A 48,844-nucleotide genomic window follows, 5' to 3' on the forward strand; every position below is an offset into this window, starting at 1 on the left:
GGTGTGGCTTGTTTTGTTTGGCGACTAATCAGATCGCACAAACTGGACTGAGTTCCCTTCCTCCAGTGATCTACTATTCGGAACAGTTATTTAGTTGAGCCTCTATAGAATCTGTACCACCAGCTCTAGCTATGCGACAAGAAGAAACCTGTAGATAAAGATCATAATCACGCTCATACAATGCAAAAAGATAGACTAAAAACACTAAATTTATACTTCCTATATTTACATTTTCTTTTAATAAACCTTTGATAACGGCAATAACTCTATCTACAAGCTGCTCAGTCTGCCTCAGGTTTAACGACAAGTAGTCACTTACCGATGATATTATATTTATTAATATATGTGACTTTGTAAGGATAGGCCATATGCTAGTAGACAATGATAACGATTCATCCCAAGTTAGCAAGCATGTAATGAATTCATGGCGAGATATGTTTTTTAGCGTAAAGCGGCGTATAAAGAATCGACCTAAATAATTTTGCGCATCAAACCCTTCCCCATAAACTACCTTTATAGCATGCTGCAACTGCTCGGTATCTGTTGCCAGCACAAATACCACCCTAGGAATATCAAAGATATGCTTGATAGTCTCCAGCATTTCCACAGCATAGGAAGGACGACAACGATCCAGCTCATCAATCAAAATAAATGCGGGATAATCAAGCTCTCCATTACCTAATCCAACAGCCCCTTCCACCCATTGCCGTATCTCTTGTTTAAGATACTGGATAGATTCATAACGCTCTTTCTGATTACTGCATAAGGCATCTACCAGCTGATTGGCATCATCCCCTTCCAGAGAAAAATCATCTTCTTCCAATCCAGCCTTCTTGATTGCCGCTTTCAATGCCAGTTTGCCGCCCACTTTAAATAATCCCAGCAGCCGCTGACGCATTCCTTCTGGAATCGGGTTTGCTTTTCCCGCAATCATTTTTAACTGGTCGATAATCGACGAAATAACCGTCAATAAAGGATCGTCGGAAAAGTCCTGCTGCCAGGCATCGATATAGACGGTGGGATAGTGCGCTTTGAGCTCCATATACCAGCGTTTGATAAACCAGGTTTTACCCGCCCCCCATTCGGCATTGAGGTTAAGCACATAGTTGCGTTGCTTGCCTTCGGCGGCGAGGTAGTTGGTCAGAAACTCGGCATAGCGAGCGCGTTCCAGCCGATCGGCACTCAAGATCTCTTCGCTACCCGCAATGGCCCCCGGCCCGTCCCACTGAACTGCGTCATCCCAATTAAACGGTGCCACTGCCATCTCGTATCTCTCCATATTGCGTTGCTGAGGATGATATCAGGGGCACAGTGAAAATAGTTTGATTAAAGACCTGTTTGTTGCCCTTTCTGCCGCTCGGAGTGGCGTATTTGATTGCTGATTAATTTCTCTGCTGCTAACCAATAATGCCGGGCCGATAAAGGGGGGAACAGGGTGATCTGCACAACCACAGACTCGGTTGATTGCCTTTGAGCTCGACAACGATGACAACCGTGTGACATGGCGCAGAACTTGCGGAAATAAACGCGAAACCTGACCTGTTCGGTGCTTTATTTAAAGCTGTTGATCTCTGTTGCGCGTCTTGTTCAACCGACCCATCGTAGCGACCCAAGGATGGCTAGCCCCATGAAGGATGAACCCTTCTCTATCCAGTTACAGCATGAGCTGGATCACCTCAAAGCCATCTTCAACGAGACGGACGCCTACATGTTTACCAAGGATCTGGCGGGCCGTTACACCTATGCCAATCAGGCGGTGCTGGATCTCTTTGGTTGCACCCTCGCCGAGTTGCAGGGGCAGGATGATCGGGCCTTTTTTGATCTCGAATTCTCCGACACCATTCAACGCAACGACCGGTTGGTAATGGAGCAACAACTCGCCATCGCCCAGGAGGAGATCAACTACCTCAAATCCACCGGGGAAAAGCGCTGCTACTGGACCGTTAAAAAGCCCATCCATGACAAGGATGGCAACCTGATCGGCCTGTGCGGCATCTCCACCGATATCACCGAACACAAGCTGATTGAGGCCCGCATGGCGGAGCAGCATCAACTGCTGGAAATCATCCTCGCCAATGTGGATGCCCATATCTATATGAAGGACAGCCTGCACCGCTTTCTCTACGTCAATCAAAAGGTCGCCGATCTGCTGGGCCTTCCTGCCGAGCAGATCATCAACCGGCGCGATGACGAGGTGATCCCGGCTGCCAGCGCCTGCCAGCTGTGGCGGCTGGACAACCGGGTATTCGAAACCGGCGAGCTGCAAGCCGGGGAAGAGATGCTGACCGATCCCGAGGGAAATCAGCACTACTATTGGTCGGTCAAGGTGCCCTTTCTGCTGGGGGATGGCACCCCCACCCTGATCGGTATCTCCTCCGACATTACCGAACTGCACCAGCTCAAGGAGCAGCTGCACCAACAGTCGGTGCGCGATGGCCTCACCGGTCTCTACAACCGCCGTTTCTTTTTCGAGATGTGCGAGAAGAACCTCAGTCTTGATATGCGCCACCACCTTACCTCGGTGCTGATGGTGCTGGATGTGGATCAGTTCAAGTGCATCAACGATCGCTTCGGCCATCCCCTGGGGGATAGCGCGCTGGTGCATCTGGGCAGGGTGATGCAATCGGTGCTGCGCAGCGAAGATGTGCTGGCTCGCATCGGCGGTGACGAGTTTGCCATCTTGCTGCCCAACACCACCCTCTTGGCCGCCGCATCCCTGGCCGAGCGGCTGCGCCTGCAGGTGATGCAAAGCCCACTCCCCCTGCCCGATGGAGATAAGCTGGTCATCACCATCAGCGCCGGACTGGTGGAAAATGGCGAAGGGGAGCTGATGGAGAGCCTCTACGCCCGCGCCGATCAGATGCTCTATCAGGCTAAACAGAGCGGCCGCAACTGCGTCGCCTGCAAGGCACCCTAGCCATACAACGGGAGGGCCAGCAGCCCTCCAACTCCCTCGAATCTCCCTTCTATGAAAGTCTGTGCTGGCTCCTTATGAACAGACTGCTAACCCAGCTGTTTGCGCAGCACGAATTTTTGCACCTTGCCGGTCGAGGTTTTCGGCAGCGGGGTGAAGATGATGCGTTTGGGGGCCTTGAAGTGGGCCATCTGCTCCCGGCAAAAGGCGATCAACTCCGCCTGGGTGGTCTCTCGCCCCTCTTTTAATTTCACGAAGGCGCAGGGCACCTCCCCCCACTTCTCATCGGGCATGGCGATCACCGCCGCTTCGTCCACATCGGGATGGCGATAGAGCACATCTTCCACCTCCAAACTGGAGATATTCTCCCCGCCGGAGATGATGATGTCCTTGGATCTGTCCTTGATCTCCACATAACCGTCCGGGTGCCACACCGCCAGATCGCCACTGCGAAACCACCCCTCCGCCATCGCCTCGGCGCTGGCCGCCGGATTCTTCAGATAGCCCTTCATCACCACATTACCGCGCAGCACTATTTCTCCCATGGTTTTGCCATCTTTGGCCACCGGCTCGCCAGTGACCGGATTGATAACCCGCATCTCCCCCTGCAGAGGCGACGCAACCCCCTGCCGCGCCTTGAGGCGGGAGAGCGCAGTGGCATCCTGACCTTGCCAGCTTCTTTGCGGTTCGCACAACACGCAGGGGCCATAGGTTTCGGTCAGGCCATAGACGTGGGTCACGGCGATCCCCATCGCCTCCATGCCGGCGATCACGGTGGCGGGGGGCGCAGCGCCGGCGGTCATCACCTTGATGGGGTGATCCAGCCCCTGCTTGAGCGCCGGATCGGCATTGTTGAGCATATTGAGCACGATGGGCGCTGCGCAGAAGTGGCTCACCTTGTGCTCGTGCAGCGCCTCATAAATGGCGGCGGCCTGCACATGGCGCAGGCAGACGCTCACCCCGGCGGTGGCCGCCAGCGTCCAGGGGAAACACCAGCCGTTGCAGTGAAACATCGGCAATGTCCAGAGGTAGACGGGATGTTTGGGCAGCTCCCAGGAGAGTACGTTGTTGATGGCGTTGAGGTGGGCGCCGCGATGGTGATAGACCACACCCTTGGGGTTGCCGGTAGTGCCGGAGGTGTAGTTAAGGGAGATGGCCTGCCACTCATCCTCTGGCAACCAGCCGGGTTCATCGCCGTTACCAGTGGCAATAAAGGCCTCATAGGTCAGTTCACTGACAAGCGCCCCTTCCCGGTAAAGGGGATCGTCGATGGCGATAACCAGCGGTTGGCGCTCCAGCAGATCCAGTGCCTTGCGCACCACGGCGCCAAACTCCCTGTCCACCAGCACCACCTTGCTCTGGGCATGCTGGAAGATAAAGGCCATCGACTCGGCATCGAGCCGGGTATTAATGGTGTTGAGCACAGCGCCGCTCATGGGCACCCCGAAGTGTGCTTCAAACATCGCCGGGATATTGGGCGCGACGATGGAGACGGTATCCCCCTCCCCGATACCGCGCAGCCGCAGGGCCGAGGCCAGCTGGCGGCAACGGCGGGCGGTCTCGCCCCAGCTCTGGCGCAGCGGGCCGTGGATCAGCGCCGGATAGTCGGGATAGACCCGCTCCGCCCGCCCCAAAAAGCTGATGGGGGTCAGGGCCTCGAAATTGGCGGCGGTTTTGGCAAGGTTGCGCTCATAGATGTTCTGCACTGTCATCGGATTCCTTCCTCACAAGTGGCACAAAACGGGCAGTTTCGGGATGATTCAGAGAGCTGCAAGCGACATGGGCATCCTGCCCGTCACTGGTCTCTTATGGGGATGACAGCCTAACAGTGAGCCTGTGGCGGCAGGTATTAGCAAAACGTCTTAGACAGAGGCAGCCTGCTGCCAACAGGGGCCCCTGTTTTCGTTGCAAAAAAATATTTCATTACGGGAAAACGTGCCATTTTTTTCACAGGCTGTTTTTGGCGAATAACGAAAAATGACGATGGTGGAATATTATTCTACCAAAGCTGCTTTATATGTCATTCCATTCATCTCGGTACGCACTATTTTCATGACCTTTATTTAAGGCAAACAGCGTAAAACGAAAGCTGAAATAGTTATTGCATAATAACTTTTATTTAATATCAGCTGTTAAATCCATGGAAAATAAATTTTGTGAGCCATCCCATAAAGCGAGCATGGCACCATGTTCATTCAGCCACACACGGGTTACGGTTACAGCGTGAAACAATCTACCGGATGTTCAATATCAGGCCAGATTTCTCGCCAATCACTACGCAATCCACAGTGAGTTTGCGTACCTTGGATGTATGACGCAGAAACCCTATCGACCCGATATTCCGCCGAGCCCAAACCTGCTTTATCAAGGAGCATTTTATGTGTGCCGTGCCGAATACCACACCATGCAGACAATTCCCTACTGCATTTACCATTCTGTTTCTTATTATGTTGCTGGCCATAGCGCTGACCTGGATAATTCCGGCGGGTGCCTATGCCAAGCTCTCTTATAATCCGGCCAGTGAAAGCCTGATGGTCAATAGTCCACAGGGGGAAATAAGCAGACTTCCCGCAACCCAGGATGCCCTGGCAAAACTCAATATCAATATTGCGGTGGAGCAATTTACCAACGGCACCATCCGCAAGCCCATCGCCATTCCCGGCACCTATGCACGGCTGGAACAAGCGCCCAAGGGGTTCGGTGACGTGGCAGTCAGCATGGTCAAGGGCACCATAGAGGGGGCGGATATCATCGTCTTTATTCTGGTGCTCGGGGGGCTGATCGGCGTCATCAACAAGACAGGTGCCTTCATTGCGGGGCTTGTCGCCCTCTCACACAAGACCCGGGGCAACGAGTTCCTGTTTGTGGCGCTGGTCTGCTTCGTGATGGCGCTGGGAGGCACCACCTGCGGACTGGAGGAAGAGGCGGTCGCCTTCTACCCCATACTGGTGCCCATCTTTCTGGCGCTCGGCTATGACTCCATCGTCTGCGTTGGGGCCATCTTCCTCGCCGCCTCCATGGGAACCACCTTCTCCACCATCAATCCCTTCTCAGTGGTGATCGCCTCCAATGCCGCCGGCATTCCCTTTACCGAGGGGCTGATCTTTCGCGCCATTGGCTGTCTGGTGGGCACCCTGGTGGTGATCGGCTATCTCTACTGGTACTGCAAGAAGATCAAGGCCAATCCAGCCTTCTCCTACACCTATGAGGACAGAGAGAGTTTTCGCGCCCGTTTTCTCAAAGAGGGCTCTATGGACGAAGGGGTGCCCTTCACCCTGCGCCGCAAGATCATTCTGACCCTGTTTATCCTCGCCTTCCCGCTGATGGTGTGGGGCGTCTCCATGGCCGGTTGGTGGTTTCCGCAGATGGCAGCCTCCTTCCTGACCATCGCCATCATCATCATTTTTATCTCGGGTCTCAAAGAGAAAGAGGCGGTCGAGGCCTTCACTCAGGGGGCGTCGGAGCTGGTAGCCGTCTCGCTCATCATCGGGCTGGCACGGGGGGTCAATCTGGTGCTGGATCAGGGGATGATCTCGGACACCATTCTGGCCTACGCCTCCGATCTGGTCTCCGGCATGCACGGCGCCGTGTTCGCGGTGGCGCAGATGCTGGTGTTCACCCTGCTGGGGCTGGTGGTGCCCTCCTCCTCGGGGCTCGCGGTGCTCTCCATGCCCATCATGGCGCCGCTGGCGGATACTGTGATGATCCCCCGCTATATCGTGGTGTCGGCCTACAACTGGGGCCAATACGCCATGCTGTTCCTGGCCCCCACCGGACTGGTGCTGGTCACTCTGCAGATGCTCGGCATCCAGTTCAACAAGTGGGTCAAGTTCGTGCTGCCCATGGTGGGCTTTGTGCTGGGATTTGGCGCCCTGATGCTGGTGGCGCAAGTGATGTTGGCCTGATGGGCCTGTGATACATGAGTGACAACACCCCGTGCCTGGCGCGGGGTGTTCTTTTGTCAGCCTTAGTGGCGCACCCGCCCCTGCTGGCGGAAGCAGTAGAGTTTAAGGCTGATGTCGGCGATATCGGCGGGAAGCTCCTCTCCCTGCTCGGCCAGGGGTCGGTAGAGGGATGAGAGCAGGCGTTCGGCCTGCTGGACCGTGATGATGTTGGCCTGGATGGCCGGGGTGATCCAGCTGGGTAACATTGACATATCTCCCCCTCGTTGATCCGGTGATCTCGGGTGAACATCTTTATCTCGGTCTTACGCAGTTGTCTGCCGACCCGTTCACCCTCTGCTTCACCCAATCAAAGCAAAATGCTTGCCGTGATCTCTTATCGGCTAACATCCGATGGGGCTGGAGCCATTTATCAACCACTTGCGTGGCCATCTCAACGAACAGAGCCCTTGCTCAAGGCCTCCCTTGACCTGTCCCCGTCAGCACTTTGCCACTCTGGCATTCTGCTCACCGCCCGCCTTGCAAATTGCGACTCGAATTGCTCCTTATCACACAAGCAAAGCCCGCCATGCGCCGGAAACTGGTCACTTTTAGTTCGTTGTCGCCAAAGTCAGACACTTTTTTGTGGTGGCTATTTTTTGACCTTGCCAGCGCCTGTCGCAGGCCCATCCCCCTCGCCTTGTCCGGCCAACCGGTTATGACAAGATGGCGCCAGATTGGAACAGCCCGTATGGGTATGCAGGAGAACAACAAGATGAACAGATCCATGATGGCAGGTATCGGTATTGGCATCGCCTCGGCCCTGGCGCTCTCGGCGGCGGCCAGCGGCTCCCTCTTTACACCCCAGCCCACCTTTGCCGAGGTGATCGCCAGCAAGCCGATCACCGAGACCATCAAGACTCCCCGCCAGGAGTGTCGCAACGTCACCGTGACTCACCGCAAGCCGGTACAGGATGAGCACAAGATCCTCGGCACCGTGGTGGGCGCAGCGCTGGGTGGCGTGGTCGGCCACCAGTTTGGCGGCGGCAGCGGCAAGAAGGTGGCCACCGCAGCCGGGGCGGTCGCGGGGGGCTATGCCGGCAATCAGGTGCAGGGCAATATGCAGGCGGGCGATACCTACACCACCACCGAGCAGCGCTGCAAAACCGTGCAGGATACGAGCGTCAACACCATTGGTTATGACGTGACCTATCGCCTCGCCGGTCAGGAGGGGGTGATCCGCATGAAGCAAGCCCCCGGTGCAACCATTCCGGTCAAGGATGGCAAATTGGTGATCGACCAGCCAAAAGTGTGATGTCTCCTGGCCCCACTCAGCAGCAGGCCCGCCTCTCTCGAGGCGGGCCTGTGTTTTTGGGCGGCTTGTTTCCTTTTTCAAACAACAGCACGCACCACTCACGGCACCCGAACTATCACCCTTTGCAACACTTCTTCACCGCCCGTACCACGTTCTGATAACCGGTACAGCGGCAGAGGTTGCCCGACAGCCCGCGGCGGATCTCCGCATCGGTCAGCGGACGGCGCTCGGTCTTGTCGAGCAGGGCGGCGCTCGCCATCACAAGACCAGGCGTGCAAAAACCGCACTGCACCGCCCCCTCGTCGATAAAGGCCTGCTGCACGTCGGAAAGCGCATTGCCTTTGCGCTCCCCCTCCACGGTGCGAATGGATTTGCCATCGGCCCAGACCGCCAGATAGAGGCAGCTGTCGATGGCAGTGCCATTCACCCGCACGGTACAGGCGCCGCACTCACCCACACTGCACCCCTCTTTCACACTGATCAGCCCCTGCCCGCGCAGGAAGTGGAGCAGCGACATGGTGGGCGGCACTGCATAGGAGTAAGGCTTGCCGTTGATCTCGCACTGGATCTCCACGGCGGGACAGCTTTGCGGTTGCATCATAGGATCTTCCCTCCGGCACGTTCGACTGCGCAGGCGACCACCCGCTGCGCCAGGGTTTTGATAAGGTGCAGGCGAAACTCCTTCTCCGCCCGCCAGGAGGAGCGCGGCGCCACATCGGCCACCACCGCCTCGGCAATGGCGGCCAGTGTGGCGCGATTCAGGGGTTGCCCTTCGGCCGCAGCTTCCGCGTGCGGCGTTCGGATCGGGGTCGGGGCCGCCACCCCGTAGGCCAGCCGCAGCCCCTTGAAGTGGCCATTCTCAATCTGGCAGTAGGCGGCGCAGCCGATGGTGGCGATATCCATGGCATCGCGCATGGCGTATTTGAAGTAGTGGGAGCCCACATGGGGGTGAGAATCCGGCGCAAAGTGAAATGCTACCAGGATCTCCGCCGGTTGCAGCGCCACCTTGCCCGGGCCGGTGTGAAAGCCGGCGATGGGGATGCGGCGGGTACCATTGGGGCCGGCGATTTCCAGTTCGGCTTCCAGCGCGACGGTAGGCGCCGCCGAGTCGGCACTGGTGGCGCCGTTACAGATGTTGCCGCCATAGGTGGCGACGTTGCGGATCTGCGGGCCGGCGATGGTAGCGGCCGCCTCGGCCAGCATCGGCAGGCGGCGCTGCACCAGTTCGTTCTCGATGAGCTCGGTAAAAGTGGTGCCGGAGCCGATGCGGATAGAACCGTCAGCCAGCTCGCTCACCCCTTTGAGTTCGGGCAAGTCGTGAATATCGACGATATGGCGATAGGCGGCGTTGAGGTGATGCAGCTGGATCATCACATCGGTGCCACCGGCCAAGAGGCGCGCCTCGGGGTCGGCCTGACGCAGGGCGACCGCCTCAGCCACGTTGTGCGCCTTGTAGTAACGGGCAATATCAAACATGGTGTTGCTCCTCCCCTGATCCCTCGCCAATCAAACCCGCCGCGACAAACTCCCGGAACAGGGTTTTGGGGGTGATGGGCAGCTCGTTGATGGCCACTCCGGTCGCCATGCGAATGGCGTTACGGATAGCGGGGCCAGGCGAGATGATGGGCGGTTCCCCCAGTGATTTGTGGCCATAGACCGACTGGGGTTCATAGGTCTGTACGAAGTCGCATTCAAGCTCCGGCAAATCCAGCATGGTGGGGAACTTGTAGTCGAGCAGGTTGGGGTTGCGCACTACGCCAGTTTTGGCGTCGATGATCATCTCCTCGAACAGGGACCAGCCGATCCCCATCCCCATGCCGCCATGCACCTGCCCCTCTGCCAGCTGCGGGTTGAGGATCTTGCCCGCATCGTGCAGGTTGATGATGCGATTGATGGTTACCTTGCAGAGATCGATATCGACGCTGAGATCGACAAAGGTACAGCCGAAACTCGGCGGGTTGGTGGTGGTCTTGTGGGAGACCTCGGAGGTGATCTGGCCACCGATGGTGAGGTGGTAGTAGGCGTTGACCGACACCTCGGCCACGCTGATCAGCACCTTGTCCGGCGCACCGGCCAGCACGACGTAGCCGTCGATCAGGGTCAGCGACCCTACATCCTGATGGCAGAGCTGGGCCGCCAGCGACAAAATGCGGGCCCGCAGTTGCAGCGCCGCCTGATGGATGGCAGGCGCCGCCACATAACTCTGGCGCGAGGCGAACGAGCCCGGATCATAGGCGGTAATGTCGGTATCCTGGGTCGAAATGACCCGGATCTGCTCAAACGGAATGCCCAACGTCTGGGCTGCCATCTGGGCAAAGACGGTATCCGATCCCTGCCCTATCTCGGTGGCGCCGATCTGCAGATTGACGGTGCCATCCTGATTGAGCAGCATGCGGGCACCAGCAATTTCGACCCCCACCGGATAGGTGTTGGAGCCGTAACTGAAACAGGCCACCCCAATGCCGCGCCGCACCCGGCTTGCCGGATCCTGTGCCAAGCATTCGGCCTTGAGCCGATCCCACTCGAACATCTCGCGGCCACGCAGCAGGCAGTCTGGCAGCCCGGCGCTGTAGATGGTCTTCTGGTTGACCTGATTGACGTCCCCCTCGCGCGCCACGTTGGCGATCCGCACATCAAGCGGATCCAGCCCCAACTCGGCGCAGGCGTCATCCAGCATGCACTCGAGGGCAAAGATCACCTGCGGCGCGCCGTAACCGCGCATGGCACCGGCGGTGGGCAGGTTGCTGTAGAAGGTTTTGGCGTCATAGCCGAAGGCGCTGCGTGGATAGAGGTAGCTGATCTTGTTGCCACCGGCACTGGCGATGGAGTGGCCGTGAGAGGCATAGCCGCCGGTGTTGGAGAGTACGTCGAGCTGATAGCCCTTGAGGGTGCCGTCGCGGTTGAGGCCCATCTTGCCATCGATGGCAAAGCCGTGGCGGGTGCGGGAGGCAAAAAAGCACTCTTCCCGGCTCAAGGTCACCTTGACCGGCACGCCGCCGAGCTTGTAGCTCAGAAACGCCGCCATCGGCTCTTCCAGCACATCCTGCTTGTTGCCAAAGCCGCCGCCCATGTAGGGCTTGATCACCCGCACGCTCGACCAGGGCAGACCGAGGGATTTGGCTACCCGGCTACGCACAATCTGGGGGATCTGGGTGCTGCTGACGACGATGATGTGGTCCGGCTGATCCATGTAGGCGTAGCAGGTCACCGTTTCCAGATGGCAATGCTGTACCACCGGCGTCTGATAGTGCCCCTTGAACTGCAGATCCGCTGTTGCGATTGCCTGTTCCGGCTCACCCGCCCGGATCTGGCTTTGCCGCAGCAGGTTGCCATTCGGATGGATGGGATAAGCATCCTCGGCCAGCGCACTTTCGGCATCCGTCATCACCGGTAGCGGCTCGTAGGTCACCTTGACTAGCGCAGCCGCTTTTTCGGCCACCAGCGGATCGCGCGCCACGACTATGGCGACCCCATCGCCAAAGTGGCGTACATGGTCGGTGAGCAGACGCCGGTCTTTCACATCCCGTTTCGCCTCATCGAGAGACCAGGCGTGACCGGCGGTGCGAAAACAGGTGGTGGGCACATCTTCATGGGTAAACACGGCTTCGACCCCGTGCAGGGCCAGCGCCTCGGTCGCATCGATGGCAAGCACCTTGCCGTGGGCGATATTGCTGCGCACGTACTTGGCGTGGCGCATCCCGAGCATGATGTTGTCATCGGTATAGCGGGCGCTGCCGGTCACCTTGGCCTCGGCATCCACCCGCTTGAGCGGTAATCCTATGGACATATGCAAGTCCTTTTTCGAATGGAAAAATCTGGAACCGGCATAAAAAACAGCAAGATATGCGCCTGTTTCCCGCCATCGTCAGGAGAATGGGGAGAAGTGTGAAGGGGATCCCATCTAGCCCGCTTTTGTTGGCCCGCAGCGACAAGCCAAGGGCAGCCCCTGAGCAAACGGGGCACATCTGCGGTGAAAAAAGCGGCAGAGCGAGGAGAGCAAGGGTGGGAGCCTATCAATCTGGTAGGTGGATTTATCAAAATGGTATCGCGATGGCACCAGCGGCTAAGGCATGGTAACCAGCGTTGACGATCAGAGCCCCGCAGATATAAAAATGGGGCCGCCAGAGCGACCCCAAACGGGCGGGTTATCCCTAAATAGCCCACCCCCCAGCATAAAAGAGCACCAGCGCCAGGGCGATGACCACGGTGCCGACGTTGAGTTTGTGCCACTCCTTCGAGCAGATGCGGCCGATCACCAGCGAGCTGAAGCCGAGCATGATGCCAGTGACGATATTGCAGGTGAGCACGATAAAGACGGCGCACACCAGCCCGGACATGGCCCCGACAAAGTCATCGAAATCGAGCTTGGTGACGTTGCTCAGCATCAAGAGCCCCACATACATCAGGGCCGGTGCAGTGGCATAGGCGGGCACCAGATAGGAGAGCGGCGAGAGGAACAGCATCAGCAGGAACAGGCCGCCAACCACAGTCGCGGTGAGGCCGGTTTTGCCCCCCGCCGCCGTGCCCGCCGCCGATTCGATGTAGACGGCAGCCGGGGCCGCCCCCACCAGACTGGAGAAGATGCTGCTGACCGAGTCGGCACTGAGCGCCTTGCCGCTGTTGATGATGTGACCATCCTTATCGAGCAGGTTGGCCTGCCCCGCCACGGCGCGGATGGTGCCGGTGGCATCGAATACCGCCGTCATCACCAGCGCCAGCACGCTGGGCAGCACCAGCGGCGAGAGGGCCCCCATGATGTCCAGACTGAATATGAGGGACTTGCCCTGATCGTCCGAAAGGCTCGGCAGGGCGAACAATCCCTGATACTTCACCGCCGGATCGAAGATAAGGCCGAAGATGGAGATGGCGATGATCACCAGCAGGATCCCGCCCGGTACTCTCAGCTTCTCCAGCCCGAAGATCACCGCAAGGCCGATCAGGGACATAATGACCGGCATAGAAGTAAAGGCTCCCAGCGCCACCGGCAGCCCCTCCAGCGGGTTCTTGATCACCAGCCCCACCCCGTTGGCGGCGATAAGCAGCAAGAAGAGACCAATCCCGATGCCGGTGCCGTGGGCAATCCCCATCGGCAGGTTGTCGAGGATCCAGCTACGCACCCCGGTCACCGAGATGGCGGTAAACAGCACCCCCATCAGGAAGACGGCCCCCAACGCCACCGGAATGGGGATCTGCTGCCCCAGCACCAGACTGAAGGCAGTAAACGCCGTGAGGGAAATAGCGCAGCCGATGGCCATCGGCAGCTTGGCCCAGAGCCCCATCAAGAGCGAACCGAAACCCGCCACCAGACAGGTGGCGACAAACACGGCGCCGGGGGGAAAGCCCGCCTTGCCGAGCATGCTCGGCACCACGATCACCGAGTAGACCATGGCAAGGAAGGTGGTGAGGCCCGCCAGCACCTCCTGTCTGACATTGCTGCCCCGCTCGCTGATCATAAAGTAGCGATCAAGAGCCGTGAGCGGCTGTTGCTTTGCTGCGCTAGGGCTGGCGTCATCATTGGCCAGCTGTTCCACGCTGTTTGTCCTGCTGTTTGCTTGGGTCATACCCAACTCCTTCACACGCGCCTGAATGTTCCATGACGAAATGGCGACAGGATCTGCGGGTCTGCCTCGCGCCAGTCTGATGAGAAACAGGCGATGGAGGCAGAGGATGCTACAGACAGACCAGGGCAGGCAGCCTTGACTCAAACGTTTGCCTTGCTGGTCAAAAAAACCGGGCCATTTCACGTTCTATGCGGGGAGATCCCCTGTGGTGCGGCAAGACTGGCGCCCCTGTGGGGCACGCCAGCCACCGTATTCGTTGGGGCTGCGCCGCGGCAGCCCACTCCAGCCCCTACCCCCGTTCATGCACCAGTTGGCCATCCACATAGGTGCGGTAGATGGATCTGTCATCCCCCAGGGTCAACAGCACAAAGAGCTTGTCCCGCAGGGTGGTGGAGTTGTCATAACGCAGCTGCTGCAGCGGGGTGGCGACCGGGTCGAGCACCACAAAATCCGCCTCCTTGCCCACCGCAAAGCTGCCGATCTTCTCGTCCAGCCCCAGAGAATGGGCGCCGCCCAGGGTGGCCAGATAGAAAGCCTGATAGGCCGAGAGCCGTTCGCCCTGCAGTTGCATCACCTTGTAGGCCTCGTTGAGGGTCTGCAGCATATTGAAGGTGGTGCCCGCGCCGATGTCGGTGCCCATCCCCACCTTCACCTGCTTGCGCCACGCCTTGTGCAGCTTGAACAGGCCGCTGCCGAGATAAAGATTCGAGGTGGGGCAAAACGCGATGGTGGAGCCGGTCTCCTTCAGGCAATCCCACTCCTGCTCTTCCAGATGGACGCAGTGGGCAAAGACGCAGTTGTGGCCGGTGAGCCCATGCTGGTGATAGACATCGAGATAGCCCTTGTGCGCCGGGAAAAGAGATTTGACCCAGGCGATCTCATCCTTGTTCTCGCACAGATGGGTGTGCAGATAGGTGGTGGGAAACTCTTCGCGCAGTCGCCGCGCCATAGCCAGCTGCGCGGGTGTCGAGGTGGGTGCAAATCGTGGTGTGATGGCATAGAGCAGGCGACCATTGCCGTGCCAGCGTTCGATAAGCTGCTTGCTCTGCACATAGCTGCTCTCGGCGGTATCGAGCAGATAATCTGGCGCGTTGCGATCCATCATCACCTTGCCGGCGATCATCCGCATATTGATGCGACTGGCCGCCTCGAACAGGGCATCCACCGACTCGGGGTGAACGGTGCCGAACACCAGCGCCGTGGTGGTGCCGTTGCGCAGCAACTGCTTGATAAAGAAGGTGGACATCTCGCGGGCATACTCGAGATCGTTGTAGCGCCGCTCGGCCGGGAAGGTGTGGCGGTTGAGCCACTCCAGCAGTTGTTCGCCATAGGCCCCCACCATCTCGCTCTGGGGATAGTGAATGTGGGTGTCGACAAAGCCCGGCACTATCATCTTGCCGCGGTAATCCCGCACCCGCACCTCGGCAGGAATGCGATCCTTCCCCTCCTCCCACTCACCGAACCAGTCGATGCAGCCGTTGCGAATGATCAGCAGACCATCCTCAATAAGACGAGCGTTGGACTCAATCTCCTCGGGCTGATCCACCACCCGGGTGATATCGAAGAAGCTGCCGCGTACCGCTTTGACAGAGTTGTCGTTTTTCATAACCGTTTCCCTGTTTTTCTTGTTCTGTTGACGTTTTTTGCCGGTTTAACCGTCAGATCCGTTCCACTTGTGGCGCCACCGCCTGCCCGGGCACTGGCTCTGGTGACCCTTCACCCTTGCTGGCCGATGGCTGGCCCGCGCTGCGGGCGGTAAAGATCACATCCGGCTTGTCGCTCAGCTGGATCACCTCCACCGCCTCGGCATCCCTGACGGCCGCCTTGCGCTTGCGGCTTTGCGGCAACACCAGATTCATGATGATGGCGGTGATGCCGCCGGCGCAGATGGGGTTCTCCACCAGCATGTAGATACCCGCCGGCAGCACCTTGAAGACGTTCGGGTCATAGGAGACCCCGAGCCCAAGACCCAGCGAGGTGGCGACAATCAGGGTCTCCCGCCGATCGAAACCGTGGCTGATGATGATGCGACCACCGGCGATGGCAATCATGGAGAACATGATGACCATGGCGCCCCCCATCACAGGTGACGGTATGGTGGTAAAGAAGCGCCCTACTACGGGGAAGAGCCCCAGCAGCACCAGGATGACGGCAATAAACTTGCCCACGTGGCGTGACGCCACTCCGGTCATCTGAATGACGCCGTTGTTCTGGGCAAAGGTGGTGAGTGGCAAAGAGCCGAGGGCCGAGGCGATCACCGAGACCAACCCGTCCGCCAGCACACCGCCGGAGAGCCGTTTTTGAAACTCGGGGCCCTGAATATCCCGGTGGGAGACCATGGCGGTGGCGGTGATGTCCCCCACCGCCTCCAGCACGCTCAACAGATAGATGGTGCCCGCCAACATAAAGGCATGAAAGTCGAAGGAGAAGCCGTACTTGAACGGGATAGGCACCGTAATAAGCGGCAGGTTCTCAAGGGCGGAGAAATCCACCATACCGAGCATCAGGGCCACCGCATAGCCCACCATCAGGCCGATGGCGATGCCGCTCATCCGCAGCAGCGGGCTTCGGCTGCAGTTGAAGGCGACGATGACACAGAGCACCAAGAGCCCCAGCCCGATGTTCTCGTATTTGCCAAAGGTGCCGCTGCTCATGGCAGAGAAGCCGCCGCCAAAGTCGATGATCCCCACCTTGATAAGGCTCAGGCCAATCATCAGTACCACTACCCCGCTCACGGTCGGGGTGATCACCCGCTTGAGGTAGGGCAGCACAAAGGAGGAGCCCATCACCAGAAAGGCACCGACAAAGGAGACCCCGAGCAGGGTCGAGACGATCAGCTCCTCGTGGATGCCATCTTTTTTCATGGCGCCGCCGAGGGCGATCATCACGGTGACGAAGGAGAAGTTGACCGACTGGATGGAGAGCAGCCCCGAACCGATGGGGCCATAACGATTCACCTGCAGCCAGGTGCCGATACCGGAGGCGATCATCGCCATGGAGACCAGATAGGCGGTGATCTCGGTGGAGAGACCCAGGGCGCCGCCGACGATCAGCGCCGGGGTCACCATGGGAACAAAAATGGCCAGCAGATGGGTCACTGCGCCCATCAGGGTTTGATAAAACGGGGGGTTGTCTTCCAGCTCGTAAATGAGATCCGAGTGCTTGCGTGTTGTTTTAGACATCGTGTTTGTCCCATCACACAGAATGTAGGCGGAGTACTCATTCCGCCGTCAGGCGCTGGGGGCGAGCTTTCACCCGCCCCACACCTTTTCTTTTGTTATGCCGACATGTTTTGCTCCAGCTTGCCCAGCTCGCGCAGGATCTGCTCCGGCGTGAAGTGCCACTTGCGCAGCCAGACACCGCAGGCGTCGTGAATGGCGGTGGCGATGGCAGGCGCGGCGCCGTTGACCCCGATCTCCGAGATGGACTTGGCGCCGTAAGGGCCGACCTTGTCGTCACTCGGTACCAGGAAGGCCCGAAAATCGCGTGGAATATCGCCAATCTTGGGCGCGCCATAGCTCTTCAGATCCCGGGTGAGCGGGATGCCCTTGCTGTCGTAGCAGATCTCCTCGGTCATGGTGTGGCCGATGGCCCGCATGGTCGCCCCGTAGATCTGGCCGAGGGCCAGCTCCGGGTTGATGGGGGTGCCGCAGTCGAGCAGGGCGTAGAACTTGTCGAGACGGATCTCGCCGGTTCTGAGGTTGACCGCCACCTCGGCGAAGTTGGCCCCATACGGGAAGGCGAGTTCCGAGGTGATATAGCTGGCGGTGCCCACCAGAATGCCGAAGCCGGTACCTGTCTCGGCCTTGTGGGCCAGCTTGGCGAGGCTCACCTCCCCCTGCTTGCCGCGCACTATGCCCGGATGAACAAGCTCCACATCCTCCACCGGCTCGCCCAGCATGGCGGCGCCGTGGAACAGGATCTTCGCCTTGAGGTTCTCGGCCGCCATCTTGGCCGCATTGCCGGAGAAGCAGGTACCGGACGAGGCGTAGGCCCCCTTGTCGAACAGGGCGTGGTCGGTGTCGCCAGAGATCACATGCACATCGCTGAGCGGGCAACCGAGCACCTCGGCGGTCAGCTTGGCCACCACGGTATCGAGGCCGGTGCCGATATCGGCGCCACCGGAGTGGACGATAAAGGTGCCGTCAGATTCCAGCTTGACCATGCAGTTGGCCTGATCGATATCGGGGATCCCCGATTTTTGCATGATGATGGCGACGCCACGACCGATGCGCCAATCCCCGTCGGCGGGTTTGGGGCTATCCCAGGCAATCAGCTCGCGGCCCTGTTTGAGGATGGGCTCAAGGGCGCAGCTGGCCGCGTGGGGCACCGAGGTGGGCATCTTGCCCTCGCCGATGGCCCCCAGCACCTTGAGGATGTCCCCTTCGTGCACCCGGTTGTGCTCCACCATGTCGAGCTGATCGATGCCCAGTTTCTCGGCAAGTTCCGCAATGGCCATGGTCAGGGCGAAGTTGCCCTTGGGCGCGCCGTAGCCCTGATAGGCACCAGTCGGGCAGATGTTGCTGTAGTAGGTGTTGACGGTAAAGCGCACGTTGTCGCACGGATAGAGTGGCAGGGAGAGCGCCGGGCCGTTGCTCGGCACCGTCAATGAGTGGTTGCCGTAAGGGCCGGTGTTGGCGCGAAAATCCATGTCGATGGCGGTAATAGTGCCATCTTTTTTGGCCCCTATTTTGACCTTCACCTTGGCCACGTGGCGGGAGGTGTTGCTGATGAACTCCTCTTCACGGGTATAGCGGAAGGTGACCGGACGGCCGGTGACTTTCGTGGCCCAGGCGCATACCTCTTCCAGCAGGATATCCTGCTTGGAGCCAAAGCCGCCCCCTACCCGCTCCTTGATCACATGTACCTGGTGCTGCTTCATGCCGACGATGCGCGCCACCTGACGGCGCACGTGCCACGGCACTTGGGTAGAGGCGTGAATGACCAGACGCTCCCCATCCATGTAGGTGAAGCAGATGTGCGGCTCGGTCGGGCACTGCTGGGCCTGGGTCGATTCGTAGGTGCGCTCGACAATCTCGTCCGCCTCGGCAAAGCCTTTGGCCACATCGCCGATCTGGCCATGGACGCTGGCGGCCAGGTTCTCGTGCGGGCGGGAGCCGATGGGGAAGTTGATGATCATGTGCTCGTCACCGCGACGCACAGAGCAGGCGTTCTGCTGCTCGAGATCCGCCGGCGCACCGGCCATGTAGACAATGGGCTCGTCGTGCACCAGCGGTGCATTGGGGGCCATCGCCTCATCGATAGTCATGACCGCCGGCAGCACCTGATACTCGACCTCGATGAGTTTCAGCGCTGCCAGCGCGACTGCTTCACTCTCGGCCACCACGGCGGCGACCCTGTCACCTACGTGGCGCAGCTTGCGGCTGAACATACGGCGATCAAGCGGTGACGGCTCAGGGGCACTCTGGCCACCCGGGGTGTAAAACACATCCGGGCAGTTGAGGTGGGTAATGACATGCACCACCCCCGGCAGCGCCTCGGCGCGGCTCACGTCGAGTTTGGTGATCACCGCATGGGGATGGGGGCTGCGCAGCATCTTGATGATCAGCGCATCCTCGGTGACCCGATCCTCCACATAGCAGGGCTTGGCCTGCACCATCTTGGCGGCGTCCACTTTCGGACAGCTCTTGCCGATATGGCGCAGATCGTCGCGAAACTCCGGGGCGATCTGGCACAGGTAATCGGGATCCTTCATCCGTGAGCAGGCAAGCTCGATGGCCTGATAGAACTGCTGATAACCGCCATCGCGGTGAAACAGGCCCGAGAGGGCATCGTCGATTTGATCACGGGTGGGCTCGGGGTGGCGATCAAGCAGGTCGGTGACGATGAGCGCCGCAGCCGGATCGTTGTAGCCCGACTGCACCACGCCCACATCTACCATCGCCTGCTGCACCAGACTGAGCTGGTTCCAGCTGCCCAGCGACTCGGCGGTGCGCACGTCGGATCCATCCAGCTGAGCGGCGATCAGCAGGGAGGCGTTGATCACCTTGCCATTGAAGAGAATGGCGTCGGAGCCGGCAAAACCGAAGCCGTCGTCGCTGTTGCGCACCGAGTGCATCCGGCACTGGTTGAACAGCACCCGTTGGGCATTGTCACCGGCCTTGCAGATGACGGTGCGCAGGGCACCATTCAGGGTAAAGTTGAGTTCCATCATGCTTGCACCTCCTGCTGCTGGCAGTCCACCAGCAGATCCGCCACCACTACACCCGTGATATACCGCTTGTAACTCACGCTGCCCGCCAGATCCTCACGGGGCGCAATCAGCTCGCTCACGGCGGCTTCCAGCGCGGCATCGTGCAGTTCGCGGCGCTCCAGATCCCGCAGACGCATCGGCTGCGGGGTGACGCCAGCGACGGCCACCCGCATCTCGCCAATGCTGTCGAGGGCTACCGCGGCGGTCATCACCGCCAGGCCATCGGCATTGCGGCTGATGCGGCGAGTGGCGCAGCGCAGTTCGGGCTCCGGCAGCACAATCCCCAGCACCAGGGCATTGCGCTGGCCCGCCAGATAGGCGTCGATGGGTTGCAGCAGGTTGTTCTCCAGCACGACCACGGCTTCGAGTACCAGCAGTACCGGCAGCAGCGGGGAGTCCTGCTGCTGGCAGGCAATTTCGCCGCCAATGGTGGCCTGATTGCGCAGATGGCGGGAGTAGACAAACCCCAGCGCCTCGCACAGGGCGGCCGGGGTGCGGGGATCATCTTTCAGGGTCTGCAGGGTGACGGTGGCGCCGATATGGAGCTGGCCGTGCTGTTGCTCAATCTGGTTCAGTCCCAGCTTGTCCAGCGAGATAGCGACCTTCTTGTCGGTGCGGGTCGGGGCGGCGTTAAGCTTGCTGCCGCCCCCCATGTAGACGGCGTCGTTGCCGAAACTGGCCTTGAGTTCCAAAGCCTGACCCAGTTGCTCGGGTCGGAAGAATTGCTCAATCATGTGTCGTCCTTACTCTTGCTGCCCGCCGCCGGGAAAATCCACAGGGCGGGCAATCCGGTCCAAAACTGTGGAGGGTGGCCTTAGGCCAGCTGATCCATCCGTTGCCACAGGCGGCTAGCCACCTTGCAGGCCTGCTCATAAAGGGGCGAGACATCGAACGGGAACTCGCGATCCTGATAGACCATGCGCCCCTCCACCATCACGCTGTTGACGCTGGCAGAGCCCATGCCAAAGGCGAGATGGCCACCGAGGTTGCGTGGCGCCAGCGGGGTCGGCGCGTCGTAGTCGCAGATGGTGAGGTCGGCCTTGTAGCCGGGCTCCAGGCGGCCAAATTTGGCGCCAAAGTTGCGCTCCAGCAGGGTGTTGCCGTTCCACAGGAACCGCGCAAAGCTGTCGGGCCAGAGCGCGCCGCCGGCATCTTTGTGCTTGAAGTAGGCAAACTTGAGCTCTTCGAGCATGTCGGAGCCGATGCCATCGGTGCCGAGCGCCAGATTGCGATACTCCGGCAGGTGCATGTTGTAGCCCACGTGGTTGTTCATGTTGGAGCGGGCGTTGTGCACCAGAAAGGCATCGCGGCTGTTAAGCAGCTCGATGTCGGACGGGCTCAGGTAGATGCCGTGGGCCACCAAGGATTTGCTGTCGATAAGGCCAAACTCGTCCAGCCGGGCGATGGGCTCCTTGCCATAGTGGTGGTGGCCGTGGGCCATGTCGTAGCGATCTTCCGCCACATGGATATGCAGGCCGCGACCGGTGACCTGCACCGCTTCGCGCAGCATGGCCAGCCCCTCGTCGGGGACGGTGAAGGGGGCGTGGGCACCGATATGGGCCTCCACCAGATAGGGTTCATTCCCCTTGGCCTTGGCCGCATCGATCTGTTGGGCGAACAGGATGTTCTCCTCCACCCCGGCCTGCAGCTCGGCGAGGCCGCCGTTGCGATCCGTGGTTTCGAAGCAGGTCATGCCGCGTAGGCCCGCCTCCATAAACCCTTTGCGCAGCACATTCAGGGAGCCCTTGATGAAGTTGGGCGAGGCGTGGTGGTCGATCACCGCGCTGCAGCCGCTCTTGATCGCCTCCAGCGAGCAGATGAGGCCGCTGTAGTAGAGGGACTCCTCATCGAGGGCCCGATCGAGCCGCCACCAGAGGTTTTTCAGGGTGGAGATAAAATCCGGGCAGGGGGCGATATTGGCCATGATCCCCCGCGACAGGCCGGAGTAGAAGTGGTTGTGGGCACAGACGATGCCCGGCATCACCAGCTTGCCCCCCATCTCCCGATAGTTGGCCTCCGGGTAGAGGGCCCGCAAATTGGGCCCCACCGCTTTGATAAGCGCTCCTTCGATGGCGATATCCACCCCTTCCAGCACCCGGGTCGGCTCCAGCTGGACGGCGGTGACGTTCTTCAGAATAAACATGGTGTGCTCCTTCGCTTATTCGTGGTTCGCTCAGGCCTCGACGGCCCCCAGCAGGTAGTGGTGATGAGCGTGGACATGGCTGATGATGCGGCACATGTCGCCAAGGGCCGCTGGTGCATCCTTGATCCGGCTCTGGGCGTCTATGGTCAGGCGATAGGTCTCACCATCCTGACGCACCCGCAGTTCGCCACCGTCAGCCAGATAGAAACCGGGGTTGCGGCTGTTGTCGAAATCGTCGGGCAGGCTGAAGATGGTGACCTTGTCCTGATAGGGCTTGCCCTGCCACGGGCAGAACTGGGCGCAGTTGCCACATTCGTTGCAGTAGGCATCCAGGTGCAGGGTCTGGAACTGATCCTTGAAGCCCGGCACCGCGATGGCGACATTGGCCCGGTTGGGGCAGACATCCACGCACTTGCTGCAGAGGTAGTTGCACTCGAGGCAACGGTGCGCCTCTTGCGCCACGAAGGCCTCCCGCTCGCTCTTGTCGACCAGGGTGACGGCGATGCTCCCCTTGCGGCGGTAGATCTCATCCTTGCCCGACGGCTGGATGGTCACTTCACTCTGCTGGCTGGCGATATGCTCGCGAGAGAGCACCAGATCCGCGGCACGGCGGGCACCACCAATGGCACCGACGATGGAGGACGGGCCGCTCTGCACGTCACCGATGAGGAATACGTTGCGACGGCTGGTTTCGCCGGTCTGGCTGTCCACCTCGGGCCAGCCATCGCTGCCAAGGGGAATCCCCATGGCTTTGAGCACCTCGCAGTCAGGCTGCTCGCCGATGGCAGTGATCAGCGCATCCATCTGCATCACTTCAGTCTGCTCGGTGGGCACCGGACGGCGGCGGCCCTGCTCATCAGGATCCCCCAGCGCCATCATCCGCACGGTGAGCTTGCCATCTTTCTCAAAGCGCTCCGGATTGGTGAGGAAGCAAAAACGCACCCCATCCTCCACAGCTTCCAGAAACTCCTCACGATAGGCGGGCATCTCTTTTTCGCTGCGACGGTAGATCACGGTGACATCGCTGACACCCGGCACCTTGAGGGCGGCGCGGGCGCAGTCCATGGCGGTGTTACCGGCGCCGATCACCGCCACATGGCGGCCCAGCGGCAGCGGTTTGCCCTGATTAAAGCTGCGCAGGAAGTTGAAGGACTTGTAGACCCGATCATGCCCCCCTTCTAGACGCATGCCGCCATTCTTGTCGGCACCGATACCAACGAAGACATAGGTAAAGCCCAGGGCGTGCAGCTTGTCGACGGTGAGCGCCGGATCGCAACCAAACTCGAACTTGACCCCGTGGGCGGCGACAAAGTCGATATCGTGCTGGATAAGCTCAGCCGGGATGCGGAACTCGGGGATAATGTGTTTGACCACGCCACCGGCATCCGCTTCGCGCTCGAACACGGTGACCGGGTGGCCGGCGCGGGCCAGGAAGTAACCGGCGGAGAGACCGGCCGGGCCTGCACCAATCACCGCAACCGGGTGCTTGTCACCGCTGCCTGCCGGCTTGTGCCAGCGGGCCTTGTACCCTTCCCAGCCGCGCTCCAGCGCTACTTTTTTCAGCTCGCGGATATTGAGAGGGCTGTCGTAGTCGAGACGGGTGCAGTTGTACTGGCACTGGTGATCGCAGATGTGGCCGGTGATGGCAGGCAAGGCGTTGCGCTGATAAATCAGCTCAAGGGCCGCGACATACTCCCCCTCGCCCATCAGGCGAATGTACTCGGGGATATCCTGATGCACGGCGCAGGCGGTGACGCAGGGTGCCACATAGCAGTCGGTCAGCGGCAGACCGCCCCCCACTTCGATGCGATCGTCGGACTTCCACTCCTTCTGGGTGTAATCCATGGTGAGCGCCTTGGCGGCAAGCGCTTCCAGCTTCGCCACATCCACCTGACTCATGGCCCAGCTATCGGAGGCATCGATCTCTTTGAGGCACTCGATCTGGCGCAGGTATCCACCCGGTTTCAGCAGGTCGGTGGCCATGGTGATGGGACGAATACCGGTCTCGAAGATCGCGGCGATGTTGAACTTGCTGGCGCCACCCGAGTAGGAGATGGGCAGCTTGCCATCGAAGGCGCGAGACAGCACGGCCGCCACGTTGATGGAGAGCGGGAACAGCGCACGGCCGGACATATACATCTCATCCCCCGGCAGCGCCCCCTTGCGGTTGATGGTGCCAAGGGTATTGGTGAGCTTGACCCCGAAGGTGAGCCCCTTCTCGGCCCCCAGCGCCATCAAGCGAGTCAGCATGGCTTTGGCCTGATCCAGCTTGAGGTCGTGATCGAACGACTCTTCGCTCAGACCAATGTAATCAAAGCCGCAGGTATCGAGGATCTCGCGCACCCGCGGGTAGCCCAGCAGGGTCGGGTTCAGTTTGACGAAGGTGTTGAGTCCCTTCTCTTCCAGCATGTAGCGGCAGATGGCCTCAATTTCGTTCGGCGGGCAGCCGTGCATGGTGGAAAGGGTGACACCGTGCACCAGATTGGCCGGGATGCGATCCACCAGCTGTTGCAGACGATCGCGGCGCGCCCCCAGCCCCAGCTCGGCGATAAACTGCTCGTCGGCCACCAGCTCGCGCAGCACCTGCTGGTACTCGGCAAATTTCGGACTTTGGCTTGCATCCATCAGGCTGTGGATAAACTGCTGCATCGGTGGCTGTTTGATGCCATCGAGGTTGTAACCCACGCTCATGTTGAAGATAAAGGACTTGGCCTCTCCGTCGAGCCGCGGGTCGAACACCTCTTCTAACAGGTAGAGGGCAAACCAGGCTTTCAGATACTCGTCAAACGCCTTGGGCAGGGTGAACTCGGTAGACCACTCGGTGTTGAAGCACTCGTCTTCGGCATCGATGCAGGGCTTTTCCAGTTCGAGACGGTCCAGGATCTGCACCGTCTTGAGCTCGATAAAGCGCCCGCCGGTCAGCCAGGAGGTGACGATGTTCTGGGCCAACTGGGTATGGGGGCCGGCTGCCGGGCCAATGGGGGTCTCGCAGGTTTCACCGAACACCTTGATCTTGCGCTCGTCCTGCTTGCGATAAAATTGTGCGGCGGGAATACCGAAAATGCTCTGACTCTCTTTATATTCCGCAAAAATACGGGTCAGAAGGTTCTTGAAGGGAACGGGTCGCATAATATCGCCCATGGCTATCTCCTTGCAGCTGTTCTGCGCATTGGCAGCATGAATAAATGGGGTATCCCGCACGGGCATTACCCCTTGGCAAGGAGAGGAGCAACTATCAGGCCACTCCATCGGCAAAACTATTTTTTAGGGTAAAAGCGTGAGATGGCTCGAATTAATGAAGGCGGTTTGGCATGTCGCCATTATGATTAATGAGAGTGGTTATCACTCACTTGAAATTTTATTCAAGGCAGTACCAGAGAAAAATGAAAAGTATCAAATCGGCAGCGATAAATATCACTTTGATAGGGTAAAAATCATCCAGCATTATCGCAAGCAAACCCCGGCCAATATGGCCGGGGCTGGCTTAAAAGTCACTGCTATATAAAAGGCGGTCGTCGCTATTTCGGTTTATCCAAAGGCTGCGAGATGACTCGGCGTTACCGCCCCGCTGGCTGCCATTGCACGCAGAGGGAGGTGGGCCCCAACGATGCGACTCAGCCCTGCTCGGTCGTAAACTCGTCGGCAGAACGCAGCTCCAGTTCGCCACGGATCAGCGCCTGATAGCGCTCGGGGGTATCGATATCAAAGAGGATGGCAGGACTCTCGACCGGTATGGTGCGATGGGGACGTTGCAGCAACCAGCGGCGCACCGAACCCTGTGCCGGCGCGGCAGCCAGCTCCCTTGCGAGGGATTTTGGCAGCAAGACCGGATGACCCGCCTCCCCCTCAAAGCTCGGGAACAGGGCGAGCTCTCCGCGCGCCTGCCACAACTGCTGATAGACCTCGCACGGGATACAGGGCAGATCCCCGTGGCTGATAAAGAGGTAGTCAGCATTGCTGGCCGCCAGAGCGCAGCGGATGGAACTGCCCAGCCCCAACTCATAGTCAGGGTTATGGACGATGAGGATGTCGGGGCGATTCCCATAACAGGCAGCGAGTTCGGCCCCGCGATGACCCACGACCAAAATAATCCGGGAGCAGAAGGCCAGGGCATTTTTGAGACTTGCATCAAGAATTGTCCCCGAGCCATAAGGTAGCATCATTTTCCATGCCCCCATGCGGGATGACAAACCTGCTGCGGTAATTATACAGTCACACTGTTCACGCCCCCGAGCCTGCACCTTTTCATTCACCTCGCTATTTATTTTGGTCATTGCCATGTCCTTGCCACACTCTGTTATTCACGCGTTTCCGGATATTGGTTCGCTTTTAAACCCACTGCTTGAAAATAGTGACAACCATACCACGCTAATTAGCCTTTGTGGTGCCGGCGGAAAAACCAGCACCCTGTTCTGGCTGGCGGAATATTTTTATAAGCAGGGTAAAAGGGTGCTAATTACCACCACCACCCGGATGTTTCTGCCAGCCCCGTCACACTATCGGGAATTGATTATCGAGACGGATCCCGTTCGTCAACTTACCCGCTGTCAGGCGCTGCCGGATGGCCCGACCCTGGTCGCCCTGTTCAGCCATCTCGACGAGCGCACCGGCAAGGTTGCAGGGCCGGATCTGCGCCAAATCGACCTGCTCAAAGGACAGCAGCGCTTCGATCTGATCCTGGTCGAAGCGGATGGCGCCCATCACAAGTTATTGAAAGTGCCCGCTTTGCACGAACCTTGCATTCCTCAGCACAGTGATTGGGTGATCGCCCTGACGGGCGGCGCCATGGTGGGGGCCAAGGCCGACCCGCAGCAGATCCACCGCTGGGCAGAGCTTCAGGCCCTGTGCGGGATAGAGGCCGGTGACCCCCTCGACTGGGCGCTGTTTCACCAGCTGCTCTCCCACCCCGAGGGGCTGTTCAAAGGCACCCCGGCCAGGGCCCGCCGGATCTGGTTTATCAATGGGGATTATCAAAATGAGGCGTCGTGGCTCGATGAATTGATAAAGCTGCATAGCCGCCACCCCGAGATCCATGCCATCTGGCAGGGGGCGGTTCGCGAGCCACAGCCCATTCGCCACGCACTCGGTTACTTCGCTCAGGATGAGGCTCAGCCGCCTCGCCCATGATGGTTTAAGGATAAGAAGAGGTACCTTATGAATCTGTTTTCACACGCAGCCCGACTGGAACAGGAGAACACGCCGTTTGCCATGGCCCAGATCATCGAGAGCCGTGGCTCCACCCCCCGCCATCAGGCCCAGATGCTAGTGATGGCCGATGGCCAGATCCTCGGCACCATCGGCGGCGGCATGATCGAGCGGCTGGTGATCGAGGAAGCGATGGCCGCCATTGCCGAGCGCAAGCCGCGCATCTTCCACGGCCGGATGGCACGCAACGGTGAGCATGCGGTCGGATCGGATTGCGGTGGTGCCATGTCGGTCTATATCGATGTCTATGGTCTGCGACCACGGCTGGTGCTCATTGGTGCCGGCCACGTCAACCGGGCTGTGGCCCATGCTGCGGCGCCGCTCGGCTTTGATGTCCATGTAGGGGATTGCTTCGAGGGGAGCCTCAACCCTGACCTCTTCCCCGCCGGTACCCATCTGGTGCAGGCCGATACCATCAGCGCGGTGATCGATAAACTGGCCATCGAGCCCGCCAACTTCGTCATCATCGCCACCAACCATCAGGACAAGGAGGCGCTGGATCGCCTCATCAGCCGTCCCCTCGCCTATCTGGGGCTGCTCGCCAGCAAGCGCAAGGTACAGACCTTCACCCAGGCGCTGCGCCAGCAAGGGGTGAGCCAGACCCAACTGCAGCAGCTGCACGCCCCCATCGGTTACAACATAGGTGCCGAAACCCCCGAGGAGATCGCCATCAGCATCCTCGCCGAGCTGCTGCAGGTGAAAAATGGCAAAGCGGGTGGACTGATGCAGGATGATGTGCGCCTCAAGCGGGATCAGCTGGTGGTGATGCGCGGCTCCGGCGATATCGCTACCGGCGTCGCGTTGCGGCTGCACAATGCCGGTTTCAAGGTGGTGATGCTGGATCTCGACAAGCCCACGGTGATCCGCCGCACCGTCGCCTTCGCGCAAGGGATGTTTGACGGCGAAACCAGCGTCGAGGGTGTGAGCGCCAAGCGGGTTGAGAACGTCGAGCAGGCGTTTGAGCAGCTGGATCGGGGCGTCATTCCGCTACTGGTTGACCCCGACTGCGCCACCCTCGCCGAGCTCAAACCGCGCTATCTGGTGGATGCCATCCTCGCCAAGCAGAACCTCGGCACCCACAAGGAGATGGCCCACATTACGGTGGCCCTCGGCCCGGGCTTTGAGGCGGGGCGCGACTGCGATGCAGTGATCGAAACCAACCGTGGCCACCATCTGGGGCGAGTCATCTATCAGGGCCCCGCCCAGCCCAATACCGGCATTCCCGGTGTCATCGAGGGGCACTCCGCCCGCCGGGTGGTGCGCGCCCCCGTCGCCGGGGTGATGAAGAGCATTATCAAGCTCGGTGATCTGGTGCAGGAAGGGGATGTGATCGCCCATGTAGGGGATGCCCCCATTATCGCGCCGCTCTCTGGCATGGTGCGGGGGCTGCTCAGTGATGGCATCGAGGTGCCAGTCGGCTTCAAGATTGGCGATATCGACCCGCGTGGCGAGCGGGCCGATGCCACCACCGTCTCTGACAAGGCCCGCGCCATCGGCGGCGCCGTATTGGAAGCCATGATGCATCTGGCCCAGCGCCGATAACGGCTCTTCGCGTCCCCCTCACCAAGCAAAAGCCCCACCATGATGGTGGGGCTTTTTTCGGCCTGTCGGTTGATGCAGCTCCTTTACATCAGGAGAACCTGCATCAAGACCGGGTTCGTTGCAATCGCCAGGCTCGCACCGCCAGCACAACCAGAGTGATGGCGGTGAGCGGCAATACAAAACCGGTTAGCGCTGCACTGAACTGACCTTGCAGCGGACTGGATGTGGCGTGGAGGATCAGCCAGCAGGTGTAGCCGATGTAGTAGGCCAGAAACAGCGCCCCTTCCCAGCGGGCGATGGTGTAACCGGTAAAGAAGATGGGCAGGCAGGCAAGCGCCACCGCAATCATTACCGGAATATCGAACTGAAGGGCGGTGGCCGACACTTCAAGCCCTCCCGGCGTCACCATGGAGGTGAGTCCCAGCACGCAGAGGATATTGAAGATATTGCTGCCGACCACGTTGCCCACAGCGATATCCCGCTCCCCGCGCAGGGCTGCGACGATGGAGGTCACCACTTCGGGCAAGGAGGTACCGGCAGCCACTATGGTCAAGCCGATGATCAGATCGCTCACCCCGAAGTAGTGGGCAATCTCCACTGCACTGCCAACCAGCAGGCGGGAGCCGAGGATCAGCAGACCCAGACCTGCGGCAATAAAGAGCAGATTGCGCAACCAGTTGCCCGCCGTACTCGCTTCACGGATACCAAACTCCTGCTCGTACTCCGCCTGCACCGCTTTGTTTTCCCGTCGACTCTGGACAAAGAGAAACCCGGTGTAGGCGATGATGCCGGCAAACAGCAGCGCTCCTTCGAAGGCTGAAATACGGCCATCCCAGCCAAACAGCAGCACCAGCAGCGAGATGGCGATCATCAGGGGCACATCGAAGCGCACCAGTTGCTGGGAGACCACCAGCGGCACGATCAAGGCCGAGATACCGAGAATAAACAGCACGTTGAATATATTGCTGCCGACCACATTACCCACGGCGATCCCCGCCTGCCCCTCGAGTCCCGACTGTATGCTCACCGCCAGTTCAGGGGCACTGGTCCCAAAAGCCACTATGGTCAATCCCACCACCAGTGGCGATATCCCCATCATGGTGGCGAGGCGAGATGCGCCCCGCACAAGAGATTCGGCCCCCACCACCAGACACACCAGGCCTACAGCCAACCACACCAGCGTCATCATACGGTCTCATCCTTGCCGTTAGGTTTGTTGAAATAATCACAATAAATCAGATACCTGTGCTCCAAGCACAGTCAGACCACGCCATTGTAACTAGGGGCTGGTCCCCTGTCGCGGGCTCTTTTGAGTGCTGTTTATTGTGCCACTGGCAGCCCAGTCACCCCTCAACCGTGCTTGATACGGGTCTCCCCCGCCACCGATACCACAGAGCGCTTGCCCTTGCGGCTAATCACCAACAATGCCAGCACAATAAGGGCGATGCCGCTCCCCTCCACCGGCCCCGGATTTTCCCCAAGCAGCCACCAGGAGAGCAGCACGCCCGTTACCGGCACCGCCAGGGTGCTGAGGCTGGCAATCCCCGCAGGCAGCTTTTTCAGCACAAACAGCCAGAGACTCCAGGCGATGGCGGTGGCGAAGATGGCGCTATAGGCCAGCGCCCCCATCACGTAGGGCTGCCAGTCGATGGGGCGCTCCGGCACCAGCGCCGCCACCAGCGCCATCACTATGGTGGCGTAGATCATCTGCCAAGTGGTGAGGGACATCAGATCCACCCCGGGATGGCGGGCATACATCCGCTTGGCGATGATGGCGCTGATCCCCCAGCAGATGCCGGAGAGGATTGCCAAGAGGGCACTCTTGAGGGATTCAAGATGCAGCAACCAGGGCTGGATCACCAACAGCAGGCCGCAGGCCGCCACCCCGACAGCCAGATAGTGCAGCTTGCGCATCCGCTCGCCGAGAAAGAGCGCCGCGAAGATCACCACCCAAAACGGCATGGTGTAACTCAGAATGGCCACCTTGCCCGCCCCGCCGCTGATCAGCGCCCACTGGGCCAGCCCCACCATGCCACAAGTCTGGAACAGGGCGATGGCCAGGGTATAGCGAAACGGGGTGGGCTTGAGATAACGGCGCCCGCGCAGTGCCAGCACCAGCAACAACACCAGGGATCCGCACAGGCAGCGCAGGGCGGTGAACTCGAACGCCCCCACGTAGAGCATCACCTGTTTCATCACGATCCAGCTGTAACTCCAGATGGCGGTGAGCAGGACCAATCCCCCCAGCGCCGCCATATTGATCTTTCCACTCATCTCTCACCACGCATTGCTCTGCCTCTCGCCTCTTGTTCCGATGGACCAACCCCTTATCTGGGTGGCTATCTTACCCCTGTGCTGGTGGGCTGCCCACGATCTATGGGAAATCGACCTCAGCCACAGTAGCGCCCGAGCCAAAAACAGCAGGGGGCCAAGGCCCCCTGTCTATCACCCCGTCATCGCGTTGCACGCTACAGGCTGATCACGGTCCCGGTCTTGCCGGCAATCCCCTCGGCCGCCTTCTCCAGCAAGGTGATCAGGGATTTACGTCCCGGCATGGAGGTCGCGAACGAGAGCGCCGCCTCCACCTTGGGCAGCATGGAGCCCTTGGCAAACTGCCCCTGGGCGATAAAGCTGTTGGCATCTCCGACGCTCAGCTGATCGAGCCACTGCACATCGGGCTTGCCGAAGTTGATGGCAACCTTCTCCACCGCGGTGAAGATGATCAACATGTCGGCGTCGATGAGCTCCGCCAGCTTGGCACTGGCCCAATCCTTGTCGATCACCGCACTGGCACCGCGCAGGTGATTGCCCTCACGCAGCACCGGAATGCCACCGCCACCGACGGTGATCACCACCTGACCGGCGGCCAGCATGGCAGAGACGGTCTCTTTCTCGATGATATCGACGGGTTTGGGAGATGCGACCACCCGGCGATAGCCACGGCCGGCATCCTCTTTGAGCCGCTCGCCCTTGGCCATCAGCGCCTCGGCCTCCTCCTTGCTGAAGAAGCCGCCGATCGGCTTGCTCGGGTCAAAGAAGGCGGGATCGTTTTTATCCACCTCAACCTGGGTCACCAGAGTGGCGACCGGCTTGTGAATGCCGCGTTCCAGCAGGGCTTCGCGCAGGGCATTTTGCAGGTCATAACCGATATAACCCTGACTCAGGGCCACGCAGACCGACATCGGCAGATGGGGGGACTTGGGCTCGTGGCGTGCCGCCACTTCGAACGCCTGCTGGATCATTCCCACCTGCGGCCCGTTGCCGTGGGTGACCACCACCTCGTGCCCTTGGGCGATCAGGTCGGCGATAGTGTGCGCCGTGCTCTGCACCGCCTTCATCTGCTCGGGCAGGTTGTTGCCCAGAGCGTTGCCCCCCAGGGCCAGTACGATTCGCTGTTTCATCTTGTGCTCTCCGATGAGAAGGGTGGGCCGGTGTCATACCGGCTTGGTTGTTCGGTCTATCGCTGTGTTGATGGTTGTTCTCTGACCGCCGCGCCCAGCTGTGGATCAAAGGGTGCTCTGGCCAGAAAACGGCCATGACCACGCCGCCCGAGGAACTCGCCGTCGCGAGCGACTATCTCGCCGCGACTGAGGGTCATCCTGATCTGGCCGGGGCAGCGCATCCCCTCGTAGGGGCTGTAGTCACCGTTGTCATGCAGCGCGGCATGGCGGATCAGGGTCTCGCCACGGGGATCCATCAGCACCAGATCGGCGTCGGCCCCCGGTTGCAAGTTGCCCTTGCACGGCCAGAGACCGAACAACTTGGCCGAATTGGCGCTGGTGAGGGCCACGAAGCGCGATGGCGAGATGCGCCCGCCCAACACCCCGTGGGCAAACAGCAGCAGCATCCGGTTTTCGACCCCGGGCAAGCCGTTGGGACAGCGGCTGAAATCGCCGCCCGAGAGGGTCATGCGCTGGGCGTGGGAGAAGTTGCAGTGATCGGTCGCTACCGTATCGATGTCACCCGCAGCGATACCGACCCACAGCTTGTCCTGCTCGCGGCGCGAGCGCAGCGGCGGGCTGAGCAGATAGTCGACCCCGTTCTCCCGGTAGTAACAGGAATCATCCAAAAGCAGATATTGCGGGCAGGTCTCCACCCAGACCGGTTGGCCCTGACGGCGCGCCAGTTTCAGATACTCCAGCCCCAAGCCGTTGGATAGATGGACGATATAGAGTGGCGCATTGCCCGCGAGCCCCGCCAGATTGATCATCCGGGCGATGGCCTCCGCCTCGCACTCCAGTGGGCGGCTCTGCGGGTGATACCAGGGCTCATGGTGGCCAGCGGCGAGCAGTGCCGCACGGCGCGCCGCGATGGCGGCATCGTTCTCGGGATGGACGGTGGCAAGCGCCCCCACCTCCTTGAGGCGGGCCAGGGCGCGCAGCACGTCGTGATCTCCCAACTTGTACTGGTAGGTGAGATAGAGCTTGAAGCTGCTGATCCCCTCCTCCTGCACCATGGCGGCCATCTCGTGGAGGATGGCGTCATCCACATGCTGGATCACGCCATGAAAGCTGTAGTCGATCACCGCCTGATCGGCGGCATAGTCGTGATAACGGGCCAGCTGGTGATGCAGGTTGCACCCCGCCGGGCCAAATCCCATGTGATCGACGATGGTGGTGGTGCCACCACAGGCGGCGGCACGGGTACCGCTGAAAAAACCATCGCAACTGCGGGCGATGCCTACATTGATGTTGAAGTGGGTGTGGACGTCGATGCCACCCGGCATCACATAGCAGCCGCTGGCATCGATCAGCTCGGTTTCGCCATCGGGCTGGATATCGGCGGCACGGGCGCGGATCACCCCGTGCTCGATCAGCAGATCCTGACGATATTCACCCTGCGCATCGACCAGCACACCGTTTTTGATCAGCCGTTTCATCCCCACCACCTCGAACATCACTTCAAACAGCAAGGCCCCGCCTCAATGGAGACGGGGCACTTGCAACAGCCGGGCGGTGATGAGAGTCACCACCCGGCAGACCCCTTACTTGTCCAGCTCGGCCAGATAGAGCATGGGGATCACGGCGTACATGGCGGCGCACTTGACCAGATGCTCTTTCCAAGTCTTCTCGTTCGGGGCATGGGCCTCCGGCTCTTTACCCGGGCCAAAACCGATGACCGGAATACCGTGGCGGCCCATAATGGAGACCCCGTTGGTCGAGAAGGTCCACTTGTCCACCACCGGCTCCTTGTTGAACAGCTCGCGATAAGCCTTGGAGAGGGTTTTGACGGTGATGTGATCCTCTTCCACCTTCCAGGTCGGGAAGTAGCACTCGGTCGGATAGACCAGACCTGTGTAGGCCGGACGGTCGTACTGGTACATGGAGACCTCGGCACCGGCGGCTTGCACCGCAGGCAGAGCGCGGATCTCGTCGAGTGCCCCTTGCCAGGTCTCGCCCCAGGTGAGACGGCGGTCGATGGAGACGGCGCAGCTGTCCGCTACGGCGCAGCGGCTCGGCGAAGTGAAGAAGATCTCGGAGACGGTCAGGGTGCCCTTGCCGAGGAAGTCGTCATGACCGAGGTTGTGGCTGAGCTCCTGCAATTCGCCGAGGATCGGGCCCATCTTGAAGATGGCGTTGTCACCGCGCTCAGGCGCAGAGCCGTGGCAGCTCACCCCCTGCACTTCCACACGGATCTCCATGCGGCCGCGTTGGCCACGGTAGATCTGGCAGTCGGTCGGTTCGGTACTGACCACGAACTCGGGGCGGATCTTGCTCTGCTCGATGATGTACTGCCAGCAGAGACCGTCGCAATCCTCTTCCTGCACGGTACCGGTCACCAGCAGGGTGTACTGATCTTCCAACCCCAGATCCTTGATGATCTTGCCCGCATAGACCATGGAGGCCATGCCGCCTTCTTGGTCAGATGCGCCACGACCACCGATGATCTCGTGATCTTCCATCCCCTCATAGGGGTCGAACTTCCAGTTGGCCATGTTGCCGACGCCCACGGTATCGATGTGGGCATCCATGGCGATCAGGTGCGGGCCGTGGCCGATATAGCCCAGCACGTTGCCCATGGGATCGATCTCGACCTTGTCAAAACCAACCTTCTCCATCTCCTGTTTGATGCGCAGCACCACGCGCTCTTCATCGCAGCTCTCGCTCGGGATGGCGATCATGTCGCGCAGGAACTGACTCATTTCGGCCTTGTACTGGTAGGCCTTCTCCAACACCATTTCAAACGGAATTTGCTTGCTCATTGTGATTCTCCATAACAACTGAGAGTGCGCGGCCTGTTCATCGGTAGCGCCCTGTGCCCGTTACCGCGCCCCGTTGGCGAGGCGCGATCAGTTCTTCAATTCGAGTCTCTGCTCTCGCAGGGATTACTCACAGCCGGGGTTAATCGCAGACAGGATGTTTGCCTTCCCACACCACTTCCCGGTAGTGGGTCACATCGGTGTCCCCTTCGGTGTTGATGATCAGCACCACGGAGTCGCGACTTAGCCCGAGACGTTCCATCAGCGCCGCGCGATCCGGGTGGTGACGCACCGCCGCCAACACGCCGGTACCGACCGAGCCGGACTCACCGGAGATGATGCGCGGATCATTGCCAAGAGGGTTGCCCAGCACTCTCATCCCCAGCGCCGACACCTTGTCGTGGCAGGAGATAAACTGGGTAGTGCAGCTTCTGAGCAGTGGCCAACCGAGGGGGTTGGGTTCGCCACAGGCGAGACCGGCCATGATGGTGCGCATGTCGCCCCCCACGTTGACCATCTCCCCCGCCACGCCGGAGCGGTAGATGCAGTCGGCCTGATCCGGCTCGACTACGATACTGTGCAGGTTTTTCGCCCCGAAGCAGTCCACCAGATAACCGAGCACCCCGCCCGCCAGCGCCCCGACCCCGGCCTGCAACAGCACGTGGGTCGGCTGCTTGATGCCCATACCCTGCATCTGCTCGACCGCTTCATCGGCCAGGGTGGAGTAACCCTGCATGATCCAGGTCGGGATCTTGGTGTAACCCTCCCAGGCGGTGTCTTGCACTATGTGCCAACCGCGCTCTTCGGCCATCTTCATGGTCAGGCGCACGGTGTCGTCATAGTTCATGTCGGTGACGATGCACTCGGCACCGAGATTGAGGATGTGGTCAACCCGCTCCTGGGCTGAGCCCTTGGGCATGTAGACCACCGCATGCTGACCTACCTGCTTGGCGGCCCAGGCGACGCCGCGACCGTGGTTGCCATCCGTGGTGGTGGCGAAGGTCATCGGCTCCTTGATGGTGCGTTTGATGAGATCGAAAGAGAAGTCCTCGATGGCCACCCCGTACTTTTCACAGAGCAGGTTGGCGATGGCATAAACGCCACCCAGCATCTTGAAGGCGTTGAGGCCAAAGCGCTTTGACTCGTCCTTGACCAATATATTTTTCACCCCGATATAGGCGGCCAGATCTTTCAGGTCGCACAAAGGAGTCGGCTCATAACCGGCCAGTTTTTTATGAAAAGCGCGAGCCTTTTGTGCTTCGGCGCGAGAAAACAGCGGAGATGGCTCAGCGGTAAAAAAGCGGTTATCGGCAATATCCATCTTCAAAGAAAATTGGGACATGCTTACCTCACTAGGCGTTACCTGACAAAGAGCTGCCTCGCCGGGAGATCCGTTATTCAGATACCACGGGGAGAAAACTCGAAATAATGGGTTCGACAGCGTGGGCAGGATGAATATTCACCCTGCCCTGCCGTTATTTATTTCACCCGTTTTTGCGCCTCTTTAATCAGATTTTCCAGGGTTTCTGCCGGGGCAGAGAATTTACGGGCCATGATCATGGCGGCGATAATATAGGGCTTCCAGCTCGCCTCTTTGTAAGTGGCGATACGATATTTCTCGAATACCCCTTCGGTTACTTCGCCCTCTTTGCAGGAGACGCCGGAAATATCAGCCGGCAGGCAGTGCATATAGAGCGCCTCGCCCCCCTTGGTGAGCTTCATCATCTCCTCGGTGCAGTGCCAATCCTTGTGCTTGGCGTTCTGCTCAAGGCAATGTTTTTCCAGATCTTTCAGGCCAGCGTGGTCATTGGCACGCAGCAACTCGGTGCGCTGCTCCATCACCTTGTAGGGAGCCCAGGACTTGGGATAGACGATATCGGCATCCTTGAAGGCCTCTTCCATGGAGGTGACCTGGCGGAAGCTGCCACCGGATGCCTTGGCATTCTCCTTGGCCACTTCGATCACGTCCGGGATCAGGTCATACCCTTCCGGGTGGGCCAGGGTCACGTCCATCCCAAAACGGGTCATCAGGCCGATGATGCCCTGCGGCACGGAGAGCGGCTTGCCGTAGCTCGGGGAGTAAGCCCAGGTCATCGCAATCTTCTTGCCCTTGAGGTTTTCCAGGCTACCGAAGTGCTCCTGCAACCAGGCCAGATCAGCCATGGACTGGGTCGGGTGATCAATGTCGCATTGCAGGTTGACCAGCGCTGGACGCTGGGGCAGCACCCCCTTCTCGAACCCTTCATCCAGTGCGGCGCCCACTTCGCGCATATAGGCGTTACCGGCACCGAGGAACATGTCGTCACGGATCCCGATGGCATCGGCGCAAAACGAGATCATGTTGGCGGTTTCACGGACGGTCTCGCCGTGGGCGATCTGGGATTTGCCCTCGTCCAGATCCTGCTGGGCCAGACCGAGCAGGTTCAGGGCAGAGGCGTAAGAGAAGCGGGTTCGGGTGGAGTTATCGCGGAAAACCGAGATACCGAGCCCGCTGTTAAACAGTTTGGTGCAGATATTTTCGGCGCGCAGGGTCTTGAGGGATTCGGCCAGTTTCAATACCAGCTCCAGCTCCTGAGGAGTTTGCTCCCAGGTCAGCAGAAAATCTTTTTCATGCAGGTTGGATTTGAGTGCTCTGATCTCTTTGATTAATTCGTTAACTGCTTTCATCGTTCGCCCCAATCATTGGATGAGATATGGATAGCTCCCCTTTCACTCACGATGTCACCAGCATCCCGGTTGTGGGTGAGCGCGTCGGTTAGCGTCGATATGAGGCAATCAATAACCATGCCAAACCAATAAAATGCAGGCAGATATTAATAAATGGCGAAAGTGTGTGATGCCACCCACAAAATCAGCGGCTATTTCAGCCGTTTATTCAATAAAAAGGTGAGCGGACCAGCCAAGCCATAAAATAGCCGGGTGATAATAATCAGAGGCGATATCTCGGCATCGGTGAGAATTATCATCAAAGGTCAGTTTCAGGGGCTGAAATGATATCGGCGGGGCTGTCGTTATCATTATGATAATGCCGTGCAGTACCTTGCTCTTTTGTTACGACCTCTTCTGCAGAAATGTCACGGCCATTTAACCACCCTTGCACTCCCCGCCCGTATCGCCTCTCGCCTTATCTTCTGGCCACATCGCTGGGCGCGGTTAGCCCAAGGTGCTAACGTGAATACGCCAACTGCGCATCTGTCTCGGATGCTCAGGAGAGGCCGACCGTTCACTGCCGCAACTGCGCGGATGAACCTGCATGACTTACATCTTTGAGGGATTATCTATGTCCAGGAATGCTGCTCTGCTCATCACCCTGACCCTGCTCGGTATCGCTCCTGCCCACGCCATCAGCGCCAAATATGCCGAGCAACTGGAGCGATCCGGCTGCACCCAGGTCACCGAGGCGCAGGGCTGTGACATTCACAAAACCAAAGCGGAAAATGCCAAGGCGGGATTTGGCATGGCCGCCCCGGCCACGGAGGGCGGTCTGAATCTGAGCTATGAGCAGAAGCTGGAGCGCTCGGGTTGCACTCAGGTGAGCGAGCTTAATGGCTGCGATATCAACAAAACCAAGGCTGAGAACGCGGCTGCCGGTGTTGGCAATGCTCCGGCCGCGGCAACCAGCGGCAGCCCCTATACGGGCAACTGGATCGCCACCTTCCCCCAAACCGGCGCCACCGTGGCCAATATCCACATCGATGGCAAGGATCAGGTGTGGGTCAACGACAAGAAGGTCAATGCCAAGAAATCCGATGGCGCGCTGGTGTTCAAGGATGGCATGGTCATCTACACCATTCAGGGGGATCGCCGCATCAAGGGTGAAGATGGCTGGGTCGATAATGATGCTGGCACCAAGGGGCCCATCAACGCCAAGTAAGCAGCTGACCACGAAATGACGGGGAGCGCGGGCTCCCCGTTTCACACCTGATTGCCTATCTCTTCCAATGACCAGCTCCGCCAGTGAGGGGCCAGAATTAATACCTCCTGTTCCAGCCAAGTCCCGTCTGTGATCAGTCTATCGAGCCAGGGAATGCCTGCCGACGCGCCATGACCATCAACCTGATCAGCCTGCATCGTCACACGCCAGGGCACCTTGCCACTGTCCGTCGCAAAGGTGCGTACCGGACGGGCATAGTGATCCAGATAAGGTTGCAACTCACAGGGAAGCCAGAGCATGGCCGGTCGATTTAGCTCGCGCGCCAGCTTGATGGCAATATCGATACCCCGTTGATCGAGATCGCCAAAATGGGCCCACTGCACGCCCGCAGGCAGCAGCGGGATCAGCTGTTTGGCCAGGGTGGTATTGCGACCGGGGGCAAAAAGCAGCAGTTGCCCGGGTTGCAGCGGGTAGTCGACAAAGGCCCCCTTGTTCTCCAACGTAATGACCCGATCCCCTTGCCAGCCGATGGTAGCCAGCGTGCCCAGAGTCCGCTCCGGCAACGCCAACTCTCCCAACAACGCCATCATTACAGTCATATCGTGCTGCTGACCCTGCAGATCGACCAGTGAGAGCGGTTCGAGGGTACGGATGCGGATCACCTCATCCTGCGTGAGCGACAATTCCGCAAGCTGTGGCGCGGCAAGGGATGCTGACCGCGAATGCTTGCTGTCCCCATGCCAGAGGGCATAAAAGCAGGCCTGATTAAGCCGTGCAGGCAAACTCACTCCCATTCGTTGCAACTGCTTACGCTTGTCCAGTTCGGGGGGAACGACCTGCGCCAGCTGCCCGAGCAAATAAGTCCGTCCCGCCTCGGTCAACACATAAGGAGCACCACGGCCAACCGGCTTGATCCCGCCCACCGCCTGCAACAGATCCTTCAACTCCCTACCATGCCGGCTCTCAAGGGAGCAGCCCTTCTCGTTCTGGCTATCGAGCAACCGTGCACACAAATCCTGTACCCGCACCTCATTAAACAGCGACATCCTCACCTCTCCATGTGGCTTCATATGACGAAGTAGAGGTGATTTTCCCTGTCATTACCGTGACCGGCTTCGCGAGCGGTTCTTATCAACCCCGCCATGCATGGCCCGTTACTGGTAAACCCGCCACAAAGGGCGCAAGCTGGTTTGATATAGAGATACGCTGCACTCTTCGCGGCACGACAACGCGATACCCGCTTCCACAAGGGCTTGCCATGACCGACGCCACAGACCCCTCGCCATCCTCTTCCTGGCATCTTTCGGATATCCGCGAGCTGGCGCACCTGCTGACTCTGGCGCTGCCCGCCGCGGTAGAGATCACCGAAGCGGTACATCAGGCGGTACTGAGCGGTATGGGGCTCAAGGGAGGAGATGAGGGAAAAACAGCCGGGATCACCGGGCTGGTCTACAAGGGGGTACATGGCGCCGCCAACACCCTGGGCAGCGGCATCAACCAACTGCTCAGCCGGCTGCCAGCCACACCGCCGCCCCACCAGATTCCCGAGACGCCCAAACGTGCGGCCCTGATCGCCACGCTCAACGGCGTGTTGGGGGACAAGCTGGTCGAGTACCACAATGCCCTCGCCACCCCCATGATCCTGCGCTATCAGGGCAAGCCCCTCGATTGGCAGGCGATACCGGAGGATCTACTCCGCGAGGGACGGGTGCTGCTGATGATCCATGGCCTCTGCATGAACGATCTGCAGTGGCAGACCGAGCATCAAGGCAAGCCGGTCAATCACGGAGAGCAACTTGCCGCCGTGCTTGGCTATCAGCCTCTTTACCTGCGCTACAACTCGGGCCTGCCCATTGCACAAAACGGGCAGCTACTTGCCCAGTTGCTGGAGCAGTTGCTCGCCCACTGGCCGGGAGAGCTCAAAGAGATAACGATAATGGGCTACAGCATGGGGGGACTGGTTGCACGCAGCGCCTGCCACCATGCCAACCAGACCGGGCTCAACTGGCCTGTACGCCTTGCCAATCTGATCTTTCTAGGCACACCACACCACGGCGCGCCGCTCGAACATGCAGGTCACTGGCTGGAACAGTTGTTGCCCGCTACCGCCTACAGCGAACCCTTCGTCAGACTGGCGCGGCTGCGCAGTGCAGGCATCAAGGATCTGCGCCACGGCAAGGTGATCGAGACGCTCGCCGCACCCGACCCCGCAGTGCCCTTGCGCGATCCCCGCGTTCCACTCCCCTTGCCCTGCAGCGTCAACTGCTATGCCATCGCCGCGACCACTGCCGCCAAGCGCAGCCTGCTGGCCGACCGGCTGATTGGCGATGGACTGGTGCCGCTACGCAGCGCCCTCGGTCAGCACAACGAAGCACGCCATCAGCTGGCTTTTCTTCCTGCCCATACCCTGATTGTCTATCACACCAGCCATATGGCCCTGCTCGCCAGCCCGCAAGTGGGCCAGCAACTGCTGCGCTGGCTCAGCCCCTTGCAGCTATAACGCGCTGGCTATTAGAGCAACAGAGTGCTGGTTCACAAGGTATCCCTGTGGCACTCTGGGACGTCAAAGGAATGAATCGTCCCCAGTTCCCTAGACACCTCACAGCCCTCAAATGAGACCACTATAGGGCTCGCTTTTTCAATCTGCTCGACCAACGCCAGTTTAGACGTCAGCGAGTCATCGCGCGGTGTCCGTTTCACACCTTATCCCATAGGACTGTCCATTTATTGGGGGGAAAGATGTAAACCGTATTCAGGAGGGGAGAGGAAACACAAAAAAGGGCCCGCAGGCCCTTTATCGAATATGGTATTGGCATTTAGCCAAACAGATGGTGGCTGACGATGAACAGGCCGCCAGAGAGCAGCATGGTCAGCGGCAGGGTCAACACCCAGGCCATCAGGATGGTCTTGATGGTCTGGCTCTGCAGGCCGGATTTGTTTGCAATCATGGTCCCCGCCACCGCAGAAGAGAGGATGTGGGTGGTGGACACCGGCATACCGGTCAGACTGGCGACCCCGATGGAGGTTGCAGCCGTGATCTGGGCTGCAATGCCCTGGCTGTAGGTCATGCCAGTGGTGCCGATCTTCTCGCCCACGGTATGGACGATACGACGCCAGCCCACCATGGTGCCACAACCGAGCGCCAGTGCGATGGAGACGATCACCCAGGTCGGTGCGTATTCAGCGGTCGCGGTGAGATCCTTGCGCCATTTGGCCAGATCGGTCAGCTCCTTGGCGGGCAGCGGCAGCTTGGCAGCCTTGCGGGCGGTGTCATCGATACAGAGCAGCAGACGACGCACTTCGCGGCGGTCGGTCAGGCTCATCTGATCATAAGTACGCACGGCACCCAGACGGGCATCCAGGGTGGCCATCGCCTGCAGCACGCCATCGGCGGAGCAGTGAGTCATCAGCTCTTCCTGAGCCGTTGCCGGTGCAGAGAAGTTGATGACGCCAGAGAGGGCGGACTGGTTGCGCTGGTAGATCTCCATGATGCGCTGGTTGGCATCCTGGGTCCGATCCAGGTCATAAGCGCGGCTGTTCATGTCCAGCGCGAAATAGGCGGGCGCCATGCAGATCAGCACCAGCATCACCAGACCGATGCCCTTCTGGCCATCGTTGGAGCCGTGTACGAAGCTGACGCCCATGGCCGAGGCCACCAGGGTCAAACGTGCCCAGAATGGCGGGTGCTTCTTGCCATCCACCAGCTGACGCTCTTCCGGTGTTTTGTGGATCTTGTTGCTGGTCCAGATGCGTTTCATTGCCAGCAGCAGCAGCGCAGCGATGATGAAGCCGATGGTGGGAGAGATGATGAGGGAAAGCATGATGTCGATCGCTTTGCCCACGTTGATCCCTTCTGTCACCGGTTTATGGGTGATCCAGGCATAGGCGCCGCCTACCCCCAGAATGGAACCGATCAAGGTATGTGAACTGGAGGCCGGGATCCCGAAGAACCAGGTGCCCAGGTTCCACACGATGGCGGAAAACAGCAAGGAGAAGACCATGATCAACCCTTGGGTGGAATCCATCCCAAGCAGCAGGTCGATGGGCAGCAGATGGACAATGGCATAGGCCACACCCAGACCGCCGAACATGACACCAAAAAAGTTGAAGATCCCCGATGCAACGACCGCCAGGTGAGCTGGCATCGCCTTGGTATAGATAACCGTTGCTACCGCGTTGGCGGTATCGTGAAAGCCGTTGATAAATTCATAGGCAAGCACAAAAAAAACGGCCAATACCAAACCGATTGACCACCACAAACCCAAACCACTAAACATTTCAAACATAAAAAAAAGCCTGTTTATGAGTTGCGGCGGATTATGCCAGATGGCGGCCAACACCATAGCCACCATTGAAATATTTCAGCCATAAAAAAAAAGAGCTTTTTGGAAAAAAATATCCTAGAGCCAGTCCTCATGCGGCTTGCCATCGATTAATTAAAGCCACCAATGATTGCGGGAAAGGACAAAAATAGCTGACAATTAAGCCAATAATTTCATTTTTATGACGTTTTTATGACAGGAAAACGGGCGGACGTGGTGATAAAACGTCCCTGCACCACCAATCTCATCCGACCAGCACCATCAACCCCATATCCGTTTGATTCCAGATGCAAAAAGGGAGCACCTTGTGCTCCCTTGAATCTTTGCTGTGTTGCCAGTTATCAGTCCTGATTGATGCGGCTGGCAACGGCGCCCTGTTGGCTCTTGTACTTGGCATTTTCCCGCTTGTTGTAGGGACGGGCTGCGACGCCGGAGAGCATCTCGAAGTTCAAGGCGCCAATTTTCATCTTCGGGCGCAGTGCCAGCGGCAGTTTGCCGCCGTTGTAGAACTCCAGCACGATACGACCGGACCAACCCGGATCGATGCGGTGCGCGGTCACGTGCACCATCAAACCCAGGCGCGCCAGTGAAGAGCGGCCATCCAGCCAGCCGACGATATCGGCAGGCAGTGTGACGGATTCGTAGGTCACCGCCAGCGCCAGCTGACCCGGGTGCAGGTAGAAGGCTTCGCCATCGGGGATGTGGATCTCGTCACTCATCACCCGATCGATGGCATCGGCCATCTCGCTGCTCGGGCCGCTCAGGTCGATATAGGGTGCGGTATGATCGCGAAACACCCGAAACTCGTTACCCAGCAGCACATCGACACTGACACCACTGATCCGCTCTACCCCGGGCCGTGGCTCAATGACGATCTTGCCTTCATCCAGATGGCGTTCAATATCGGTATCACACAGACGCATTGGGCGACTCTCCTGACAAATTGTGCTTTTAAAAAAGCCGGGCATCACCCGGCTTGTTTCATCTTAACCGATCAACATGTGGCGGATACGCGCTTTGAGCATGTCGATGGCGATGCGGTTCTTGCCACCACGGGGCACGATCACATCGGCATACTGTTTGGACGGCTCGATAAACTGCAGGAACATCGGACGAACCGTCTTCTGGTACTGCTTGAGCACGGAGTCCATGGTACGGCCACGCTCCTGCACATCACGCACCAGACGGCGCAACAGGCAGATGTCGAGCGGGGTATCCATAAAGATGGAGGCATCCATCAGATCCCGCAGACGGCTGTCGGTCAGCAGCAGGATCCCTTCCAGAATGATCACCCGGCGCGGGGCAAACGGGGTCACTTCGTTCATCCGGGTGTGTTCGGTGTAGGAGTACTGGGGAATGGCAACCGCGTCACCTTTGACCAGCTGGCTCAGGTGCTGTACCAGCAAGTCGTGATCGAGCGCGTTGGGGTGGTCATAGTTGGTCTTGACCCGCTCTTCCATGGTCAGGTGGGTCTGATCACGGTAGTAGCAATCTTCGGTGATCACACCAATCTGACCTGCGCCCAGTTCGGCCACCAGCTCTTCATAAATGGTCTGGGCTATAAGACTTTTGCCAGACGCAGATGCGCCCGCAATACCGATGATCACACACGAATGTTGAGTATCAGACATGACAAATACCTAAAAGAGAAGAGCAGTGGGGATGGTTTAAACCGATCCATTATATAAAAAAGGGTGGGTCATGCCCACCCTCAATTCCCTGTCAAGTGACCGACCGCCGATTATTCATCCAGCGCCATGGCATAGAGGGGGGTCGCAATCGGTTTTGCGCTGAAAAAGAGTTCAGCCCCTAGCCTGCGCGCCAGCTTCAAATAGGCCTGAGCCAGGCTTCCTTCCGGTGCGCCGAACACCGTCGGACAGCCATCATCCATGTGTTGGCGGATATCGATGTGCAGCGGCAACTGGCCAAGCAGCGCCACTTGATACTGCTCTGCCATCTTCTGGCCGCCACCGGTACCAAACAGCGGCTCATGATGACCACAGGCGCTGCAAACGTGATAACTCATGTTCTCGATGATGCCTAGCACCGGCACATTGACCTTGTTGAACATGGCGATCCCCTTGCGGGCATCGGCCAGCGCCACATCCTGCGGGGTGGTGACGATCACCGCCGCCGAAGTCGGCACCTGCTGAGCCATGGTGAGCTGGATATCGCCAGTGCCCGGCGGCATGTCTACCACCAGATAATCTACCTCACCCCAGCGGGTCTCATGGAGGATCTGCGCCAGCGCCTTGCTCGCCATCGGGCCACGCCAGATGGTGGCATCCTGCTCGGAGACCAGATAGCCGATGCTGTTGCTCTTGAGGCCGCAGGCCATCACCGGCTCCATCAGCTTGCCGTCATGGCTGACCGGGCGCTCTGTGAGGGTGCCCATCATGGTAGGAATGGAAGGGCCATAGATATCGGCATCGAGAATAGCGACCCGCGCCCCCTCTTTTTGCAGGGCCAGCGCCAGATTGACCGCGGTGGTGGACTTGCCAACCCCCCCCTTGCCGGAAGCAACCACGATGATGTTGCGAATGCCCTGCACGGCATTGAGGCCCTGCGCCCTCGGCATGCTGGCCACATCGATCTCCAATGCCCAGTCGATACGGGCAGCGCCGGTGGCACTACGCAGCCTGGCATCGTAGTTCTCTTTGAGCTGATCGAGCAGCGAGAGACCGGCAAACGGCAATACCAGCCGGATAGTAAGCCCCTGACCCTGATTGATGATCTCGCGAACGAATCCGGCATCCACCAGATCCATGTGCCAGCCTGCTGGCTTAAATTCGGCGAGGATCTGTTTTACTGAATCAATCACCATTAACTCCTCATTATCTTGTCATTATCTTGAGGTGAACGGTTACCGCACACAAATCAGTGGCTTGCCTGCCATCGTAACAGCAGGTGCTGCCAAGGTTGGCATAGCCACAACCCTAGGCAGGCTACCCCCAATTCGGGTAACATGCACGGCACTCTATCATCCCAACAAGCACATCAAGAACGTAATATGGCAACTGATCCTCGTAAAATGCTGGTAACCTGCGCCCTCCCCTATGCCAATGGCTCCATCCATCTTGGCCACATGCTGGAACATATCCAGGCCGATATCTGGGTTCGTTATCAGCGAATGCGCGGTCATCAGGTGCACTTTATCTGTGCCGATGATGCCCACGGCACCCCGATCATGCTCAAGGCACAGCAGATGGGGATCACCCCGGAAGAGATGATTGCGGCGGTCTCCAAAGAGCACCAGGCCGATTTCGCCGGGTTCAACATCAGCTTTGACAACTATCACTCCACCCACAGCGATGAAAACCGCGAGCTGGCGGAGTTGATCTACGGCCGCCTGAAAAATGGTGGTTTTATCAAGAGCCGCACCATCTCCCAGCTGTTCGATCCGGAAAAATCCATGTTCCTGCCGGACCGTTTCGTCAAGGGAACCTGCCCCAAGTGCAAATCTCCGGAGCAGTATGGCGACAACTGCGACAGCTGCGGCGCCACCTACAGCCCGACGGAGCTGATCGATCCGAAATCTGCCGTCTCCGGTGCGACTCCGGTAATGAAGGACTCCGAGCACTTCTTCTTCGACCTGCCGCAGTTTGAAAAATGGCTCTCTGAGTGGGTGCGCGGCTCCGGCGCCATTCAGGAAGAGATGGCTAACAAGATGCAGGAGTGGTTCGAAAGCGGCCTGCAGCAGTGGGACATCACCCGTGACGCCCCCTACTTCGGTTTTGAAATCCCCGGCGCCCCGGGCAAGTACTTCTACGTCTGGCTGGATGCCCCCATCGGCTACATGGCTTCTTTCAAGAACCTGTGCAACAAGCGTGGCGACATCGACTTTGACAGCTACTGGAAAGCGGACTCCGACGCCGAGCTCTACCACTTCATCGGCAAGGACATCGCCTACTTCCACTGCCTGTTCTGGCCGTCCATGCTGGAAGGTGCCAACTTCCGCAAGCCGACCAAGGTCAACGTACACGGCTATGTGACCGTCAACGGCGCCAAGATGTCCAAATCCAAGGGCACCTTTATCAAGGCATCTACCTACCTGAACCACTTGGATCCGGAATGCCTGCGTTACTACTACGCCGCCAAGCTCAACAGCCGCATCGATGATCTGGACCTGAACCTCGAAGATTTCGTGCAGCGCGTCAACGCCGACGTGGTCAACAAGCTGGTCAACCTCGCCTCCCGCAACGCCGGTTTTATTGCCAAGCGTTTTGGCGGCAAGCTGGCTGCCACTTGCGCCGAGCCCGAACTCTACGCCGAATTCGCCAACGCCCGTACCGCTATTGCGGAAGCCTATGAGAGCCGTGAATTCAGCCGCGCCATCCGCGAAATCATGGCGCTGGCCGACAAGGCCAACCGCTACGTGGACGACAAGGCTCCCTGGGTTATCGCCAAGCAGGAAGGGGCTGACGCCGAGCTGCAAGCTGTCTGCTCCGTCGGCATCAACCTGTTCCGCGTGCTGATGGCCTACCTCAAGCCCGTCATGCCGCTGCTGGCCGAACGTGCCGAAGCCTTCCTGGCCGAAACCCTCAGCTGGGATGGCATCGAGATGCCGCTGGTCGATCATACCGTTGCGCCGTTCAAGGCGCTCTTCTCCCGCATCGAGCCGGCGAAGATTGAAGCCATGATCGAGGCCTCCAAGGAAGACCTGGCCAAAGAGCAGGCACCGAAAGTGAGCGGCCCGCTGGCTGATGACCCCATCAGCGAAACCATCACCTATGACGATTTTGCCAAGATTGACCTGCGCGTCGCGCTGATCAAGAAGGCCGAAGCGGTACCGGAAGCCGAGAAGCTGCTCAAGCTGCAACTGGATATCGGCGGCGAGACCCGTCAGGTGTTTGCCGGTATCAAGTCCGCCTACAACCCGGAAGATCTGGAAGGCAAGCTGACCGTGATGGTGGCCAACCTGGCGCCGCGCAAGATGCGTTTCGGCATGTCCGAAGGCATGGTGCTGGCCGCAGGCCCGGGCGGCAAGGATCTCTGGATCCTGGAGCCGCAGGAAGGCGCCCAGCCAGGCATGCGCGTCAAGTAAGCACATCGCTGACTGCGACCACAGCCAGATAGAGAAGAGAGGCCAAACGGCCTAATGCCAGTCAGTTAATCCTGACTGGCATTGTTTTTATTGGCTTTTGGCACCACATACTTCTATGGTCTTGCCTTGAGACTACGGGGATAACTCCGCTCACTTCGTTCCCGCAACACAGGACGGGGCACTGAAAAAACAAAAAGCCCTGCCAGATTGGCTAATGCCAGTCAGTTAAGCACTTTTATGACTAAATATTCGAAATATTGAATATCAAAAGTAGCTCCATGATTAAAGAGTCAATTTGGCTCCAACCCTTGCCCTGACTGGCATGCAATAAAAAGAGGGAGGCATCATGCCTCCCTCACTCGTTAGCCCTTATACCCCGCGGGTTGGGACTCAAATTCTCTTAACTGACTTGCATTATGCCAGATTGGCAGGGCTTTTTCAGTCAGCCTGTCCCGTCCTGAATATGGTTTACACCTTTCCCCCCAATAAATGGAGAACCCGATGGGACAAGGTGTGAAACGGACACAGCGCGATGACTCGCTGACTTTTAAACTGGCACTGGTCGAGCAGATTGAAAAAGGCGAGCTCACCTACAAACAGGCTCAGGTGCGTTATGGCATTCAGGGCCGC

Annotated in this window: 35 protein-coding genes and 1 pseudogene; 10 read left to right on the plus strand and 26 right to left on the minus strand. The window is 59.2% G+C overall.

Translation table 11 applies throughout. The features are described from left to right. Positions 1-73: 73 nt before the first annotated feature. Entirely contained in the window at positions 74-1,264 is a 1,191-nt protein-coding gene (locus AB5Y76_RS18550; protein WP_368177807.1) for a P-loop NTPase fold protein, read from the minus strand. A 363-nt stretch (positions 1,265-1,627) separates the two neighbouring features. On the opposite strand from AB5Y76_RS18550, the gene AB5Y76_RS18555 reads away from it, so the two are divergent. Next, a complete protein-coding gene (locus AB5Y76_RS18555; protein ID WP_231720812.1) occupies positions 1,628-2,917 on the plus strand; it encodes a sensor domain-containing diguanylate cyclase in 1,290 nt (429 codons plus the stop codon). Between the two features lie 86 nt (positions 2,918-3,003). Here AB5Y76_RS18555 and AB5Y76_RS18560 read toward each other — a convergent pair whose 3' ends face one another. After that, complete coding sequence (locus AB5Y76_RS18560) at positions 3,004-4,626, minus strand: acyl-CoA synthetase (RefSeq protein ID WP_263717685.1); 1,623 nt, start codon at positions 4,624-4,626, stop codon at positions 3,004-3,006. A 666-nt stretch (positions 4,627-5,292) separates the two neighbouring features. Between AB5Y76_RS18560 and AB5Y76_RS18565 the strand changes: the two genes are divergently transcribed. Next, on the plus strand, positions 5,293-6,819 hold the full coding sequence (locus tag AB5Y76_RS18565; protein ID WP_263717686.1) for a YfcC family protein: 1,527 nt from the start codon (positions 5,293-5,295) through the stop codon (positions 6,817-6,819). Between the two features lie 62 nt (positions 6,820-6,881). On the opposite strand, the gene AB5Y76_RS18570 is transcribed toward AB5Y76_RS18565, so the two are convergent. Then, complete coding sequence (locus tag AB5Y76_RS18570; protein ID WP_005345660.1) at positions 6,882-7,070, minus strand: hypothetical protein; 189 nt, start codon at positions 7,068-7,070, stop codon at positions 6,882-6,884. Between the two features lie 500 nt (positions 7,071-7,570). Here AB5Y76_RS18570 and AB5Y76_RS18575 point away from each other — a divergent pair, with 500 nt between their 5' ends. Further along, positions 7,571-8,110 (plus strand): glycine zipper 2TM domain-containing protein, encoded by a 540-nt coding sequence (locus AB5Y76_RS18575; RefSeq protein WP_026035120.1) that lies wholly within the window; start codon positions 7,571-7,573, stop codon positions 8,108-8,110. A gap of 115 nt (positions 8,111-8,225) precedes the next feature. On the opposite strand, the gene xdhC is transcribed toward AB5Y76_RS18575, so the two are convergent. The 10 genes from xdhC to ygfK all read right to left on the minus strand — a co-directional run bounded on the left by xdhC (position 8,226) and on the right by ygfK (position 25,169). Next, positions 8,226-8,711 (minus strand): xanthine dehydrogenase iron sulfur-binding subunit XdhC, encoded by a 486-nt coding sequence (gene xdhC, locus AB5Y76_RS18580; RefSeq protein ID WP_263717687.1) that lies wholly within the window; start codon positions 8,709-8,711, stop codon positions 8,226-8,228. Beyond that, positions 8,708-9,586, minus strand: a complete 879-nt coding sequence (gene xdhB, locus AB5Y76_RS18585; RefSeq protein WP_263717688.1) for a xanthine dehydrogenase FAD-binding subunit XdhB — start codon at positions 9,584-9,586, stop codon at positions 8,708-8,710. Before xdhB ends, xdhC begins: the two co-directional genes overlap by 4 nt. Continuing rightward, on the minus strand, positions 9,579-11,897 hold the full coding sequence (gene xdhA / locus AB5Y76_RS18590) for a xanthine dehydrogenase molybdenum-binding subunit XdhA (RefSeq protein ID WP_263717689.1): 2,319 nt from the start codon (positions 11,895-11,897) through the stop codon (positions 9,579-9,581). Before xdhA ends, xdhB begins: the two co-directional genes overlap by 8 nt. Before the next feature lie 364 nt (positions 11,898-12,261). Further along, entirely contained in the window at positions 12,262-13,563 is a 1,302-nt protein-coding gene (locus tag AB5Y76_RS18595) for an NCS2 family permease (protein WP_180343373.1), read from the minus strand. 397 nt (positions 13,564-13,960) lie between these two features. Continuing rightward, positions 13,961-15,277 (minus strand): guanine deaminase, encoded by a 1,317-nt coding sequence (gene guaD / locus AB5Y76_RS18600; protein WP_263717690.1) that lies wholly within the window; start codon positions 15,275-15,277, stop codon positions 13,961-13,963. 52 nt (positions 15,278-15,329) lie between these two features. Continuing rightward, positions 15,330-16,853 (minus strand): nucleobase:cation symporter-2 family protein, encoded by a 1,524-nt coding sequence (locus AB5Y76_RS18605; RefSeq protein ID WP_263717691.1) that lies wholly within the window; start codon positions 16,851-16,853, stop codon positions 15,330-15,332. 95 nt (positions 16,854-16,948) lie between these two features. Further along, on the minus strand, positions 16,949-19,846 hold the full coding sequence (locus AB5Y76_RS18610; protein ID WP_263717693.1) for a molybdopterin-dependent oxidoreductase Mo/Fe-S-binding subunit: 2,898 nt from the start codon (positions 19,844-19,846) through the stop codon (positions 16,949-16,951). Continuing rightward, positions 19,843-20,619 (minus strand): molybdopterin-dependent oxidoreductase FAD-binding subunit, encoded by a 777-nt coding sequence (gene ygfM, locus AB5Y76_RS18615; RefSeq protein WP_236382458.1) that lies wholly within the window; start codon positions 20,617-20,619, stop codon positions 19,843-19,845. The genes AB5Y76_RS18610 and ygfM overlap by 4 nt, the downstream gene beginning before the upstream one ends. Before the next feature lie 80 nt (positions 20,620-20,699). Further along, positions 20,700-22,028 carry a putative aminohydrolase SsnA gene (ssnA, locus tag AB5Y76_RS18620; RefSeq protein WP_263717694.1) on the minus strand — a complete coding sequence of 443 codons (1,329 nt, stop codon included), beginning with the start codon at positions 22,026-22,028 and terminating at the stop codon, positions 20,700-20,702. Positions 22,029-22,058: 30 nt separating this feature from the next. Further along, positions 22,059-25,169, minus strand: coding sequence for a putative selenate reductase subunit YgfK (ygfK, locus tag AB5Y76_RS18625; RefSeq protein WP_263717695.1), 3,111 nt, complete (start codon positions 25,167-25,169; stop codon positions 22,059-22,061). Between the two features lie 136 nt (positions 25,170-25,305). Here ygfK and AB5Y76_RS18630 point away from each other — a divergent pair, with 136 nt between their 5' ends. After that, positions 25,306-25,533 carry a hypothetical protein gene (locus AB5Y76_RS18630; RefSeq protein ID WP_263717696.1) on the plus strand — a complete coding sequence of 76 codons (228 nt, stop codon included), beginning with the start codon at positions 25,306-25,308 and terminating at the stop codon, positions 25,531-25,533. Positions 25,534-25,642: 109 nt separating this feature from the next. Here AB5Y76_RS18630 and mocA read toward each other — a convergent pair whose 3' ends face one another. After that, positions 25,643-26,308 (minus strand): molybdenum cofactor cytidylyltransferase, encoded by a 666-nt coding sequence (gene mocA, locus AB5Y76_RS18635; RefSeq protein ID WP_318528154.1) that lies wholly within the window; start codon positions 26,306-26,308, stop codon positions 25,643-25,645. On the opposite strand from mocA, the gene yqeC reads away from it, so the two are divergent. Continuing rightward, positions 26,307-27,155 (plus strand): selenium cofactor biosynthesis protein YqeC, encoded by an 849-nt coding sequence (yqeC, locus tag AB5Y76_RS18640; protein ID WP_263717697.1) that lies wholly within the window; start codon positions 26,307-26,309, stop codon positions 27,153-27,155. The genes mocA and yqeC overlap by 2 nt on opposite strands. Positions 27,156-27,182: 27 nt before the next feature. Continuing rightward, complete coding sequence (gene yqeB, locus AB5Y76_RS18645; RefSeq protein WP_263717698.1) at positions 27,183-28,775, plus strand: selenium-dependent molybdenum cofactor biosynthesis protein YqeB; 1,593 nt, start codon at positions 27,183-27,185, stop codon at positions 28,773-28,775. Between the two features lie 103 nt (positions 28,776-28,878). Here the strand turns inward: yqeB and AB5Y76_RS18650 are convergent, their stop codons facing one another. The 7 genes from AB5Y76_RS18650 to ygeW all read right to left on the minus strand — a co-directional run bounded on the left by AB5Y76_RS18650 (position 28,879) and on the right by ygeW (position 37,641). Continuing rightward, the gene (locus AB5Y76_RS18650; protein WP_263717699.1) at positions 28,879-29,964 is read right to left on the minus strand and encodes a calcium/sodium antiporter; all 1,086 of its coding nucleotides are present in this window, start codon (positions 29,962-29,964) and stop codon (positions 28,879-28,881) included. Between the two features lie 161 nt (positions 29,965-30,125). Next, the gene (locus tag AB5Y76_RS18655; protein WP_263717700.1) at positions 30,126-31,049 is read right to left on the minus strand and encodes a DMT family transporter; all 924 of its coding nucleotides are present in this window, start codon (positions 31,047-31,049) and stop codon (positions 30,126-30,128) included. A 194-nt stretch (positions 31,050-31,243) separates the two neighbouring features. Continuing rightward, complete coding sequence (gene arcC, locus AB5Y76_RS18660) at positions 31,244-32,176, minus strand: carbamate kinase (protein ID WP_263717701.1); 933 nt, start codon at positions 32,174-32,176, stop codon at positions 31,244-31,246. 56 nt (positions 32,177-32,232) lie between these two features. Beyond that, complete coding sequence (hydA, locus tag AB5Y76_RS18665; protein WP_263717772.1) at positions 32,233-33,654, minus strand: dihydropyrimidinase; 1,422 nt, start codon at positions 33,652-33,654, stop codon at positions 32,233-32,235. 105 nt (positions 33,655-33,759) lie between these two features. Beyond that, positions 33,760-34,977, minus strand: a complete 1,218-nt coding sequence (locus AB5Y76_RS18670; RefSeq protein WP_069528193.1) for a YgeY family selenium metabolism-linked hydrolase — start codon at positions 34,975-34,977, stop codon at positions 33,760-33,762. Between the two features lie 139 nt (positions 34,978-35,116). Next, positions 35,117-36,316, minus strand: coding sequence for a diaminopropionate ammonia-lyase (dpaL, locus tag AB5Y76_RS18675; RefSeq protein WP_263717702.1), 1,200 nt, complete (start codon positions 36,314-36,316; stop codon positions 35,117-35,119). A 137-nt stretch (positions 36,317-36,453) separates the two neighbouring features. Continuing rightward, on the minus strand, positions 36,454-37,641 hold the full coding sequence (ygeW, locus tag AB5Y76_RS18680) for a knotted carbamoyltransferase YgeW (protein ID WP_139426915.1): 1,188 nt from the start codon (positions 37,639-37,641) through the stop codon (positions 36,454-36,456). Between the two features lie 613 nt (positions 37,642-38,254). Between ygeW and AB5Y76_RS18685 the strand changes: the two genes are divergently transcribed. Further along, positions 38,255-38,848, plus strand: a complete 594-nt coding sequence (locus AB5Y76_RS18685) for a hypothetical protein (protein ID WP_368177808.1) — start codon at positions 38,255-38,257, stop codon at positions 38,846-38,848. Positions 38,849-38,889: 41 nt separating this feature from the next. Here AB5Y76_RS18685 and AB5Y76_RS18690 read toward each other — a convergent pair whose 3' ends face one another. Then, positions 38,890-39,894: a Wadjet anti-phage system protein JetD domain-containing protein gene (locus tag AB5Y76_RS18690; protein ID WP_263717704.1), complete on the minus strand. Its 1,005-nt coding sequence runs from the start codon at positions 39,892-39,894 to the stop codon at positions 38,890-38,892. 212 nt (positions 39,895-40,106) lie between these two features. On the opposite strand from AB5Y76_RS18690, the gene AB5Y76_RS18695 reads away from it, so the two are divergent. After that, positions 40,107-41,348 (plus strand): triacylglycerol lipase, encoded by a 1,242-nt coding sequence (locus AB5Y76_RS18695; RefSeq protein ID WP_263717705.1) that lies wholly within the window; start codon positions 40,107-40,109, stop codon positions 41,346-41,348. A 316-nt stretch (positions 41,349-41,664) separates the two neighbouring features. Here the strand turns inward: AB5Y76_RS18695 and AB5Y76_RS18700 are convergent, their stop codons facing one another. The 4 genes from AB5Y76_RS18700 to apbC all read right to left on the minus strand — a co-directional run bounded on the left by AB5Y76_RS18700 (position 41,665) and on the right by apbC (position 45,994). Beyond that, positions 41,665-43,134 carry an inorganic phosphate transporter gene (locus AB5Y76_RS18700; protein ID WP_021230067.1) on the minus strand — a complete coding sequence of 490 codons (1,470 nt, stop codon included), beginning with the start codon at positions 43,132-43,134 and terminating at the stop codon, positions 41,665-41,667. Between the two features lie 377 nt (positions 43,135-43,511). After that, on the minus strand, positions 43,512-44,093 hold the full coding sequence (dcd, locus tag AB5Y76_RS18705) for a dCTP deaminase (RefSeq protein ID WP_005336719.1): 582 nt from the start codon (positions 44,091-44,093) through the stop codon (positions 43,512-43,514). 63 nt (positions 44,094-44,156) lie between these two features. Beyond that, positions 44,157-44,801, minus strand: a complete 645-nt coding sequence (gene udk, locus AB5Y76_RS18710; RefSeq protein ID WP_005352133.1) for a uridine kinase — start codon at positions 44,799-44,801, stop codon at positions 44,157-44,159. Positions 44,802-44,911: 110 nt separating this feature from the next. After that, on the minus strand, positions 44,912-45,994 hold the full coding sequence (gene apbC, locus AB5Y76_RS18715; protein ID WP_263717706.1) for an iron-sulfur cluster carrier protein ApbC: 1,083 nt from the start codon (positions 45,992-45,994) through the stop codon (positions 44,912-44,914). 186 nt (positions 45,995-46,180) lie between these two features. Between apbC and metG the strand changes: the two genes are divergently transcribed. Both metG and AB5Y76_RS18725 read left to right on the plus strand, forming a co-directional pair. Beyond that, positions 46,181-48,214 carry a methionine--tRNA ligase gene (gene metG / locus AB5Y76_RS18720; RefSeq protein ID WP_041202234.1) on the plus strand — a complete coding sequence of 678 codons (2,034 nt, stop codon included), beginning with the start codon at positions 46,181-46,183 and terminating at the stop codon, positions 48,212-48,214. 501 nt (positions 48,215-48,715) lie between these two features. Further along, positions 48,716-48,844 (plus strand): annotated as a pseudogene (locus AB5Y76_RS18725) (IS3 family transposase); the annotation flags it as partial.

Source organism: Aeromonas sp. R1-2 (genome assembly GCF_040908505.1).
In the GTDB taxonomy this organism is placed as follows: domain Bacteria; phylum Pseudomonadota; class Gammaproteobacteria; order Enterobacterales; family Aeromonadaceae; genus Aeromonas; species Aeromonas veronii.

Excerpts from the sequence above, each read along its gene's own strand:
- AB5Y76_RS18550 (WP_368177807.1), bottom strand. The coding sequence starts at position 1,264 with ATGGCAGTGGCACCGTTTAATTGGGATGACGCAGTTCAGTGGGACGGG.
- AB5Y76_RS18555 (WP_231720812.1), top strand. The coding sequence starts at position 1,628 with ATGAAGGATGAACCCTTCTCTATCCAGTTACAGCATGAGCTGGATCAC.
- AB5Y76_RS18560 (WP_263717685.1), bottom strand. The coding sequence starts at position 4,626 with ATGACAGTGCAGAACATCTATGAGCGCAACCTTGCCAAAACCGCCGCC.
- AB5Y76_RS18565 (WP_263717686.1), top strand. The coding sequence starts at position 5,293 with ATGTGTGCCGTGCCGAATACCACACCATGCAGACAATTCCCTACTGCA.
- AB5Y76_RS18570 (WP_005345660.1), bottom strand. The coding sequence starts at position 7,070 with ATGTCAATGTTACCCAGCTGGATCACCCCGGCCATCCAGGCCAACATC.
- AB5Y76_RS18575 (WP_026035120.1), top strand. The coding sequence starts at position 7,571 with ATGAACAGATCCATGATGGCAGGTATCGGTATTGGCATCGCCTCGGCC.
- xdhC (WP_263717687.1), bottom strand. The coding sequence starts at position 8,711 with ATGATGCAACCGCAAAGCTGTCCCGCCGTGGAGATCCAGTGCGAGATC.
- xdhB (WP_263717688.1), bottom strand. The coding sequence starts at position 9,586 with ATGTTTGATATTGCCCGTTACTACAAGGCGCACAACGTGGCTGAGGCG.
- xdhA (WP_263717689.1), bottom strand. The coding sequence starts at position 11,897 with ATGTCCATAGGATTACCGCTCAAGCGGGTGGATGCCGAGGCCAAGGTG.
- AB5Y76_RS18595 (WP_180343373.1), bottom strand. The coding sequence starts at position 13,563 with ATGATCAGCGAGCGGGGCAGCAATGTCAGACAGGAGGTGCTGGCGGGC.
- guaD (WP_263717690.1), bottom strand. The coding sequence starts at position 15,277 with ATGAAAAACGACAACTCTGTCAAAGCGGTACGCGGCAGCTTCTTCGAT.
- AB5Y76_RS18605 (WP_263717691.1), bottom strand. The coding sequence starts at position 16,853 with ATGTCTAAAACAACACGCAAGCACTCGGATCTCATTTACGAGCTGGAA.
- AB5Y76_RS18610 (WP_263717693.1), bottom strand. The coding sequence starts at position 19,846 with ATGATGGAACTCAACTTTACCCTGAATGGTGCCCTGCGCACCGTCATC.
- ygfM (WP_236382458.1), bottom strand. The coding sequence starts at position 20,619 with ATGATTGAGCAATTCTTCCGACCCGAGCAACTGGGTCAGGCTTTGGAA.
- ssnA (WP_263717694.1), bottom strand. The coding sequence starts at position 22,028 with ATGTTTATTCTGAAGAACGTCACCGCCGTCCAGCTGGAGCCGACCCGG.
- ygfK (WP_263717695.1), bottom strand. The coding sequence starts at position 25,169 with ATGGGCGATATTATGCGACCCGTTCCCTTCAAGAACCTTCTGACCCGT.
- yqeC (WP_263717697.1), top strand. The coding sequence starts at position 26,307 with ATGTCCTTGCCACACTCTGTTATTCACGCGTTTCCGGATATTGGTTCG.
- mocA (WP_318528154.1), bottom strand. The coding sequence starts at position 26,308 with ATGGCAATGACCAAAATAAATAGCGAGGTGAATGAAAAGGTGCAGGCT.
- yqeB (WP_263717698.1), top strand. The coding sequence starts at position 27,183 with ATGAATCTGTTTTCACACGCAGCCCGACTGGAACAGGAGAACACGCCG.
- AB5Y76_RS18650 (WP_263717699.1), bottom strand. The coding sequence starts at position 29,964 with ATGATGACGCTGGTGTGGTTGGCTGTAGGCCTGGTGTGTCTGGTGGTG.
- AB5Y76_RS18655 (WP_263717700.1), bottom strand. The coding sequence starts at position 31,049 with ATGAGTGGAAAGATCAATATGGCGGCGCTGGGGGGATTGGTCCTGCTC.
- arcC (WP_263717701.1), bottom strand. The coding sequence starts at position 32,176 with ATGAAACAGCGAATCGTACTGGCCCTGGGGGGCAACGCTCTGGGCAAC.
- hydA (WP_263717772.1), bottom strand. The coding sequence starts at position 33,654 with ATGAAACGGCTGATCAAAAACGGTGTGCTGGTCGATGCGCAGGGTGAA.
- AB5Y76_RS18670 (WP_069528193.1), bottom strand. The coding sequence starts at position 34,977 with ATGAGCAAGCAAATTCCGTTTGAAATGGTGTTGGAGAAGGCCTACCAG.
- dpaL (WP_263717702.1), bottom strand. The coding sequence starts at position 36,316 with ATGTCCCAATTTTCTTTGAAGATGGATATTGCCGATAACCGCTTTTTT.
- ygeW (WP_139426915.1), bottom strand. The coding sequence starts at position 37,641 with ATGAAAGCAGTTAACGAATTAATCAAAGAGATCAGAGCACTCAAATCC.
- AB5Y76_RS18685 (WP_368177808.1), top strand. The coding sequence starts at position 38,255 with ATGTCCAGGAATGCTGCTCTGCTCATCACCCTGACCCTGCTCGGTATC.
- AB5Y76_RS18690 (WP_263717704.1), bottom strand. The coding sequence starts at position 39,894 with ATGTCGCTGTTTAATGAGGTGCGGGTACAGGATTTGTGTGCACGGTTG.
- AB5Y76_RS18695 (WP_263717705.1), top strand. The coding sequence starts at position 40,107 with ATGACCGACGCCACAGACCCCTCGCCATCCTCTTCCTGGCATCTTTCG.
- AB5Y76_RS18700 (WP_021230067.1), bottom strand. The coding sequence starts at position 43,134 with ATGTTTGAAATGTTTAGTGGTTTGGGTTTGTGGTGGTCAATCGGTTTG.
- dcd (WP_005336719.1), bottom strand. The coding sequence starts at position 44,093 with ATGCGTCTGTGTGATACCGATATTGAACGCCATCTGGATGAAGGCAAG.
- udk (WP_005352133.1), bottom strand. The coding sequence starts at position 44,801 with ATGTCTGATACTCAACATTCGTGTGTGATCATCGGTATTGCGGGCGCA.
- apbC (WP_263717706.1), bottom strand. The coding sequence starts at position 45,994 with ATGGTGATTGATTCAGTAAAACAGATCCTCGCCGAATTTAAGCCAGCA.
- metG (WP_041202234.1), top strand. The coding sequence starts at position 46,181 with ATGGCAACTGATCCTCGTAAAATGCTGGTAACCTGCGCCCTCCCCTAT.